The organism is Streptomyces sp. NPDC024698 (genome assembly GCF_055559015.1).
In genome coordinates this window covers 1-55,528 of sequence record NZ_JBVHLK010000032.1, presented here as the reverse complement: position 1 = coordinate 55,528, position 55,528 = coordinate 1, and the positions used below count along the sequence as shown (strand labels likewise).

48 protein-coding genes, 1 tRNA gene and 2 pseudogenes are annotated in these 55,528 nt (G+C 71.0%); 9 read left to right on the top strand and 42 right to left on the bottom strand.

Translation table 11 applies throughout. The features are described 5' to 3' along the window. Positions 1–430: 430 nt before the first annotated feature. From ACZ4AA_RS36090 to ACZ4AA_RS36015, 16 genes are all read right to left on the bottom strand, one after another. Positions 431–1,651 (bottom strand): cytochrome P450, encoded by a 1,221-nt coding sequence (locus ACZ4AA_RS36090; protein ID WP_467612181.1) that lies wholly within the window; start codon positions 1,649–1,651, stop codon positions 431–433. Between the two features lie 68 nt (positions 1,652–1,719). Further along, entirely contained in the window at positions 1,720–2,400 is a 681-nt protein-coding gene (locus ACZ4AA_RS36085) for a response regulator (protein ID WP_467612178.1), read from the bottom strand. Further along, a complete protein-coding gene (locus tag ACZ4AA_RS36080; protein ID WP_467612175.1) occupies positions 2,397–3,758 on the bottom strand; it encodes a sensor histidine kinase in 1,362 nt (453 codons plus the stop codon). Before ACZ4AA_RS36080 ends, ACZ4AA_RS36085 begins: the two co-directional genes overlap by 4 nt. Before the next feature lie 67 nt (positions 3,759–3,825). Beyond that, entirely contained in the window at positions 3,826–4,992 is a 1,167-nt protein-coding gene (locus ACZ4AA_RS36075; RefSeq protein ID WP_467612186.1) for an acyltransferase family protein, read from the bottom strand. Between the two features lie 64 nt (positions 4,993–5,056). After that, on the bottom strand, positions 5,057–6,181 hold the full coding sequence (locus ACZ4AA_RS36070; RefSeq protein ID WP_467612172.1) for an alpha/beta hydrolase: 1,125 nt from the start codon (positions 6,179–6,181) through the stop codon (positions 5,057–5,059). A gap of 142 nt (positions 6,182–6,323) precedes the next feature. Continuing rightward, positions 6,324–7,331: an alpha/beta hydrolase family protein gene (locus ACZ4AA_RS36065; RefSeq protein ID WP_467612169.1), complete on the bottom strand. Its 1,008-nt coding sequence runs from the start codon at positions 7,329–7,331 to the stop codon at positions 6,324–6,326. A gap of 220 nt (positions 7,332–7,551) precedes the next feature. After that, entirely contained in the window at positions 7,552–8,754 is a 1,203-nt protein-coding gene (gene kynU, locus ACZ4AA_RS36060; RefSeq protein WP_467612166.1) for a kynureninase, read from the bottom strand. After that, complete coding sequence (locus ACZ4AA_RS36055) at positions 8,747–9,592, bottom strand: tryptophan 2,3-dioxygenase family protein (RefSeq protein WP_467612163.1); 846 nt, start codon at positions 9,590–9,592, stop codon at positions 8,747–8,749. The genes kynU and ACZ4AA_RS36055 overlap by 8 nt, the downstream gene beginning before the upstream one ends. 181 nt (positions 9,593–9,773) lie before the next feature. Further along, a complete protein-coding gene (locus ACZ4AA_RS36050; RefSeq protein ID WP_467612160.1) occupies positions 9,774–10,187 on the bottom strand; it encodes a DUF3151 domain-containing protein in 414 nt (137 codons plus the stop codon). A 205-nt stretch (positions 10,188–10,392) separates the two neighbouring features. Beyond that, a complete protein-coding gene (locus ACZ4AA_RS36045; RefSeq protein ID WP_467612157.1) occupies positions 10,393–12,033 on the bottom strand; it encodes an MFS transporter in 1,641 nt (546 codons plus the stop codon). 102 nt (positions 12,034–12,135) lie between these two features. Next, the gene (gene fbaA, locus ACZ4AA_RS36040; RefSeq protein ID WP_467612154.1) at positions 12,136–13,158 is read right to left on the bottom strand and encodes a class II fructose-bisphosphate aldolase; all 1,023 of its coding nucleotides are present in this window, start codon (positions 13,156–13,158) and stop codon (positions 12,136–12,138) included. Between the two features lie 185 nt (positions 13,159–13,343). Then, positions 13,344–13,916 carry an orotate phosphoribosyltransferase gene (pyrE, locus tag ACZ4AA_RS36035; protein ID WP_467612151.1) on the bottom strand — a complete coding sequence of 191 codons (573 nt, stop codon included), beginning with the start codon at positions 13,914–13,916 and terminating at the stop codon, positions 13,344–13,346. A gap of 10 nt (positions 13,917–13,926) precedes the next feature. After that, entirely contained in the window at positions 13,927–14,721 is a 795-nt protein-coding gene (locus tag ACZ4AA_RS36030; protein ID WP_467612148.1) for an aldose epimerase family protein, read from the bottom strand. Between the two features lie 45 nt (positions 14,722–14,766). Continuing rightward, positions 14,767–15,936 (bottom strand): SRPBCC family protein, encoded by a 1,170-nt coding sequence (locus ACZ4AA_RS36025; protein ID WP_467612145.1) that lies wholly within the window; start codon positions 15,934–15,936, stop codon positions 14,767–14,769. Between the two features lie 66 nt (positions 15,937–16,002). Next, positions 16,003–17,670 carry a polyamine aminopropyltransferase gene (locus ACZ4AA_RS36020; protein ID WP_467612142.1) on the bottom strand — a complete coding sequence of 556 codons (1,668 nt, stop codon included), beginning with the start codon at positions 17,668–17,670 and terminating at the stop codon, positions 16,003–16,005. A gap of 196 nt (positions 17,671–17,866) precedes the next feature. After that, positions 17,867–18,397 (bottom strand): DUF2617 family protein, encoded by a 531-nt coding sequence (locus ACZ4AA_RS36015; RefSeq protein WP_451404637.1) that lies wholly within the window; start codon positions 18,395–18,397, stop codon positions 17,867–17,869. Between the two features lie 808 nt (positions 18,398–19,205). Here ACZ4AA_RS36015 and ACZ4AA_RS36010 point away from each other — a divergent pair. Further along, positions 19,206–20,417, top strand: a complete 1,212-nt coding sequence (locus ACZ4AA_RS36010; protein WP_467612139.1) for a pyridoxal phosphate-dependent aminotransferase — start codon at positions 19,206–19,208, stop codon at positions 20,415–20,417. 67 nt (positions 20,418–20,484) lie between these two features. Here ACZ4AA_RS36010 and ACZ4AA_RS36005 read toward each other — a convergent pair whose 3' ends face one another. Further along, a complete protein-coding gene (locus ACZ4AA_RS36005; RefSeq protein ID WP_467612136.1) occupies positions 20,485–22,341 on the bottom strand; it encodes a hypothetical protein in 1,857 nt (618 codons plus the stop codon). 393 nt (positions 22,342–22,734) lie between these two features. On the opposite strand from ACZ4AA_RS36005, the gene ACZ4AA_RS36000 reads away from it, so the two are divergent. After that, positions 22,735–23,934: a hypothetical protein gene (locus tag ACZ4AA_RS36000; protein WP_467612133.1), complete on the top strand. Its 1,200-nt coding sequence runs from the start codon at positions 22,735–22,737 to the stop codon at positions 23,932–23,934. 76 nt (positions 23,935–24,010) lie between these two features. Here the strand turns inward: ACZ4AA_RS36000 and ACZ4AA_RS35995 are convergent, their stop codons facing one another. Further along, the gene (locus ACZ4AA_RS35995) at positions 24,011–24,544 is read right to left on the bottom strand and encodes a YbjN domain-containing protein (RefSeq protein WP_339130580.1); all 534 of its coding nucleotides are present in this window, start codon (positions 24,542–24,544) and stop codon (positions 24,011–24,013) included. 267 nt (positions 24,545–24,811) lie between these two features. After that, positions 24,812–27,424 (bottom strand): ATP-dependent chaperone ClpB, encoded by a 2,613-nt coding sequence (clpB, locus tag ACZ4AA_RS35990; protein ID WP_467612130.1) that lies wholly within the window; start codon positions 27,422–27,424, stop codon positions 24,812–24,814. Between the two features lie 129 nt (positions 27,425–27,553). On the opposite strand from clpB, the gene ACZ4AA_RS35985 reads away from it, so the two are divergent. Then, on the top strand, positions 27,554–27,967 hold the full coding sequence (locus ACZ4AA_RS35985) for a pyridoxamine 5'-phosphate oxidase family protein (protein WP_467612127.1): 414 nt from the start codon (positions 27,554–27,556) through the stop codon (positions 27,965–27,967). Positions 27,968–28,128: 161 nt separating this feature from the next. Here ACZ4AA_RS35985 and ACZ4AA_RS35980 read toward each other — a convergent pair whose 3' ends face one another. Both ACZ4AA_RS35980 and ACZ4AA_RS35975 read right to left on the bottom strand, forming a co-directional pair. Next, positions 28,129–28,464, bottom strand: coding sequence for a Rieske (2Fe-2S) protein (locus ACZ4AA_RS35980; RefSeq protein WP_037614653.1), 336 nt, complete (start codon positions 28,462–28,464; stop codon positions 28,129–28,131). Then, positions 28,461–28,757: a hypothetical protein gene (locus ACZ4AA_RS35975; protein ID WP_467612124.1), complete on the bottom strand. Its 297-nt coding sequence runs from the start codon at positions 28,755–28,757 to the stop codon at positions 28,461–28,463. The genes ACZ4AA_RS35980 and ACZ4AA_RS35975 overlap by 4 nt, the downstream gene beginning before the upstream one ends. 182 nt (positions 28,758–28,939) lie before the next feature. On the opposite strand from ACZ4AA_RS35975, the gene ACZ4AA_RS35970 reads away from it, so the two are divergent. Beyond that, entirely contained in the window at positions 28,940–29,932 is a 993-nt protein-coding gene (locus ACZ4AA_RS35970) for a helix-turn-helix transcriptional regulator (protein WP_467612121.1), read from the top strand. Positions 29,933–30,021: 89 nt separating this feature from the next. On the opposite strand, the gene ACZ4AA_RS35965 is transcribed toward ACZ4AA_RS35970, so the two are convergent. The 7 genes from ACZ4AA_RS35965 to ACZ4AA_RS35935 form a co-directional block, all read right to left on the bottom strand. Beyond that, the gene (locus ACZ4AA_RS35965; RefSeq protein ID WP_467612118.1) at positions 30,022–31,098 is read right to left on the bottom strand and encodes a helix-turn-helix transcriptional regulator; all 1,077 of its coding nucleotides are present in this window, start codon (positions 31,096–31,098) and stop codon (positions 30,022–30,024) included. Between the two features lie 902 nt (positions 31,099–32,000). Further along, the gene (locus ACZ4AA_RS35960) at positions 32,001–33,065 is read right to left on the bottom strand and encodes a substrate-binding domain-containing protein (protein WP_467612183.1); all 1,065 of its coding nucleotides are present in this window, start codon (positions 33,063–33,065) and stop codon (positions 32,001–32,003) included. 754 nt (positions 33,066–33,819) lie between these two features. Beyond that, a complete protein-coding gene (locus ACZ4AA_RS35955; RefSeq protein ID WP_467612115.1) occupies positions 33,820–34,272 on the bottom strand; it encodes a heat shock protein transcriptional repressor HspR in 453 nt (150 codons plus the stop codon). Positions 34,273–34,279: 7 nt separating this feature from the next. After that, positions 34,280–35,467, bottom strand: coding sequence for a molecular chaperone DnaJ (dnaJ, locus tag ACZ4AA_RS35950; protein ID WP_467612111.1), 1,188 nt, complete (start codon positions 35,465–35,467; stop codon positions 34,280–34,282). A gap of 33 nt (positions 35,468–35,500) precedes the next feature. Beyond that, entirely contained in the window at positions 35,501–36,160 is a 660-nt protein-coding gene (gene grpE, locus ACZ4AA_RS35945) for a nucleotide exchange factor GrpE (RefSeq protein ID WP_384790632.1), read from the bottom strand. Next, the gene (gene dnaK / locus ACZ4AA_RS35940) at positions 36,157–38,001 is read right to left on the bottom strand and encodes a molecular chaperone DnaK (protein ID WP_467612106.1); all 1,845 of its coding nucleotides are present in this window, start codon (positions 37,999–38,001) and stop codon (positions 36,157–36,159) included. The genes grpE and dnaK overlap by 4 nt, the downstream gene beginning before the upstream one ends. A 147-nt stretch (positions 38,002–38,148) precedes the next feature. Next, positions 38,149–39,264, bottom strand: a complete 1,116-nt coding sequence (locus ACZ4AA_RS35935; RefSeq protein ID WP_467612103.1) for an MraY family glycosyltransferase — start codon at positions 39,262–39,264, stop codon at positions 38,149–38,151. A 264-nt stretch (positions 39,265–39,528) separates the two neighbouring features. Between ACZ4AA_RS35935 and ACZ4AA_RS35930 the strand changes: the two genes are divergently transcribed. The 3 genes from ACZ4AA_RS35930 (at position 39,529) to ACZ4AA_RS35920 (ending at position 44,961) form a co-directional block, all read left to right on the top strand. After that, entirely contained in the window at positions 39,529–41,805 is a 2,277-nt protein-coding gene (locus tag ACZ4AA_RS35930; RefSeq protein WP_467612100.1) for a (Fe-S)-binding protein, read from the top strand. 483 nt (positions 41,806–42,288) lie between these two features. Continuing rightward, positions 42,289–43,782, top strand: coding sequence for an FG-GAP-like repeat-containing protein (locus tag ACZ4AA_RS35925; protein WP_467612097.1), 1,494 nt, complete (start codon positions 42,289–42,291; stop codon positions 43,780–43,782). Between the two features lie 129 nt (positions 43,783–43,911). After that, entirely contained in the window at positions 43,912–44,961 is a 1,050-nt protein-coding gene (locus tag ACZ4AA_RS35920) for a Yip1 family protein (protein ID WP_467612094.1), read from the top strand. A 108-nt stretch (positions 44,962–45,069) separates the two neighbouring features. On the opposite strand, the gene ACZ4AA_RS35915 is transcribed toward ACZ4AA_RS35920, so the two are convergent. From ACZ4AA_RS35915 to ACZ4AA_RS35905, 3 genes are all read right to left on the bottom strand, one after another. Next, complete coding sequence (locus tag ACZ4AA_RS35915; protein ID WP_467612091.1) at positions 45,070–45,567, bottom strand: phosphoribosyltransferase; 498 nt, start codon at positions 45,565–45,567, stop codon at positions 45,070–45,072. Between the two features lie 10 nt (positions 45,568–45,577). Then, entirely contained in the window at positions 45,578–46,153 is a 576-nt protein-coding gene (dcd, locus tag ACZ4AA_RS35910) for a dCTP deaminase (protein ID WP_467612088.1), read from the bottom strand. Positions 46,154–46,235: 82 nt separating this feature from the next. Further along, positions 46,236–46,409 (bottom strand): hypothetical protein, encoded by a 174-nt coding sequence (locus tag ACZ4AA_RS35905; RefSeq protein WP_467612085.1) that lies wholly within the window; start codon positions 46,407–46,409, stop codon positions 46,236–46,238. A gap of 268 nt (positions 46,410–46,677) precedes the next feature. Here ACZ4AA_RS35905 and ACZ4AA_RS35900 point away from each other — a divergent pair. Further along, positions 46,678–46,751, top strand: a tRNA-Gly gene (locus tag ACZ4AA_RS35900). 89 nt (positions 46,752–46,840) lie between these two features. Here the strand turns inward: ACZ4AA_RS35900 and ACZ4AA_RS35895 are convergent. From ACZ4AA_RS35895 to ACZ4AA_RS35860, 8 genes are all read right to left on the bottom strand, one after another. Beyond that, positions 46,841–48,007, bottom strand: coding sequence for a tyrosine-type recombinase/integrase (locus ACZ4AA_RS35895; RefSeq protein ID WP_467612082.1), 1,167 nt, complete (start codon positions 48,005–48,007; stop codon positions 46,841–46,843). Continuing rightward, positions 48,007–48,219 (bottom strand): excisionase family DNA-binding protein, encoded by a 213-nt coding sequence (locus tag ACZ4AA_RS35890; RefSeq protein ID WP_467612079.1) that lies wholly within the window; start codon positions 48,217–48,219, stop codon positions 48,007–48,009. The genes ACZ4AA_RS35895 and ACZ4AA_RS35890 overlap by 1 nt, the downstream gene beginning before the upstream one ends. Further along, positions 48,216–49,559, bottom strand: a complete 1,344-nt coding sequence (locus ACZ4AA_RS35885) for a replication initiator (protein WP_467612076.1) — start codon at positions 49,557–49,559, stop codon at positions 48,216–48,218. Before ACZ4AA_RS35885 ends, ACZ4AA_RS35890 begins: the two co-directional genes overlap by 4 nt. A gap of 97 nt (positions 49,560–49,656) precedes the next feature. Then, the gene (locus ACZ4AA_RS35880) at positions 49,657–49,962 is read right to left on the bottom strand and encodes a SpdD protein (protein ID WP_467612073.1); all 306 of its coding nucleotides are present in this window, start codon (positions 49,960–49,962) and stop codon (positions 49,657–49,659) included. A gap of 26 nt (positions 49,963–49,988) precedes the next feature. Beyond that, positions 49,989–50,144 carry a hypothetical protein gene (locus ACZ4AA_RS35875; protein ID WP_183117007.1) on the bottom strand — a complete coding sequence of 52 codons (156 nt, stop codon included), beginning with the start codon at positions 50,142–50,144 and terminating at the stop codon, positions 49,989–49,991. Positions 50,145–50,159: 15 nt separating this feature from the next. Then, entirely contained in the window at positions 50,160–50,339 is a 180-nt protein-coding gene (locus ACZ4AA_RS35870) for a mobile element transfer protein (protein WP_467612070.1), read from the bottom strand. Positions 50,340–50,356: 17 nt separating this feature from the next. Continuing rightward, a complete protein-coding gene (locus ACZ4AA_RS35865) occupies positions 50,357–51,058 on the bottom strand; it encodes a DUF2637 domain-containing protein (RefSeq protein ID WP_467612067.1) in 702 nt (233 codons plus the stop codon). A gap of 87 nt (positions 51,059–51,145) precedes the next feature. Continuing rightward, positions 51,146–52,483 carry an FtsK/SpoIIIE domain-containing protein gene (locus ACZ4AA_RS35860; protein WP_467612064.1) on the bottom strand — a complete coding sequence of 446 codons (1,338 nt, stop codon included), beginning with the start codon at positions 52,481–52,483 and terminating at the stop codon, positions 51,146–51,148. A gap of 78 nt (positions 52,484–52,561) precedes the next feature. Between ACZ4AA_RS35860 and ACZ4AA_RS35855 the strand changes: the two genes are divergently transcribed. Next, a complete protein-coding gene (locus tag ACZ4AA_RS35855) occupies positions 52,562–52,960 on the top strand; it encodes a hypothetical protein (RefSeq protein ID WP_467612061.1) in 399 nt (132 codons plus the stop codon). Here the strand turns inward: ACZ4AA_RS35855 and ACZ4AA_RS35850 are convergent. The 3 genes and pseudogenes from ACZ4AA_RS35850 to ACZ4AA_RS35840 form a co-directional block, all read right to left on the bottom strand. Further along, positions 52,931–53,359, bottom strand: a pseudogene (locus ACZ4AA_RS35850) (IS5 family transposase); the annotation flags it as partial. The gene ACZ4AA_RS35855 and the pseudogene ACZ4AA_RS35850 sit on opposite strands and share 30 nt — an antisense overlap. A gap of 21 nt (positions 53,360–53,380) precedes the next feature. Further along, positions 53,381–54,622, bottom strand: a complete 1,242-nt coding sequence (locus ACZ4AA_RS35845) for an IS110 family RNA-guided transposase (RefSeq protein WP_467612058.1) — start codon at positions 54,620–54,622, stop codon at positions 53,381–53,383. A 328-nt stretch (positions 54,623–54,950) separates the two neighbouring features. Continuing rightward, positions 54,951–55,363 (bottom strand): annotated as a pseudogene (locus ACZ4AA_RS35840) (IS5 family transposase); the annotation flags it as partial. Between the last annotated feature and the right edge of the window lie 165 nt (positions 55,364–55,528).

Genomic DNA, 55,528 nt, shown 5'->3' with positions numbered 1-55,528 from the left:
TACTCACCCTCTCGGGCTTTCCTCCGGGCGCTTCCCTTCGGTCTTGCGTTTCCGACTCTATCAGACTCTTTCGGGCCTGACTCCCAGTCAGCGGGGTTTGTCTTCCCGGCTGTTGGGCCGTTCCGACGTCTCAAACTTTAGCGGATCTTCCCGGCAGTTCCTAATCGGGCCGCCAGGCCCCAATCGAATTGAATTCGGACACGCCGAATTCATCCCGGCTGGGAGATCGTGCTGATGGTTTGATTGCCGCTACAGCGGCGGAGGTGCCACCGCAGAACCGTTCCGGTCCCGCGACAACTCGGAGAACTTTACGGATCCGCCAGGGCAGTGTCAACCCGCTCCTGTCAAGATCTTTTACGGGAGCGGTGAGCGGCGGCGCGGCCCGTCGAGGTGAGCGGGGCGCGCCGCCGGGCGGGAGCGGTGCCGGCCCTCAGACCGCGACCGACAGACCCTCAAGGCCGCGGATCACGAAGTTCGGCTTACGGACGGGTTCCGCGGCGAGAGCCAGGCCCGGGGCCTTCGTCAGCAGGGCCGTCATCGACGCGGCCAGTTCGAGCCGGGCCAGCGGAGCGCCGATGCAGTAGTGGATACCGGCGCTGAAGGAGATGTGCGGATTCTCCGTCCGGGACAGGTCCAGCGTCTCCGGGTTCGCGAACGCCTCGGCGTCATGGTTCGCGGAACCGAAGAGCATCGCTATCTCGGCGCCCCGCGGAATCGTCGTACCGTCGATCTCGATGTCGTCCAGGACCCAGCGCTCGAAGAGCTGGAGCGGGGTGTCGTAGCGCATCAGCTCCTCCACCGCCGTGGGGATCAGCGCGTGGTCCGCCCGCAGGGCCGCCAGCTGCGCGGGATGGCGGAACAGGGTCCACCAGCCGTTCACGGTGGCGTTGACCGTGGCCTCGTGCCCCGCGTTCAGCAGCAGCACACAGGTGGAGATCATCTCCTGCTCGGTGAGCCGGTCGCCCTCGTCGTGCGCCGCGATGAGCCCCGAGATCAGATCGTCCGCCGGCTCCTTGCGGCGGGCCTCGATGAGCCCGCGCAGATATTCGGTGAACTCCTCCGACGCCCGCACGGCCCTGCGTGCCGTGTCCTCGGTCGGATTCAGTTCGTACATTCCGCAGATGTCCGCCGACCAGGGCCGCAGAGGTGCCCGTTCGGAGTCCGGGACACCCAGCATCTCGGCGATCACGGACACCGGCAGCGGTTCCGCCACGTCGGTCAGCAGGTCCCCACCTCCTGCCTCCACCAGCCGGTCGACCAGTTCGCCCGCCAGGCCCTCCACGTACGGCTTCAGTCGTTCCACCGTGCGGGGGGTGAACGCCTTCGACACCAGCCGCCGGATCCGGGTGTGGTCCGGGGGTTCCAGATCGAGCATCCCGTGGTCGTTGAGCACATGGAAGGGCTCGTGCTCCGGCGGCGGCGCCGTCCGCCCGAAGTCCTCGTGCGTGAACCGGTGCTGATACGTCCGGCCCAGCCGGCGGTCCCGCAGCAGTGCCGACACCTCCGCGTGGTGCGGCACCAGCCACTGGTTCGTCGGCTCGTAGTAGTGCACCCGGCCTCGCGCACGCAGTTCCTCGTACGCCGGATACGGGTCCGCCAGGAAGGCCGGATCCCACGGGTCGAAGGCCCGCGAACTCTCCAAAGCTGCCATGAACGGACGCTAGCCCGGCCCACCCCCCGCTGACCAGGGCCGACCTCCACTGCGAGCGCCGGACGCCGTCAGCGGGGAGTGACCAGCCGCGCCTCGTACGCGAACACCGCCGCCTGGGTCCGGTCCCGGAGCCCCAGCTTCACCAGGATGCGGCTCACATGGGTCTTGATCGTCGACTCCGCGACGACGAGCCGCTCGGCGATCTCCGCGTTCGACAGCCCCTGCGCGATCAGCACCAGCACCTCCGTCTCCCGGTCGGTCAGGTCCCCGTACGCCCCGTGCGCCGCCGACAGCCGGGGTTCCTCCGCGAGCTTGGAGAACTCCGTGATCAGCCGCTTGGTGACCGAGGGGGCGAGCAGCGCCTCCCCGGCCGACACGACCCTCACCCCGTCGGCGAGCTGGCGGGCCGAGGCGTCCTTGAGCAGGAAGCCGGAGGCCCCCGCGCGCAGCGCCTGGTACACGTACTCGTCGAGGTCGAACGTCGTCAGCACCAGCACCTTCGCGGCGCCGTCCGCGGCGACGATCTCCCGGGTCGCGTCGATGCCGTTCATCTCCGGCATGCGGATGTCCATCAGGACGACGTCCGGTTGCAGTTCGCGGACCCGGTCGACGGCCTCCCGGCCGTCGACCGCCTCGCCGACCACCTCGATGTCGGGCATCGCGCCGAGCAGCACGGAGAAGCCCTCGCGGACCATCATCTGGTCGTCGGCGATCAGCACACGGATCGCGCGACGCGTGTCGCCCGTCATCCGTTCTCCTCCCCCGAGGGCACCGGCAGGAACACCGCCACCTCGTACCCTCCGTCGTCCATGGGGCCCGTCGTCATCTCGCCGTCCAGCATCGTGACCCGCTCGCGCATGCCCGTGATGCCGTGTCCCGCTCCGTGCGTCGACTTCTCCAGGGTCGTCACCGGCGCGGGGCCGTTGACTATGCGCAGGCCGAGTCCGCCGAGAACGTAGCCGATCTCCACGCGGGCCGACGCTCCCGGCGCGTGCCGCAAGGCGTTGCTGAGCGCCTCCTGCACGATGCGGTACGCCGAGAGTTCGACGCCCTGCGGAAGGTCGCGCACCGCGCCGGTGACCACCTTCTCCACGGTCAGACCCGCGTCCCGCACATTGGCGAGGAGCCGGTCCAGATCGGCGAGGGTGGGCTGCGGGGCGTCCGGCGCCTCGTAGTCCTCCGCCCTGACCACGCCCAGCACCCGGCGCAGTTCGGTCAGCGCCGCGACCGCGTTCTCCCGGATCGTGACAAAGGCCTGTTCCAGCTCAGGGGGTGGGTTCTCCACCCGGTAGGGCGCGGCCTCCGCCTGGATGGCGACCACCGACATGTGGTGGGCGACCACGTCGTGCAGTTCGCGGGCAATCGTCGTGCGCTCTTCGAGCAGGGTGCGCCGTGAACGTTCCTGGGCCGTCTCCGACTGGTGGGCCGTGACCTCCTGTGCGGCCTCCTTGCGGATGTTCCGGACGGTGACGATCAGAAGGGCGAGCGCGGAGACGAAGAGGAGCGGGAAGGAGTTGGCGTTGTAGTAGCCCCCGCCGAAGACGGTCTCGGCCGTCAGGCTGTACGCCGCGGTCAGCAGCCACATCCAGGCCGCGACGCGGGGACGCGACCGCAGGGCGACGACCGTCAGTACGGTGACGTGCGCCACGAAGCTGCCGGGCGCCCACGGCCAGTCGCCCCACGCGCCGTCGAACACGGAGACGACCGGGACCGCCGCGATCGAGAACCAGAAGGCGCCGATCGGGCGGACGAGGGTCGCCAGGACCGGGAGCAGGGCGAGGAGCCCGCACAGCAGGGACGCGAACGATCCACCGCCGGGGCCGCCGGCGGCGGAGGAGCCGGCGGCCATGGCCAGCAGGCCCGCCGCGGCCACCGTCGCGTGCGGGGTCCAGGCGGCGTACCTGCGCAGGCCCGCGGACAGGCGCCGGGTGATGGGGCCGTCCGTGCGCATGCGCCGGAGCGGGCGGTAGGCGAAGGCGTCGTGGAACATGTCCTCCCGCAGGCCGCGGACGGCGCCCGCCGCGAGGCGGTACTCCGGGCTGCGGGGTTTGGCCCCGGCACCGCCGGGGGGCGGGGACATCGTCTGCGTCTGGGTCGTCTCGGTCACGTTCAGAACGGTAGGCCGGACGGGGGGCGCAGTCGTCACCTGCGAGGAGGGTCCTCGGGGATCCGTCTCAGGTACTACGGGGAGGGGTCCGCCGAACGCGGACCACGCGGGACCGGCGCCCGGCGGGGTGGCGGGGTCCCCGCTCGTGGACGCCGAAGGCGAGCCGGCACAGGGTGAGGGCGCAGCCGAAGACGGGCAGCCAGGCGGCTCGCGCGGCCACCCAGACCAGGGAGTCGGGGACGGTGTGCAGGCCGGGGAGCCGGCCCACGAACAGGCCGAGCGCGGTCACCGCCATCAGGGACGTCTGGTGCCAGAGGAATATCGTCATCGCGGAGAGGTTGGCGAAGGCGATGCCGGCCCAGAGCACGGGGCGCCGCATCCCCCGGCGCAGCGGCTCGCGCAGCAGCAGGGCGAGTCCGCACTGGGCGAGACCGAAGGTCACCGCGGCCAGCGTCGGCGGGTCCAGGTTGGAGACCGCGGCCCCCGGTACGCCGACCATGGACGCCGGATAGCCGGCCCACGCCACGAGGGCGGCCGTGGCCACCGCGCCGCCGCCGAACAGCACCCAGCCCGCGCGCCGCCGCTCCAGCTCGCCGCGGGTCCAGGCGGCGCCCAGGGTGTACGGCACCAGCCAGCCCGCCGCGACGTTCACCCAGCCGATCCAGGCCGGGCCGCCGAGGCCGAAGCGGACGACGTCCACATGGAGGACGACGGCCAGCGGCCACAGCGGGTTCAGCCGGGTCAGCAGTGGTGTCGCCGCGGTCAGTCCGGCGAAGACCACCAGGAACCAGAGCGGGGACAGCGCCAGTTTCACCAGGGTGTGCACCGTGCGGAAGCCCGCGCCGGACACGAGCAGGCCGGCGGTCGCCACCGTCCAGAAGGTGAGCACCGCCGCCACCGGCCGCAGCAGCCGGCCCATGCGGGCGCGCAGCCACTGCCCGTACGTCGTGCCGCGGGCCCGCGCCGACGCGTAGCTCCTGGTCGCCACATGGCCGCCCACGAGGAAGAACACGGCGAGCGTCTGGAAGGTCCAGGACACCGGGGTCAGCCAGGGCATGTACCGCAGCGGGCTCGCCGTACGCAGCGCGCCGCCGTCCGTGACGAGCGCGGTCACCAGCCAGTGGCCCAGGACCACGCCGAGGATCGCGAGGGCGCGCAGGGCGTCCACGGCGCGGTCCCGGTCGCCGGGGGTGGCCCGGTCGACGCGGTGGACCGCGGTCCGTAAGCCGGTCAGGGCTGTGGTGCCGGTCGCGCCCTTCCGCGCGGTCGTGCCCTTCCGTTCGGTCGTGCCGGTCCGGTCACGCACGGGGTACCTCCGGGGTGTCGCCGAGGACGATGCGGGTGAGGTTGGCCAGGGATACGGAACCCGGCGCGAAGTAGTCGCTGTGACCGGCGGCGCCCGCCTCGAAGACCCGGGCGCCGAAGGAGGGGGACACCGGGTCGGTGCCGAAGCCGACGGTCGTGCCGAAGAGGTCGGCGCTCGTGTGCGGGACGTGCGCGACCCAGTCGGCGGAGCCGCGGGCGGCCCAGACGCGGGCGGAGGTGTGCAGAGCGGCGGCCGAGGGGGCGCCGGTGCCCGGACTGCCCATGACGACGAGGTCGCTCACGTCCAGCCCCGGGGCGGCCCGGCCGCAGACCACCGAGCCGTACGAGTGGCAGAGCAGGGAGATGCGCGCCGACGGGCCGACGACTCCGCGCAGCCGGTGCAGGAACGCCTTCAGCAGGGGAGCCGCCTGCTCGGCGCGGTCGGTCGTCAGGACCGTCGTGCTCACGGTGCCGGGTGTCTCGTATCCGAGCCAGGCGAGGACGGCACCGCGCGGGCCGAGGCGCCGGTGCAGGGCGAGGGCGCCCGCGCGGAACCGGCCGTACGTCTCCAGCGTGGTGTCCGAGCCGGGGACCAGGACGGCCACGCGGTCGGCGTGGGCGAGGTCGCCGAAGACCTCGACGGCACGGCCGGGACCGCGGCCGTCGTAGAAAAGGAGACGGCGGGAGGGCGCGGCCATGGCCCGGTCGGCGGCGGCCCGGGTGCGGTCACCGTGGGCGGCCGCCATCCGGGCCGCCTCCGCGGCGTCCGCCCGGTTGGCCTCGTACGCCCGGTCCAGGTTCGAGGCCGTCGGCGCCGGGAGGACCGCGGGTGGCGGTGCGGGGATCCGGGGGCGCGCCGCGGCCGACACCGGGACGACGACCGCGGCGGTGACGAGGGCGGCGAGCAGCGTGCGCCGCAGCCGGCGGACGAGTCCCGTCCGGCGCGGCCGGCCGGTGAGCGGTGTCCCGCGCGGCCTTCGGGTGAGCCGTGTCCCGCGCGGCCGGCCGGTGAGCGGTGTCCGCCGCGTCCGGTGGGTCGTCCGGTCTTCGGTCCGGGGGTGCGGGGCCGCGGGTGTGTGTTCTCTCCGCCCGGTGGCCGGTGTGGAGCGGTGATCCATGCTGTCCGTCCCTCCCCGTCCGCCCGGTCGTCGGGCGTCACTGGAAAGGGAAATTACGGATCGTCGTCTGTCGTCCGCGTCCCGCTGCGGACCCCATTCGAGACGTACCTCTCAGGTACTACGGGTATGACGGGGTCCGGTACTACCAGGCGAGTTGGGCGATCTCCTCCGCGACCACGGCGCAGGCGTCGGCGGCCGGGTCGATCAGGGGGAAGTGGCCGACGTCCTCCAGCAGCGTCAGCCCCACCACCTCGCCGGCCCTGGCCGCCGCGTCCGCGTACGACTCGGCGACCGCCTGCGGGACGACGAGGTCGGTGCGGCCCTGGACGATCGTGGTGGCGATGCCGGTGGGCAGCAGCCGCACCGGGTCGGCGTACGGCAGACGTTCCGCGAACGTGGCTTCTCCGCCGAGGAGTTGACGGGAGGCACCGCCGCAGACGGCGAGCTTCTCCGCGACCTCGAAGTCGGCGATCGGCGCGAGGGCGACGACGCCGCGCAGGGGTGCGGGGCGGTCCGTGCGCCAGGGCGCGTCCTCGGGCAGCAGGTGCCGGGCCGCGGCCCAGAGCGCCAGGTGACCTCCCGCCGAGTGCCCGGTGATCACGATGCGCCCGGGGTCGGCCTGCGGGAGTGCCCGGCGGACCAGTGCGGGCAGCGCGTCGAGTGCGGCCGCCGCGTCGTCGAAGGTGTCGGGCCAGCGGCCGGCGACCGGAGCCGCCGGGGCGGTGGCGTCGGACCCGGACGAGGCCGCGCCGTCCCGTCCGGGGTCCGCGGGGCCGCTCTGCGCCGGGATCACGGACCCGCCGGGAGCGGGGGCCGGCGCCTCTCCGCGGCGGTACTCGACGTTCGCCACGGCGAAACCGCGCCGGGTCAGGAAGTCGGCGAACGGGGTGATGTGGCGCCGGTCGTACGGGGCACGCCAGGCGCCGCCGTGCAGCACGGCCACGACAGGAGCGGGGACCGCCGGATCGGGGTCGCGCGGGGCATAGAAGTCGATCACCTGGTCGGGGTGGTCGCCGTACGCCAGGGTGACGTCCGGGTCCACGGCCGGGTGCGAGAAGGCGGACGCCTCCTCGGCGGCGTCGCGCGCGACGGCGTCGGTGTCGCCGCCTCCGCCGCCGTCGGCGTCCCGGGATGCGGCGTCGTCCTGCATGCTCCAACCTCTCAGCGGTGAAACGGAATTGGCCGACGAGGGAACAATTCGGCCGTTTGCGGGGACGGTATCAGGCCGGTGACATGGGCCGAGCTGTTCGGGTATCCGGCGTACGGGTAGGGGCGGAGGGGATTTCGCCCCCTCCGCCCCTACCCTTCCCGTACCTGGGGCTCCGCCCCCGGACCCCCGCTCCTCAAACGCCGGAGGGGGTGAAACCTTCTCAGCCGAGCGTCTCCGACAGGATCCGCGCCGCGCGTTCCGCGTCCGCGAAGCCCACGTACAAGGGAGTGAAGCCGAAGCGGAGGATGTCCGGATGGCGGAAGTCGCCCACGACGCCCCGGTCGATCAGGCGCTTCATGACCGCGCCCGCGTCCGCGCAGCGCAGGGCCACCTGGCTGCCCCGTTCCGCGTGGGCGGAGGGGGTCACCGACTCGACCCTGCCCTCGGGCACGTACGCCGCGACACACTCCAGGAAGAAGTCCGTCAGGGCGAGCGACTTGGCGCGGACGCTCTCGATGGAGACGCCGTCCCACACCTCAAGGGCCGCTTCCAGGGCCAGCATCGACAGGATGTCCGGGGTGCCGACCCGCCCGCGCAGCGCACCCGGCGCCGGCTCGTACGAGGAGCTCATGGCGAAGGGCTCGGCGTGCGAGTTCCAGCCGGGCAGCGGGGAGTCGAAACGGTCCTGGAGTTCCGCGCGGACGTAGAGGTACGCGGGTGAACCCGGGCCGCCGTTCAGGTACTTGTAGGTGCAGCCGACCGCCAGGTCCACCCCGTGCTCGTCGAGACCGACCGGCAGGGCGCCCGCGGTGTGGCACAGGTCCCAGACGGCGAGCGCGCCCGCCGCGTGGATCGCGGCGGTGAGGGCGGGCAGGTCGTAGCACCGGCCGGTGCGGTAGTCGACGTGGTTGAGCAGCACGGCGGCCGTACGGGGGCCGAGGGCCGAGGACAGCTCGTCCGGGTCGACCGGGCGCAGCTCGCAGCCCGTCATCCGGGCGGCCGACGCGGCGATGTACCCGTCCGTCGGGAACGTCGTCGCGTCGACGAGGATCTCGTCGCGCCCCTCGCCCGCCAGCCGTACCGCGCCCACCAGGGCCTTGAAGACGTTCACGCTGGTCGAGTCGCCGACCACGATCTGTCCGGGCGCCGCGCCGACCAGCGGGGCGATCCGGTCGCCGATCCGCTCGGGCGCGGTCCACCAGCCGCTCTCGTCCCAGGAGCGGATGCGCAGCTGGCCCCACTGCCTGCGCACGACGTCCTCGACCCGGCCGGAGACCTCGACCGGCAGCGCGCCGAGCGAGTTCCCGTCCAGGTACACCACGTCGTCGAGCACGAACCGCTTGCGCAGGGCGGCGAGTTCGTCGGCCGCGTCCAGTTCCGCCGCCCGCGCGGTGAGCGCGGGCACCTGGGCTCGCTCAGACATAGGACCTCGCTGTCCACAGCTCGGGGAAGACGTTCTTCTGCGCGCGCTTCTCCAGCCAGGCCACTCCGGCGGAGCCGCCCGTGCCGGTCTTCGAGCCCATCGCCCGCCGCGTCGCGACGAGATGGTCGTTGCGCCAGCGCCACACCAGTTCGGCGACATCGGTCAACGCCTCGCCCAGGCGCGCGAGTTCGTCGCTGTCGTCACCGGCGTACAGGGCCGTCCACACGGCCTGCACCTCGGGGACGGGTTCGTAGCGCAGCGACACGTCACGGTCCAGCACGGCGGCCGGGATCACGTGCCCGCGCCGCGCGAGCAGCCGCAGCACCTCGTCGTAGAGGCTCGGCTCGTGCAGCGCCTTCTCCAGCTCGGCGTACACGCGGGGCGCGCCCCGGTGCGGGACGAGCATCGACGCGGACTTCTCGCCGAGCAGGAACTCCATGCGCCGGTACATCGCCGACTGGAAGCCGGAGCCCTCGCCGAGGGCCGAGCGGTAGGAGTTGAACTGCGCGGGGGTGAGCTGTCCGAGCGGACGCCAGGACGCGTTGAGCGCCTCCAGCTCACGCACGGACCGCTTCAGCGCGGCCACCGCGACGGGGATGTCGTCCGCGCGCAGCGCCTTGGCCGCGGTCTCCCACTCGTGCACGATGACGGTGAACCACAGCTCCATGACCTGGGTCGTCACCAGGAAGACCATCTCTCCGGGGTCGTCGGAGAGGGTGTGCTGGAGGTGGGTGAGCACGTCCGCCTGTACGTAGTCCTCGTACGGGGTCGTGCCCTGGAAGTCGAGATGCGGGGTCTCGGGCTCCTGAGCCTGCGCGGGCTGAGCCTGGTGGGACATCGCTGTCTCCCTGAATCGTGCTCCGGGTAGCGGTCCGCCCCTGCCGTTACCGACACGGGGGCCCCGGTCCCCACCGGGCATCCTCCACAATCGTCCCCCGAAACCGCAAGGTCCGCCTGGTCACACCAGACGGACCCGCTTGGGAGGCCTCACAGGGAGGCCCCGCACCGAGGAGCGCGACCTAGCCCAGGGTCTGGGCCGCCGTCTCCGAGGAGTCCTTCAGGAACTGCGAGCAGCGCTCGTACTCCTCCTGCTCGCCGATCGCCTGCGCGGCGCGGGCGAGGCCGTGCAGGGCGCGCAGGAAGCCGCGGTTGGGCTCGTGCTCCCAGGGCACCGGGCCGTGGCCCTTCCAGCCGTTGCGCCGCAGGGCGTCAAGACCGCGGTGGTAGCCCGTACGCGCGTAGGCGTACGACTCGACGACGCTGCCCCGCTCGAACGCGTCGTCGGCGAGCTGCGCCCAGGCGATCGAGGAGGTCGGGTACTTCGCGGCGACATCGGCGGGGGCCGTGCCGTTCGCGAGGAGCTCGCGCGGCTCCGGGTCGTCGGGCAGACGGGTCGGGGGCGGTCCCCCGAGGAGGTTCTCGTGAATCGTCATGGGTTCCAGTCTGCTGCATCGGCCGTGATCGGTAACGCTTGCCCGCGGCAGCCGGGGAACGATCCGTTCCGGAGCGGGACCGCGACCGGCACCATTCGGACGTGGTCACGCCGACCGGGGAATCGCCCTGCGGACACCGATCGCCGACCCCTGATCGCTGATCGCTGATCGCTGATCGCCTGCCGGATCGACAGCTTCGGCACGGTCACGAAGCCGGACCCGCGCCGGAAGGCGGGGCCCCGGGGGAGCCGCGGCCCCCGAGGACGCCCCGGGAGTGTTCCGGTTCCAGTGGGGGTGTCGTCAGCGAGCCGTGCCTGCGGCACTCGGGGCGCAGGCAGCCGGGCGGCGGACGGCGGACGGTCGTGAAGGCCAGCACCGCCCCGACCACGAGCACCCCCGCGCACAGCGGCATGGCCCGGCGGAAGGCCGCGTCGAAGGCGTCGGCCGAGCGGTAGGCCTCCGGCCCCATCCCGGTGAGCAGCGGAAGCGCGGCCACGGCGACGAGCCCGGCCGCGCGGGCCGCCGCGTTGTTGATCCCGCTGGCCAGACCCGCCCGCCCGGTGTCCACGGAGGCCAGGACGGTCGCGGTCAGCGGCGCGACCAGGGTGACCATGCCCAGGCCCATCACCAGCAGCGCCGGCAGCACGTCGGCGACGTACGAAGCGTCCTTGCCCACCCGCAGCATCAGCAGCATGCCCGCCGCGCACAGCAGCGGCCCGACGGTCAGCGGGATACGCGGTCCGATGCGCTGGGAGAGTTCACCGGAGCGGGCGGAGAAGAGCAGCATCAGGACGGTGGTCGGCAGCAGGGCCGTGCCGGCCTGGAGCGCCGAGTAGCCCGCCACGACCTGGAGCTGGAGCGCGGTCAGGAAGAAGAAGCCGCCGAAGGCCGCGTAGACGCACAGGGTCACCAGGTTGACGGCCGTGAACTGGCGCGAGGAGAAGATGTCCAGGGGCATCATCGGGTCGGGCCGCCGCCGCTCGACCTGGACGAAGGCCACCCCCGCCGCCACGCCCGCGACCGCCGCCACCCAGACGAGCGGGGAACCGCCCGTGGCCTCGATCAGGGCGTACGTCACCAGGGCGAGCGAGAGCGCGCCGAGGACCGCGCCGAGGACGTCGAAGCCGCGACGGGCCCTGCCCTCCGCCTCGGTCCCGGCCCCCCTCGCGGCCTCACTCGCGGCCCCGCCCGCGTGGAAGGTGGCCCCGGTGGACTCCGGGACATGGCGCAGGGCGACCGGGAGGCACACCAGCGCGACCGGGATGTTCAGCAGGAACACCCAGCGCCAGCCGGGGCCGTCCACCAGCCAGCCGCCCAGGAACGGCCCGACCGCGGCTCCGACGCCCCCGAAGCCCGACCACAGGCCGATGGCACGGGACCGGTCGTCCGGATGGAAGGAGGCCTGGATGATCGCCAGCGAACCGGGGGTGAGCAGCGCCCCGCCGACCCCCTGGAGGACCCGGGCCGCGATCAGCACGCCCACGTCCGGGGCGAGCCCGCACAGCAGCGAGGCGGCGGCGAACCACACCACCCCGAGGACGAAGATCTTCCGGCGCCCGAAGCGGTCACCGAGCGAACCGCCCAGCAGGATCAGCCCGGCCAGCGACAGCATGTAGCCGTTCACGGTCCACTGGAGGGCGGCGAGGCTCGCGTCGAGGTCACGGCCGATGGTGGGCAGGGCGACGTTGACGACGGTCGAGTCCAGCAGAGCCATGCTGGAGCCGAGGACGGTGGCCAGCAGGATCCACTTCCCCGTGGGGGAGGCGATCCGTACCGCAGGTCTGCCGTCCGCAGGTCCGCCGTCCCCGGATCTGCCGTCCGATGCGTCCCGCTCGGGCACAGCCATACCTCGGAGCATACGGAAGGGCCCGGCACCATGGCAGGTGCCGGGCCCTTCCCGGGGGACGGCCACCGTGCGGTCGTACGACACCGGAGGGTCCCCGGTCGACTACTTGAGGCGGGTGCCCGTGGAACGCAGGGCGGCGCAGGCCTCGGTCACACGCTGGGCCATGCCCGCCTCGGCGAGCTTGCCCCAGGTGCGCGGGTCGTACTTCGACTTGGTGCCGACCTCGCCGTCGACCTTCAGGACAGCGTCGTAGTTGCGGAACATGTGGTCCACGACCGGACGGGTGAAGGCGTACTGGGTGTCGGTGTCGAGGTTCATCTTCACGACGCCGTTCTCCAGCGCGGTGGCGATCTCCTCGGCGGTGGAGCCGGAGCCGCCGTGGAAGACGAAGTCGAAGGGGCTCGCCTTGCCGTACTTGGCGCCGACACCCTCCTGGAGGTCCTTGAGGAGCTCGGGGCGCAGGACGACGTTGCCCGGCTTGTACACGCCGTGGACGTTGCCGAAGGACGCGGCGAGCAGGTAGCGGCCCTTGTCGCCCAGGCCCAGGGCCTCGGCGGTGCGCAGCGCGTCGTCGACGGTCGTGTACAGCTCGTCGTTGATCTCGTGGCTGACGCCGTCCTCCTCGCCGCCGGTCGGGGTGATCTCGACCTCAAGGATGATCTTCGCGGCGACGGCCTTGGCGAGCAGCTCCTGGCCGATGGCCAGGTTGTCGGCGAGGGTCTCGGCGGAGCCGTCCCACATGTGGGACTGGAACAGCGGGTTCTCGCCCTTGGCGACGCGCGCGGCGGAGACGTCGATCAGCGGACGTACGTAGCCGTCCAGCTTGTCCTTGGGACAGTGGTCCGTGTGCAGTGCGACCGTGATGTCGTACTTCGCGGCGACGATGTGCGCGAACTCGGCGAGGGCGACGGCGCCGGTCACCATGTCCTTGTTGTGCTGGCCGCCCAGGAACTCCGCGCCACCGGTGGAGATCTGGATGATGCCGTCGCTCTCGGCCTCCGCGAAGCCGCGCAGCGCAGCGTGCAGGGTCTGGGACGAGGTCACGTTGATGGCCGGGTAGGCGAACTTGCCTGCCTTCGCCCGGTCGAGCATCTCGTTGTAGACCTCGGGGGTTGCGATGGGCATCTGTCCGCTCCTTGTATGTGCGGGTCTGCGTACTGCTGCTGCGGTACGACGGGACTGGTGCTTATGGCCCTGACCTAGGGGGGCGACATCATCGTCGGCCCCATCTTTCCAGACATCGCCGGATGCTCCAGACCCCCATCCGACATGCGGGACCCGGCCGTCGGCGGGGTCCCGCGGGAGCGTCGTCAGTCGAGCCCCAACTCGCCCTTGGAGTAGGCGAAGAGGTACGGGACACCGGCTCCGGCCTCGATCTTCTCGGCGGCGCCGGTGGCGCGGTCGACGATCGTGGCGACACCGACGACCTCGGCCCCGGCCTCCCGGACGGCCTGGACGGCCTCCAGCGGGGAGCCGCCCGTGGTCGAGGTGTCCTCGACCACGAGGACGCGCCGCCCCTTGATCTCGGGACCCTCGACACGGCGCTGGAGGCCGTGCGCCTTGGCGGCCTTGCGGACGACGAAGGCGTCCAGCCGGCGGCCGTTCGCGGCGGCGGCGTGCAGCATCGCCCCGGCGACCGGGTCGGCGCCCATGGTCAGCCCGCCGACCGCGTCGAACTCCAGGCCGGCGGTGAGGTCGAGGAGGACCTGCCCGACGAGCGGGGCGGCCTCGCCGTCCAGCGTGATCCGGCGCAGGTCCACGTAGTAGTCGGCCTCAAGACCCGAGGAGAGGGTCACCTTGCCGTGCACCACGGCCTTGTCCTTGATCTGCTTCAGCAGCTCGCCGCGTGCGCCTGACGGCGTTCCTGCGTTGACGTCACTCATGGGGGCCAGCTTAGAGGCGCCGCCAGCTCCAGACCGTGGTGGCTTCGAGGGGGTCGATGGGTGTGACCAGCCGGGGGTGGGTGTTGAGCCCGTTCGGCGGACCCGTCTGCGGCTCCACGCACACGGCGGCCTCCTGCTCGTCGTAGACGACGGCCCACTGCTCGCGGCTCGCGACCTTCAGCTCCAGCCGCCCTGGCCAGGTGAGGGTGACGTCGACGCCCTCCGGCATGCCGAAGCAGTCGTCCCAGGGGCCGGGCGCCGGATCGACGCGGCGGCCGGTGGGCAGGTGGTCGTCGCCCCGCTCCTCCTGCCAGGCGGGCCGGAAGTCGACCCGGACGTCCTCGCCGCCGTCCCCGAGGTTCCTGTTGAACCAGGGGTGCCAGCCGATCTGCGCCGGGAACGACTCCCCGTACGTCTCCACCGACATGGTGACCGTCAGGCCGTCCCCGCCGAGGGCGAACGCCTGGGTGACACGGGCGGGATGCGGCCAGGGCTCGACCAGGTCGTACGTGATCACGGCCTCGTCCGCGGTGACGCGCGCGGTCCTCCAGGCGCCGTCGCGGGCGGTGCCGTGGATGGCGTGCGGCGGGGAGTTGAGCGGCATCTGCCGGACGGTGGCGCCGTCGAGGAATCTTCCGTCCCGGATCCGCCCGCACCAGGGGACCATCGGGAAGCACCCGAACTTGGGTCCCTGCCGCAGCAGTTCGGCGCCGCCGACCCGCAGACTGCCGATCCGTCCGCCGTTGCCCGGCGACACGGTCACCTCCGCGTCGTCCGCGGTCAGCGTGATGTCTTCGTTACTCACGGAGTCGACCCTACTGGGGCGGGAGGACCGCGGGGCTTCCCGCCCTCAACGACGTTTGCGCAGCGCCCGGGACAGGGCGATCGCCGAGGCCAGCGCCAGGGCCGCGGCGGGGGCCGCCCAGCGGAGGGTGACACGCGCCGCGGTCGCCTCCGGGGGCGGGACGGGGGCGTAGCGGCCGCGCGGAGGGGCGTGGTCGACCTCTTCGGCGCTGCGTCCGATCATCGTCCGGCGCGCGTGCGCGGCCTCGGCCATCGCGTCCGCCCGCCCCGGCCCCACCGCTTCCGCCACGAAGTCCTCCCTGTCGAACGCGCCGTCCTCGCCCACCGGATCGGGGGAAGGGGACGTCACGTCCTCCTCGAAGCCGGGGGGCGCGTCGGCGTCGGACTCGGACTCGGGCTCGGGTTCGACGTCGGACTCCGGTTCGGGTTCGAGTTCGGCGTCGGAGGCGGGTTCGTCGGCTTCGAGTTCGGCTTCGAGTTCGAGGCCGCGTCCCGGAAGGCCTCCGGGCTCGGGCCGGGACGTGGACGGGGCCCCGGCGTCCGGTTCGGGGGCGCGGCCCGGCCCTGCTTCGGGCTCGGAGGCGGGGCCGGTACCCGGCTCCGGGTGGGGAGTCGTGGGCGCCGCGCCCGGCTCGGCGCCGGACCCGCCCGAGGAGGCGGGGCCGGACACCGAACCCGAGCGCGAGACCGGGCCGGACGGTGACGCGAGGTCGGTGGTCAGGATTTCGGCGAAACGGGTCAGCAGGCGCAGGCCCGTCGAGGACACCGCGTCCCGCGGGAGCTCCGCCACCCGGCCGTCGCCGGAGGCCGTGCCGCCGAACACGAGGGTGGTCCCGCCGTCGGCCGGAAGGAGCCGCAGGGTCAGCGCGAGCTTCACCGCACCGCCGCCGCGCACCTCCGTGGCGTCGCCCTCGACGGCGTACGTGTCGTCGTCCTGCGCGGTGACGCGGAACGCCCCGCGATAGGTGATCGTGTGCCCGGCGACGCGGACCTTCAGCCGCCCGGCGACCCGCGCGGCCCCCTCGCCTCGCCCAGGCCCCTCGCCTCGCCCGGGCCCGGAGACGCCCGGCGAACTCGCGTCCGCGGACCCCGCGCCGCCGGTGGCCGCCGACGCGTCCTGCTGGAGACCCGGGATCGCGCGGGCGACCCGGACGGGATCGGCCAGTGCCTCTCGCAGCCGCCCGGCCGGAAACGGAACGAACACCTCATGCTCCATGTCAGCCGAGCCTACCCAGCACGACCCGGACCGCACCCGCGTATCCCGGATTCCCGGGTCGGGCCCTCAGTCGGTGTACCGCGGATGCACCAGTGTGGAGGCCGGGAGCGGACGGCGGGGGCGGCTGCGGGAGGCCGCGCGCGCGTCCGCCGTCAGGGCCGCCTGGGTGAGGGTGCGCGGGCGCGGGCAGGAGGGGTCGAGGCGCAGGGGCGCGGGTGTACGGGAGGCGAGGACGAAACCCCAGTCGTCCGCGGCCCCGCCCGTGCCCGCGGGACCCGGGGTTCCGCCGACGCGGCGGCCGGTCCCGGCCGCGAGGCCGGAGTCCTGGCGGCCGACGCCGTAGGGCCTGGTGAACAGGCCCGCCGCGCGGATCGTGGCGTCGACCGTCCAGAAGGCCCGGTTCCGGCCGGCGGGCGGACCCGCGTGGACCACGAGCCGGCCGCCGGGGGCGAGCGCGCGCCGGGCGAGGCCGTAGAACTCCTGCGAGTACAGCTTGGTGGCGGCGGTGACGCACGGGTCGGGCAGGTCCGAGATGACGACGTCGTACGTCGACCGGTCCTCGCGCAGCCGGCCGAAGGCGTCCGTCGTCACCTCGTGGACGCGGGGATCGTCGTACACATGGCGGTTGAGTGCGGACAGCGCGGCGTCGTCCCGCGCCAGCCGGACCACGTCCGCGTCGGGTTCGACGATGTCGACGCGGCGCACCCCGGGATGGCGCAGCACCTCGCGGGCGGCGAGTCCGTCGCCGCCGCCGAGGATGAGCACGCGGGCGTGCGGACCGTTCATCGCGGGGTGGACGAGCGCCTCGTGGTAGCGGCGTTCGTCACGGCCGCTGAAGCGCAGCCGGCCGTCGAGGAAGAAGCGGAGCGGACGGCCGTGGCCGCCCCCGCTGAGAACGGCCTCCTGGACACCGGTGCGCGGCGCGACGCGCGCGTCCGCCCCGTACAGGGCGTGCCGCGCGGCCCGCTCGAAGTCGTCGACCAGCGTCGCGGCCGAGGCGAGGAGGCCGAGGACGAGGACGTTGGCGACGACCAGGGTCCAGCGGGCGCGGCGGGTCAGGTCGCCGCGGAACAGTCCGAGCACGAGGGCGCCGCCGGCGGCCACGTTCACCGTTCCGGTCAGCAGCGCGCCCGTCAGCTGGCCGAACTGGGGCAGCAGCAGGAAGGGGAAGGCGAGGCCGCCGAAGAGGGCGCCGACGTAGTCCGCGGCGAACAGGTCCGCGACCGCTCCGCCTGGGTCCTGGCGGCGGATGCGCTGTATCAGCTCCATGAGCAGCGGCACCTCGGCGCCGATGAGCAGGCCGATGGTGAGCGAGAAGACCACGAGCAGACAGCGGGGGCCGTCGGCCCAGGGGCCGCCCCAGCCGCCCGTCCAGGCGAACACCGCGTACAGGGCCATCGCGCTGCACCCGCCGACCAGGGCGAGCACCGCCTCGACGGCGCCGAATCCGGCCGCGGCGCACGGCCGCAGCCGTTTCGCGGCGAGGGAACCGACGCCCATGGCGAAGACCATGACGGAGAGCACGACGGATGCCTGGGTGACGGAGTCGCCGATCAAGTACGAGGCGAGGGCGACGAGTTCGAGTTCGTACACGAGTCCACAGGCCGCGCAGACGAACACTCCCGCGAGGACGAGGAACCTGCCGGTGCCCGGACGGACGGGCAGCCGCGCCCGGCCCTGGACGCCCCAGGGCGGCGGTGCGCCGGGTGGGGCTGGCGCGTGCGGTTCGATCACGCCGTGAACGCTACGTCACGCCACCACTACGTCTCGTCACCCACACGTGTGGAAAGCCTTGCTCTTGCCGGTGTACGGAGTTGACTTGGGCATCTGCCCGGATCGGCGTGCGCGAACCCCCTGCTCGTGCGCGGCCGTTGGACTCACGCCTCGGTGTCCGGCGGCCCGACGTGTCCGTTCCCGCGCGTTCGCGCCGTCAGACGCCGGAGGCGCTGAGGGCTTCCTTCCGTACGCCGACTCGCGTACGCGTCGCGACCAACTGGCCGTCCTGCGGGTACGCGTGCCACGTACGCCAGTGGACCTGGCCCTCATGCCGCTGGGCGAGCATCGCCGTGAACGCGTGCGGGCTGCCGGGGAAGACACCGGCGAGACCCTGGGGATGGTCGGAGACGAGGGCCAGCAACTCCTGGGCGCGGCCCGCGAAGGAGCCGGGCGACAGGATCTCGACGCGGGCCGCGAACTCGTACTCCCAGTCGCCGAACCTCTTCGCGACGCCGAGCGGCAGGGGCGTGCTGCTGCCTGCGATGCACGCGACGGTCTCCGAGCAACTGCCCCGCTCCTCCTCGAGGAGGACCTGGTGGGACGCGCCGAGCAGTCTCAACTGGAGTTTCGCCCCGGCCAGTTCGAGATCGAGGGTGGCGAGGGCCGGCAGCGGTTCGCGGCCCAGGGCCCAGGCGAGATCGGCCGCGCGCGTGTCGGTGTACGAGGTGTTCAGGGTCGTGAGCATGGGTCGGCTCCGCTAGCACGCAAAGGTGAGGTGGGGTTCCTGCGCACCCGGTCAGCACCGGGGGGAACGGCCCGGCCGGCCCGGCCGGAAGGGCATCCGGCGGACACGTCCGATAGGACCATCGGATGGACTTCCGAGGCCTGTCGGCCCAGGGCTGCTCGGTGATGTACCAGGGCCGCTTTGGTGGTTTAGAGGGAATCATGAACTGTGCTGCCGCCACAGCGTTTTTACCCAACTTCGTGGGGTTTCCATCCCCCCGAGGGCTCCACAGCTCAACTGTTCAACCACGACGTGCGCCCGGCGCGCGGACGCGCCCGCCGGCGACCGGCCGACGGGCACCTCCGTGCTCCGGACACGTTTCCCACCGGGAGACCGGCCGCCGGTGTCAGCTGCCTCCGCCGCAGCCGCCCCCGCCGCACGAGGACCCGCCCCCGCAGGACGATCCTCCGCACGACGAGTGCCCCCCACAGGAGTGACCCCCGTGCCCGCTGTGACCCCCGTGTCCCCCGTGGTGCCCACCCGACGCGGCACCGCCCGCGCCACCGGCCCACCAGCTGCTGTCGCCACCGGAGCCGCTGCCCTCGGACCGGCGCCGCCCCCTCCCGGAACCGCCGACAGCCTTCACCACCACAACCAGCACGACGACCCCCAGGATGATGCCGAAGATCATGGCGTCACCCTCCTTCCGTTCCCTGGAAGCGGCCCCCCGTGGACCGTTCTCCTCGAATCCGCAGCTGCGTGACAGGGGGATGCCCTCACCCCCCACGGCCCAAAGCAGAGTTGAGGAACTCCAGAGCTTGGGCGCAGGATGGCCGGCATGACCTCCAGCGTGCGACCCCTTCTGAACCGTCGGCTCGCCGAGTTCGGGACGACGATCTTCGCCGAGATGTCCGCCCTCGCCCTGAGCACCGGCTCGATCAACCTCGGCCAGGGTTTCCCGGACACGGACGGCCCCGAGGAGATCCGGGAGGCGGCCGTCCGCGCGCTGCGGGACGGGCGCGGCAACCAGTACCCGCCGGGTCCGGGCGTCCCCGAGCTGCGCACCGCGATCGCCGGACATCAAAAGCGCCGCTACGGCCTGTCGTACGACCCCGACACCGAGGTCCTGGTCACGGCGGGCGCCACCGAGGCGATCGCCGCCTCGCTGCTCGCGCTCCTGGAGCCCGGCGACGAGGTGATCGCGCTGGAGCCGTACTACGACTCGTACGCGGCCTCGATCGCCATGGCGGGCGGGACGCGCGTCCCCGTGACCCTGCGTCCCGACGAGGCCGCCGACGGGGACGGCCACCGGCGTTTCCGGCTCGACCTCGACGAGCTGCGCGACGCGGTCACCGAACGGACGCGGCTGCTGCTGATCAACACCCCGCACAACCCGACCGGCACCGTCCTCACACGCGAGGAGCTGACGCAGATCGCGCGGATCGCCGTCGAGCGTGACCTGCTCGTGGTGACGGACGAGGTCTACGAACACCTCGTCTTCGACGACGCCGAGCATGTGCCGATGGCGAGCCTGCCGGGGATGCGCGAACGGACGGTCACCATCGGCAGCGCGGGCAAGACGTTCTCGTTCACCGGCTGGAAGGTGGGCTGGGTGACGGCTCCCCCGGCCCTGGTCGGCGCCGTACGGTCGGCGAAGCAGTTCCTGACGTACGTGGCGTCCGGGCCCTTCCAGTACGCCGTCGCCGAGGCGCTCGCGCTGCCGGACGCGTACTTCGAGGGCTTCCGCGCGGACATGCTGCGCAAGCGGGACGTGCTCGCGGCGGGCCTCACCGAGGCGGGCTTCGCGGTCTTCCGGCCGCGGGGGACGTACTTCATCACCACCGACATCCGGCCGCTCGGCGAGAGCGACGGCTTCGCCTTCTGCCGCGCCCTGCCCGAACGCGCGGGCGTCGTGGCCATCCCGAACGCCGTCTTCTACGACCACCGCGAGGCGGGCGCGCCCTTCGTCCGGTTCGCGTTCTGCAAGAAGGACGAGGTGCTGCACGAGGCCGCCGGGCGGCTGCGGCTGCTGTCGTCCTGAACTCGGCAGTGGTCCCGAACTCCCCCCGTCCCAGGGAGACCTGGGACGGGGGAAGGCGCCCCGTGCCTCAGTGGAAGGCCCAGGCCAGGGCCACGGTGACAGCGAGGGCGAGCAGGACGGGCCCGAGCGGGAAGCCACGGCCGCGGCCGGACACGGCTTCGGTGGGCCGCAGTTCCGGATGGTCGCGGAGCGCGGCGACCTCCTCGGTCATGCGGACACAGGAGGGGTGGAGGCCGAAGCGCCGTTCCAGTTTCGGCATTCCGAGGCCGGGCAGCCGCCAGTCGTCGCCCTCCGGCATCCGTATCTCCACGCCCCCTTCCTTGGTGTACCGGGCCGACCGCAGGTGCTCCCACGGCAGGTGCCGCACCTTCCACCAGCCGGACAGCCACAGGCCCGAACGGTCGGCGGTGACACGCCAGTTGAGCAGTTCCGCGGCGCCCGCGAGCCAGGACAGCGTGAAGAGCAGGTAGAAGACGGCTCCCACCTCGAACCCGTCCGTCGCGAGCGTGCGGGCGTTGAAGGCGGCGCTCGCGATCGCGGCCACGGCCAGGGCCGCGCCGGCGGCGCGGGTGAGGTCGCCGGGTCCCCAGCTCAGCGGGCGTCCCGTCGCGATCAGGGTCGCCGGGACCGCGGCGGCGGCACGCCGGGCCGGCGCGCACTCCTCCGTTTCCCAGATGGGCTCCGGTTCCCCGCCGAGGCGCGGCAGCCGGACGGGTCCGCTCGTCCGGACGACGGCCGTCCCGCCGTCGCCGAACGTGGTGACGAGGAGCAGTTCACCGCCGTCGCGGGGGGCGCCGAACATGACGGCCTCGCGCGGGAGCGGGGAAGCCGCGATCAGTCCCTCCCTGTCACCGGGCCGCACCGGTCCTCGCTCGTCCCCGCCGGGCACCTCGGCGACGAAGGGCGCGGTGAGAACGGGACGGCGGGCGGAGGTGTCGTCGCCCGCGTGGATCCACATCAGACCCTCGCGGTCCATGCGGACCAGCACCCGCAGCAGGGGAACCGGCCCCCGCCGCAGCGCGGCGGCACGGCGTCGGGCGAGCAGACCGGTGACGAGCAGCGAGAGCCCGGGGAGACCGGCGGCCAGAAGCCCCAGCTGAGGGCCGATGGCGTCGTACGGCTCGGAGGCCAGGCGCCGCCACGACCCGTCCTGGAGGACGGTCAGCGTGCCGCCGACAGGGTGGTCCTCGGGATAGACCGAGTCGAGTCGCAGCCGCCGCCCGTCGTGGGTACGCACCCGGACCGACTCGTCGTCCCGGCCGACGACCTTCGCCGCGGTGCGGACCGCGCGGTCCGCGTGCTGCCGGTCGTCGTGGACGCCCGCGAGCCCCTCGGCCGCGCAGAACGCGGCGAAGGCCAGGAGCACCAGCCCCGCCCCGATGGGGATCAGGCCGCGCCGCAGCGGGGCGAGGGGTCCGGGAATGGGGTGCCGGACGGTCGCGGAGGCCTCCGCGAGGGAGCGTCGGCGACGGCGGGCGGCGAGCCGTTCCACGGCGGCGGCCCAGCCGAGCACCAGGGCCGCGAGGACGCAGAGGTTCGCAGCGAGGGAGTTAGGTTCCGCGTCCGGCAGTTCCAGCCGGACCACGACCGCCGCCAGGGCGGGGGCCGCGAGCAGCGTCAGCTCCGGCAGCCGGGCGAGCCAGTACAGCAGCCCCACGGCCAGGCCCATCTCCGTCATGCCGAACCAGTCCGCGCCGCAGGGCGCCGCGTCGGTGCACGGCGGTTCCGGCGCCGCCGCGATCGCCCACACCACGGTGATCAGCAGCGCCAGTACGGACCACGGGGGGCGAGCCCAGGGCGCGGTGCGGACGAGCGACCACCGGGCCGCCTCGTCCGAGGACCAGAGGGACGCGTCCGCGGGAACGGACCGGAGCGACGGAGGGACGGGCGGCGGGGCCGGTATCGGGCCCGGGGTCTGTGACACGCGAGGATTATGCGGGATCACCTCTCACCCACCACTGCCCGGGGACGGCAGTGTTCCGGACCCCGCCACTGCCCGAGGACGGCAGCGGTCCAGGCCCCGCCACGGCCCGGGGACGGCAGTCTCCAAGGCCCCACCGCCGCCAGGGAACGGCAGTCCTCCGGGCCCCGGAACTGCCCGGGAACGGCAGCGGTCCAGGCCCCGCCACGGCTCGGGGGACGGCAGTGGTCCAGGGCCCGGAACTGCCCGAGGACGGCGGTCCCGGAGGGGCGGGGAGGGAGGCGTCTAGCATCGTCGGCACCCCGTCCGCGGGCGGCGCGCCGGAGGCTCCGCAACGGAACCCGCACGGACGATCAAAGCTCGCGAAGACCCCGTGCGGAACGCACAGTTCGGGGTGTGACCCACCCGAGTACCCTCGCTCGCCCCGCTCTCCAGGAGCCCCGCGACCGTGCCGTCCACCCGTCCCGCGCCGCACGCAGTCTGCCGTCCGCCGCGATCACGGCGCTCGGACTGTTCGCCGCCGCGCGCCTGGCCGGCCTCCTCGTGCTCGCCGGGACGGCCTGGGCCACCGGCAGACACCCGGTCGCCCTGCTCGCACGGTCCTGGGACTCGGCCTGGTACCTGGGGATCGCCGCGCACGGCTACGGCAGGACGCTCCACTTCCACCCCACGGTCGTCCACAGCGACCTGGCGTTCTTCCCGCTCTACCCGGCCCTCGTCCGGGCCGTCACGAAGCTGACCCCGCTGACCGGGGGCTCGGCGGGCCTGCTGGTCTCCTGGGCCGCGGCGGCGGCCGCCGCGTGCGGGATGTACGCGATCGGCGCCCGGCTGCACGGCCGCGCGGTCGGTACGACGCTGGTGCTGCTGTGGGGGCTGCTGCCGCACTCGGTGGTGCTGTCGATGGCGTACACCGAGCCCGTACTGACGGCGTTCGCCGCCTGGTCCCTGTACGCGGTGCTGGACGGACGGTGGCTGTGGGCCGGCTCGCTCGCCGCGCTCGCGGGGCTGTCCCGGCCGAACGGCTTCGCGGTCGCCGCCGCGGTCCTCGTGGGGGCGGCACAGGAGATCTGGCGCCGGCGCGGAAAAGTTTCCCACAGGGTGTGGACGGGCGCCTTGCTCGCACCCGCCGGCTGGACCGGCTACGTGCTGTGGGTGGGCCGCCGCGAGGGCGACTGGCTCGGCGGCTACTTCCAGGTGCAGCGGCTGTGGGGCTCACGTTTCGACCTGGGCGACGGGTCGCTGCACTTCGTCAAGCACCTGCTGCTCCACGGGGACCGCTTCGTGTTCCCCATGACCATGGTGATCGTCGCCGCGGCCGTCCTGCTGTACGGGCTGCTGATCGCGGACCGGGCGCCCCTGCCGCTGCTGGTCCACAGCGGCGTACTGCTGCTGATCGCGCTGGGCGGCTCGGGGTTCTTCGAGTCGAAGCCGCGCTTCCTGCTCCCGGCGTTCCCGCTGCTGCTGCCGCTGGCCCGCGCCCTGGTGCGAACGGCGAGAGCCCGGCCCTGGCACGCGACCCTGGTGGTCGGTGCCCTGGCCGGGCTCTCGTTCGCCTACGGCGCGTATCTGGTCGTGATCGCGCACACCCCGCTCTAGGGCAGGTCTGCCCCAGGGGCCGGTGCACGCGGGAGGAAGCGCCGCCGCGGGGGACGGGCCGCCGCGGGAGAGGGGACTATTCGTCCTCGTCGTCCTCGGGCTTGTCCGCCTCGTTGATCTCCTGCTCGAGGCCGAGCTGCTCGACGAGCCACTTGTCGAACTCGATGGCGGCGCGCACCCAGCTGACCGTGGAGGACACGAAGTGCTCCAGGCTGACGCCGGTGCCGATCAGCATCTGCGCCTCGCCGATCAGACGGACGGTGCCGTCGTCGTGCGTGTGGCTGTAGACCTTGGGCCACAGCGTGCGGCGGTTCCAGTCGTCGATCGACTCCAGGAGCGCGGGCTTCTCCTCGAGCTGGTGCGGCCGGTCGTAGAACGTCCGCACCGAGAAGACCTGCTGGTCCGCCTCGCCACGGAACATGAAGTACGTACGGAACTCCTCCCACGGCGCCGCGAGGTCACCCTCGTCGTCGACGACGTACTTCAGCTCCATCTGCTCCAGGAGCTGCTTCACGAGGTCCTGATCCGGGACCACGGGACCGGCGGGGCCGCCGGACTGCGGCTCGGGCTGGCCCCCGAAATTCGGAATCGAGGACGGGTCGATGCTCACCGTGTATTTCCCTTCGTACGGATACCGCCATCCTCTCTCATGCGGGGCGGGGAGTGGCAACCTCTGGCGGCGCCTGTCCGCCGGGGGCTGACAAGATCCGGTCACAGGCGGGCCTCGGACCGGCAAAGCGGAGAGCCCGCGGCGGGTGCGCCACGGGCCCTCTCCCCCGGGTTCCGGTGCCGGACCCGCGCCGGAATCCGGTGCGGGACCTCTGCCGGGTCCCGTCACCCGGCCTCTGCCGGGTTCCGGTGCCGGTGTCCGTGCCGGTTACAGCGTCTTGCCCGTGGCCGGTCCCACGATCAGGCCGTCGCCGAAGGCGTCCACCCGGACCGTGTCGCCGTCCTTGACCTCGCCGGCCAGGATCTCCTTGGCCAGCCGGTCGCCGATGGCGGTCTGGACGAGGCGGCGCAGCGGGCGCGCTCCGTACGCCGGATCGTTGCCCTCCTCGGCGAGCCAGGCCAGGGCCGCGTCGGTGACCTCCAGGGTGAGCCGGCGCTCGGCGAGCCGGCGCGCCAGGGAGTCGATCTGGAGCCTGGCGATGCGTTCCAGCTCCTGCTGGTCGAGGGCGGAGAAGACCACGAGGTCGTCCAGCCGGTTCAGGAACTCCGGCTTGAAGGAGGCCCGCACGACCTCCAGGACCTGCCGCTTGCGGTCCTCGTCGGAGGCCGACGGATCGGCGAGGCTCTGCCCGCCCAGGAACTGGCTGCCCAGGTTCGAGGTGAGGATCAGGATGGTGTTGCGGAAGTCGACCGTCCGCCCCTGACCGTCCGTCAGCCGCCCGTCGTCCAGTACCTGGAGCAGGATGTCGAAGACCTCGGGGTGGGCCTTCTCCACCTCGTCGAGCAGGATCACGCTGTACGGACGGCGGCGCACGGCCTCGGTGAGCTGGCCGCCCTCCTCGTAGCCGATGTACCCGGGCGGCGCGCCGACCAGCCGGGCCACGCTGTGCTTCTCGCCGTACTCCGACATGTCGATGCGGACCATCGCCCGCTCGTCGTCGAAGAGGAAGTCGGCCAGCGCCTTGGCCAGTTCGGTCTTGCCGACGCCCGTGGGGCCGAGGAAGAGGAACGAGCCGGTGGGCCGGTCCGGGTCGGCGATCCCGGCGCGGGTGCGCCGCACGGCGTCGGACACCGCTCCCACGGCCTCGGCCTGGCCGATCAGACGGCGGCCCAGCTCCGCCTCCATGCGCAGCAGCTTCTGCGTCTCGCCCTCCAGGAGGCGGCCGGCGGGGATTCCGGTCCAGGCGCCGACGACGTCCGCGATGTCGTCGGGTCCGACCTCCTCCTTCACCATGGTGTCCTTGGTGACCTCCTCCTCGGCCTGCGAGGCTTCCTCCAAGTCCCGCTCCAGCGTGGGGATCTCGCCGTAGAGCAGCTTGGAGGCGGTGTCGAAGTCGCCGTCGCGCTGGGCGCGTTCGGCCTGGCCGCGCAGTTCGTCGAGCTTCTCCTTCAGCTCACCGACGCGGTTGAGGGACTGCTTCTCCTTCTCCCAGCGGGCGTTGAGACCGCGCAGCTCCTCCTCCTTGTCGGCGAGGTCGCGGCGCAGCCTGTCCAGGCGCTCCCTGCTGGCGGGATGGGTCTCCTTGCCGATCGCCAGCTCCTCCATCTTCAGCCGGTCGACGACCCGCTGGAGCTCGTCGATCTCGACCGGGGAGGAGTCGATCTCCATCCGCAGCCGTGAGGCCGCCTCGTCGACGAGGTCGATGGCCTTGTCGGGAAGGAACCGGGAGGTGATGTAGCGGTCGGACAGGCTCGCGGCGGCCACCAGCGCCGAGTCGGCGATCTGGACCTTGTGGTGGGCCTCGTAGCGTCCCTTGAGTCCGCGCAGGATGGCGATGGTGTCCTCGACCGTCGGCTCGGCGACCAGCACCTGCTGGAAGCGCCGCTCCAGCGCCGGGTCCTTCTCGATCCGCTCGCGGTACTCGTCCAGCGTGGTCGCGCCGACCATGCGCAGCTCGCCGCGGGCGAGCATGGGCTTGAGCATGTTGCCGGCGTCCATGGCGGAGTCGCCGCCCGCTCCGGCGCCGACGACGGTGTGCAGCTCGTCGATGAAGGTGATGATCTGCCCGTCGGAGTCCTTGATCTCCGCGAGCACGGTCTTCAGGCGCTCCTCGAACTCGCCCCGGTACTTCGCGCCGGCCACCATCGCGCCCAGGTCGAGCGAGACGAGCCGCTTGTTCTTCAGGGACTCGGGGACGTCGCCCTTCACGATCCGCTGGGCGAGGCCCTCGACGACGGCGGTCTTGCCGACGCCGGGCTCCCCGATGAGCACGGGGTTGTTCTTCGTGCGGCGGGACAGGACCTGCACGACCCGGCGGATCTCGTGGTCCCGGCCGATGACGGGGTCGAGTCTGCCCTCACGCGCGGCGGCGGTGAAATCCGTACCGAACTTCTCGAGCGCCTTGTACTGGCCCTCCGGATCCGCGGTCGTCACCCGGCGCCCTCCCCTGGTCTTCTGGAACGCGTCGAGCAGCTTCTTCGCGCCGGCGCCCTGCTGGGAGAGTACGTCGGCGATCCCCCCGCCCTTCGCGGCGATCCCGATCAGCAGGTGTTCGGTGGAGATGAACTCGTCGCCCAGCTCCTTGGCGCGCTCGGCGGCGTCCGCGATGACGGCGAGCGTCTCGCGGTTCGGCTGCGGGGGCGCGACGGTGGAGCCGGTCACGCTGGGCAGGCCGGCGAGGACACGTTCGGCACCCGCGCGGACCGAGGCCTGGTCGGCGTCGACGACCGCCAGCAGATCGATGATGTTCTCGTTGTCCTGCCCCTCCAGCAGAGCGAGCAGCAGGTGGGCGGGGGTGAGGTCCGGGTGCCCCTCCCGTACGGCGCGGTTGCTGGCCGCGTTGATCGCGTCCCGGCTCCTGTTGGTCAGCTCGGCGTCCACGTTCGCGTTCTCCTCCTCCTGGTGTCCTGACCATTCCCTGACTCATCCAGCGTACACAAAGTTGAGTCTATTCCGCTCAAGGCTGGAAGAGCCGGAAAATGGACAGCCACAGGCGTAGATTCAGGCCTCATGGCTTCCCATGCGGTGGACCCGCGGCGGCCCGACGCCGCCTACCTGAGCTTCTGGCGCGAACGCCGTCTGTGCACGCTGACCACCCTCAGGCCCGACGGCAGCCCCCATGTCGTACCGGTCGGAGTTACATACGATCCCGAGGCCGGTCTCGCTCGGGTGATCACGAACAAGTCCAGCCGGAAGGCCGCCCACGTGCTGGCGGCCGGACCCGACGGGGCGCGCGTGGCGGTGTGCCAGGTGGACGGCGCGCGCTGGGCCACGCTGGAGGGGCGGGCGCGGGTCTCCACGGACCCGGCGCGCGTCGCGGAGGCGGTGCGGCGCTACGCGGAGCGCTACGAGCGCACACCGGCGCCGAACCCGTCACGCGTGGCGATCGAGATCGAGCTCACGGCGGCGATGGGCCGCGGATGAGGCCGCGGACGGAGATCCGGCGGCCGGTCGCGACCCCCGCGGGAACGGGCCGGAACCCGGAGACGTCCCCGGAAACTACAGCGGCGTCACCGTGTTCAGGTCACGGTGACGCCGCTGCGGGGGGAAGTACCTGCGCGATCTACTACGACGGGGGAATCGCGTCAGGCACTGCGGGGGGTGGCTGCGATGGTCTCGACGTCGGGGACGTCGGGTCCGGTGAGCTGGTGGTCGCGCTGGTCGAGGTTCACGAAGATCATGCCGTACCGGATGGCGCACCGGACGGGCTGCGGCGCCCCCCGAGGCCGCCGCAGACACCGGTACGCCCGTACGTCCTCGTCGTCGTCGCGGGTGACGACGACGGGCTCTCCGAAGACGGTCACCATCAGCGAGTCACCGCTGTAGGGGATGGCGGTGACCAGGTCGATGAAGTGCCAGCCGGACCGGTAGGCCGTCGCCATCTCTCGGCGGAAGGAGCGGTCGTCGGGAGGAATGCTCATGCTTCTGCGCTCGCGGAGACGATCGTCCAGCCGCTGTCCGACAGAACCGCGACCTCGGCGCCGTCCCAGCCACTGTCCGCCAGGGTCTGCTTCACGCTGTTCCAGCCACTGTCGCCCGGAAGCGCCGCGGCCTCGATGTCGGTCCAGCCGCTGTCCCCCGGGACCGCCTCGGCAGCGGTCCAGCCGCTGTCCGCCCTGGCCGCCTTCACACTGGTCCAACCGCTGTCCGGAACGGCCCAGGTCCGGGCACCCCCGGCATCAAGACCCGAGGCCCCCAGGGAGCCGGACGCCACAGCGACAGAGAAGACTGCGGCAAGCACTGAACCAAGCAATCTCGCTCGCATAGTCGGCTTCGTCCTCACTTGATGGAATCTTCTCCCCCGTCGTCACAAGACGATGGCTCATTCAGGCACGTCAATGCCACAGCAGCGATGCATCATGTTCCTGCACGTTCAGGACCCTGGGGGGTGGAGATTTGCCCACAAAGTACTCACAACCGACACATCCCCACGCTGTCACCACGTTGTGTGACGAAGGAACACGCCTTTACGCCAGTGCGTTGCACTCCGGCCGCATCACTCGGGTCGAAGTGGAAACGGCCCCTTGCCTCTTGGAGTTCGCGCTGCTTCATCCCGACCCCGACGACGAGAAGTGGCTGCGTCCCGTCCCGCCGTCCGTCGCGCTCGCCCAGCGCCTCCAGCCCCTGGAACGGGAGATCCAGGAGCGCCGGCGGCTGGCGATCGAACTGACCGACTCCTTCGACCCGTTCATCGCGATCAGCACGCAGAGCACCGCGAGCATCCACGCGATCACGGTCCTCGAAGGATTCGACCGGATCAACGCGGCACTCAATTCGGCCACCGCCGAGTGCCAGACGGAGATGCTGACGATCCAGCCGGGCGGCGGGCGGCCGGCCGACGCCCTGATGCAGGCCCTGGAGCGCGACAGACCGCTCACCGACCGGGGCGTACGCATCCGGACGCTGTATCAGCACACCGCCCGGCACAGCCAGGGGACGCTCGCCTACGTGGAGCGCATATCCGGCGGCCGGATCCAGGTGCGCACCCTGGAGGAGCTGATCGAGCGGCTGATCGTCTTCGACCGGACCGTGGCCTTCATACCGGCCAGCGACGACCGGCGGGTGGCCCTCGAACTGCGCCACCCCGGACTGGTGCTGTATCTGAGCAAGGTCTTCGAGCAGCTCTGGCAGCGCGCGGTCCCGCTCACCGAGGACGTCCCGAACGACGTCGGCCCCAACGGCATCACCGGCGTGCAGCGCTCCATCGCCAAGCTGCTCATCGAGGGGCACGTGGACGAGGCCATAGCCCGCCGGCTGGGCATGAACGTCCGCACCTGCCGCGCCCACATAGCCAAGCTGGCCTCCGCCCTCGGCAGCGGGAGCCGGGCTCAACTCGGCTTCCTGATAGCGCAGTCGGGACTCCTGGACCAGCCCGAGGGGGGTGAGTGACCCCGGCTGACGGACACGTACGCGACCCCGCGTCGGCCGAACGCCGAGGCCGCGGCCGGGCACCGACGGACCCGCAAGGACCGCCGCCGTCAACGGCCGGCCGGGGAACCGCGGTCCGGGACGGCGGGGGCCGCGGGCGCGGCCTCGACGACGGTGACGGCCGCCGGGCCCGATCCCGATCCGGGAGAACGCTGCGGTCCGTCGAGACCCGCCTGGGCGATCCGTACGCCCAGCTGCGTCCGGCTCGCCGCGCCCAGCGTCTCCGACAGCCGGGCGATGTGGGCCCGGCAGGTCCGCACGCTGATGCCCAGGCGCTCCGCGACCACCGCGTCCTGATGCCCCTCGGCCAGCAGCGCCGCGATGGACCGCTCCCGGTGGGTGATGCCCTCGATACCCGTCTCGGGCATGGGCGAGGTGAGCGGGATCCCGAGGCGCCACAGCCGCTCGAAGACCGTCACCAGGTAGTCCACCAGCGCGGGGTGGCGCAGCTCCAGCGCGATCGTGCGGTCCGCGTTGGCGGGGATGAAGGCGACCGTGCGGTCGAAGAGAATGAGCCGCTCCACGACCTCGTCGAGGGTACGGGCCTCGGCCGCGTCGCCCATCAACTCCATGTAGTTCAGGAGGCCTTGGCCGTGCCGGGCGACATGGGTGTAGAGATCGCGCATGCGCACCCCGCGCCGGCGCATCTCCATCGCGCGGTGCAGTCCCTCGACGAGTTCGTCCTCGCGCCGGATGCCGCCCGGCTGCACGGTGAGGACCTCGCGGGTGCACTCCTCCGTCGCCTTGTCCATGGCGGCGTGGATCCGCGGGAGTCCGTCGAGGACCCGGATGGCCACGCCCTCGGCCGGCGCCCGGACCCGGCCGCCGAGCCCCGCGTACCACTCGAAGGCCGACACCGCGTCACCCACCCGCGCCTGGCTCGCGCTGACCTCCTCGTACACGCCCCGCAGGAGCCGGGTCATGACCTCCTGCGGCGAGGTCGGCACCAGCCAGCCCATGTCGTCCGGATCGGGGTGCAGCAGCGCCAGTTCCAGCAGACAGGGCACCGGTTCGGCGTCCTCGCGGGGCACCCGGCCCCGTCGCACGGCCCGGGAGTACACCCGGTCGCCCGCGTCGCACAGCCGGTCAGCGCCGTGCGGATGCCTGTCCGTCCCGTGCCCGGCCATCTCCCACCCCTGGCTCCAGCTCCAACCCCTGGCGTGAGCCCCGCGTCAGGGCGTCCTCCGCAGCGCAACTATGCGCGGACGCGTCCGGCATCGCAACAAGGCTTCGTCGCCGCAGGACGTCCGTTCGCCCCCGCTCGTCCCCATAAATCCTGACCTCCGCCGCGCCTCTTGCAACAAGCTGAAGGGTCGCCGTCCGGGCGTCAGGACACCCCGCGGAACACCCTCGACGCACTCCGCCGACGGACGCTCCGCCCTCACTCCGAGAGCACAACTCGGTTCTCTTCCAAGGGACTTGCGGCGACCGTACGGAGCTCGGCCGAGGACGCCGGTCCCGCCTCGGAGCGGCGGGCGAGAGCCGCGCCGGACAGGGCGGTGACGGAAAGTTCACAGGACCCGCAGATCGCGTGAGCGGCATCCGGGGCGAGCGGCGGGAGGCGGGCACCCGAGGGCGGGTACCAGGGGGGCGGCCAGCGGGAGGCCGGCGCCTCCATGTGACCGGGCGGTCGGGCGGTCGGGCGGTCGGTCGGCGAACCTCACCGTGCTCGGCGCGACGGCCGGAAATCGCCGGTGCGCCCGCGCCGCCCCGCTGACGTCGTCCGCGGGGATGTATCCTCCGCGCCCGCCGTTCTCGGGCCTCCGGTGGGGACCCGGCGTTCCGGGACAGCGCGTACGGGCGCCGAGGGGCGCGTGGGGAGCCCTGTGCGCCCGCTACGGGAAAGCCCTCGGGCGCCGGGCCGTCGAGAGGCCCTGTGCGGCCTCTGGGGCCCTTGGGGCTCCTGGGGCGCAGCGACAGCGGAACGGCCCCGGTCGGGGGCGCACGCCGTGGGCGCGCATCCCCGACCGGGGCCGGAACCATGTCTTTCCCGGCCCGCCGTCCCGAAGTGGAACGGGGGCGGAAGGTACTACCTGATGCCGAGCGAGCCGCAGAGCGACTTGTAGGCCGTCGTGCAGATCTTGTTGACGGGGTAGATGCCGTCCTGGACCACCGTGTTCTCGATGTTGTCCTTGGTGAGGGCGACGACCGGCACGAGCTGGGACGGGATGTCCTTGTTCGTGGGGCTGTCGACCTTGTCGCGGGTGAGCGCGTCGAACTCGATCGAGCGGCCCTGGACACGGGCGACCGCCATCTCGGCGGCGGCGTTGGCCTCCTCCGGGTACGACTTGTACACGCTCATGTACTGGTCGCCCTTGATGATCCGCTGCACGGCGACGAGCTCGGAGTCCTGGCCCGTGACCGGCGGGATCTTGGTGACGCCCGCGGCCTTGAAGGTGTCGATGACCGCGCCCGCGATGCCGTCGTTGGCGGCGTAGACACCGGCGATGTTGCTCAGTCCGACGGCCTGGATGGACTTCTCCATGTTGACCTTGGCGTTGGCCGGGTCCCAGTCCTTGGTGTCGTACGAAGCGGCGATGATCACCTTGTCCTTGAGCTCGGACATGGCACCCGACTTGAACTGCGCGGCGTTGGGGTCGGTCACCGAGCCGTTCATCATGACGATCTTCTTCGAGGCCGAGTTGGCGCCCAGCGCGCCGGCCAGGGCCTTGGCCTGGGTCTCGCCGACCAGCTCGTTGTCGAAGGAGATGTAAGCGTCGATCGGACCCTGCGCCAGACGGTCGTAGGCGATGACCGGGATACCGGCCTCCTTCGCCTTGCGCACGCCCTTGGCGATCGTGACGGAGTCCACCGCGTCCACGAGGATGACGTCGACCTTGTCGTCGATCATCTGCTGCATCTGACGAAGCTGCTTCGCCGCGTCCTGCTCGGCGTTCAGGTAGACGACGTCACCCTTCTTCTCGGTGAGCTTCAGAACCTGATCCCTGATGATCGGGTAGTCGAACTTGTCGTAACGGGTGTTCTGCTTCTCCGGAAGGAGCAGCCCGACCTTGATGTCATCACCCTTCGTGGGGCTGGCCGAGGTACCGCTCCCCCCGATGCCCAGGCCGCAGCCGGAGACGGTGACGGCCATGGCGGAGGACGCCACGGCTATGGCGGTACGGCGGAGGCCGGTGTTACGAGTCTTCACATCAGGTGCCTTCCGGGCGAGGTTGCAGCATTGCGACCCAGGTGGCTGAAAGCCAACGCGGCGATCACCTCAGCGTCAAGGAGTAACCACTTAACGAGATGGCAACGGCGTTTCGTGTTCCACAAGTGAACACGACGGGAAAAGACTACGCCCATCCACCGACCGATCCCCTCAGCTTCACCTTCTGTCATTCACAGGTACGACCAACTTCCGTTCACGGGAGTCGTGATCGTCGACGGTTTTTAACTGCCGTTGACGATCAGTCAGACCTGATGGAACGCATGGACAGAGCCACCGGCGCGCGGGGCGCCCTCGCCGCGGCCCTCGCGCCCGCCACAGCGGGCGGCCCGCCCGGCGCGGCCCGCACCAGCGCCTCGGCAGTGACCAAGCGCACATCGCCTCTCCATAAGCGGCAGTTCTCCGCGAACACCGCTTTCCCGGGCACGGCGACGCCCCCAGGAAGAACATCCCGGCCAATGGGTCGAAAGCGGCCTATCGCGCTATTCCAGTGGCAAAGAACGCACAGCGCGCCGATTGCACCAAGAGGACGGGCAAGGCAAACGACCCTTTCGCCGACAAACCCGCCACCCCCCCCTCAGGCATCGGCGAAATCAAGCCGCTTGTCGCCACGGGTTCCCCGGCGCATGCGAAGGGGCCCACCGGTTCGGTCGAACCGGTGGGCCCCTTCGGGCAAGAACTAGTCGGTCGCCCGCTTGGGGCGCCACACCACCAGGGCGCTGGTCTGCTGGACCTCCTGGTACGGGACCAGGTCGCGCCGGTAGGAGGCGTGCACGGCGGCCTCGCGCTGCTGCATGGCGGCAGCGGCGCCGTCCAGGGCCGACTCCAGCTCCGCGACACGGGACTGGAGCGCGGCGACCTGGTTCTCCAGTTCGATGATGCGCTTGATGCCGGCGAGGTTGATGCCCTCGTCCTGCGACAGCTGCTGGACGGTGCGCAGCAGCTCGATGTCGCGGGCCGAGTAGCGCCGGCCCCGGCCGGCGGTGCGGTCGGGAGAGACCAGACCGAGCCGGTCGTACTGACGCAGGGTCTGCGGGTGCAGTCCGGAGAGCTGGGCCGCCACCGAGATGACGTAGACCGGGGTCTCCTCGGTCAGTTCATAGGGGTTGCGTCGACGACCGGTCGTGTCCATGGCTCCGTCATGCTCCCTTCGCGGCCTGGAACAGCTCCGCCCGCGGATCCTCACCCGCGGTCGCCTCTCGGTACGCCTCCAGGGCGTCACGAGCCGTGCCGGACAGATCCTGGGGGACCGTCACCTCGACGGTGACCAGCAGGTCGCCCCGGGTGCCGTCCTTGCGGACCGCGCCCCTGCCCCGGGCGCGCATGGTGCGCCCGTTGGGAGTGCCCGGCGGCAGCTTCAGCGTGACCGGAGGACCGCCCAGCGTCGGCACCTTCACCTCGCCACCGAGCGCCGCCTCCGCGAAGGTGACGGGCACGGTGACGGTGAGGTTGTCGTCCTTGCGGCCGAAGACCGGGTGGGCGTCCACATGGACGGTGACGTACAGGTCACCGCCCGGACCTCCCCGCTCTCCGGGAGCACCCTTGCCGCGCAGCCGGATCCGCTGGTTGTCGCTGACACCCGCGGGGATCCGGACCTGCATCGTGCGGGACGACTTGGCCCGGCCGCTGCCCGCGCACTCCATGCAGGGGTGCTCGGCGATGAGGCCGCGCCCCTTGCAGTCGGGGCAGGGGTCCGTGAGCGAGAATCCGCCGCCCGAACCCCGCGCCACCTGGCCGGTGCCGACACAGGTCGGGCACACACGCGGTGTGCCGTTCTTGTCGCCGGTGCCCGAACAGGCCTTGCAGGCCGCCTGCGAGGTCATGCGCAGCGGAACGGTCGCGCCGTCCACCGCCTCCGTGAAGGAGAGCGTGACCTCGGTGTCGATGTCCTGGCCGCGCCGGGGCTGCGTCCGCGTGCCCGGTCCCGCGCCGCCTCGGTTGAACAGGCCCCCGAAGACGTCACCTATACCGCCGCCGAAGCCGCCGGCCCCTCCAGCTCCCTGTCCCTGGGCACCGCCTCCGAAGAGGTCACCCAGGTCGAAGTTGAAGTTGCCGCCGCCCGCGCCGGGACCCGGACGGAAGCCGCCGTTGCCGAAGAGGGCGCGTGCCTCGTCGTACTCCTTGCGCTTCTTGGGGTCGCCGAGCACGTCGTTCGCCTCGGAGATCTCCTTGAAGCGCTCCTCGGCCTTGGCGTTGCCCTTGTTGGCGTCCGGGTGGAACTCGCGGGCGAGCTTCCGGTACGCCTTCTTGATCTCGGCCTCGGTGGCGTCCTTGGGGACGCCGAGGACCTTGTAGAAGTCCTTCTCGATGAAGTCCTTGGTGCTCATCCCCGACGTCCCTCCTTCCTCGTCCGTTCAAGCTCAGCCCTCGTCCGGGCCACCGCTCTCCTTGTCATCGGCCGCCTCGGCCGAGTCCTCGGCCTTGACCGTCTGCGCCCCGGGCTGCGGCTCGGCGACCGCCACCCGCGCGGGGCGGATGGTGCGCTCGCCGAAGCGATACCCCGGCTGAAGAATCGCCACGCACGTCGTCTCCGTGACGTCCGGCGCGTACGAGTGCATCAGGGCCTCGTGGATCGTCGGGTCGAAGGGCTCGCCCTCCTTGCCGAACTGCTGGAGCCCCATCTTCGCCGCGACGGTCTCCAGCGATTCGGCGACGGACTTGAATCCGCCGACGAGCTCGCCGTGATCCCGCGCGCGGCCGATGTCGTCGAGCACGGGCAGGAGCTCGGTCAGGAGGCTCGCCACGGCGACCTCCCTGACCGCGATCCGGTCGCGCTCGACACGGCGGCGGTAGTTCTGGAACTCGGCCTGGAGCCGCTGGAGGTCCGCGGTGCGCTCGGTCACTGCCATGCGCGCCTGGTCCAACTGGGCCGTCAGGCCGGTCAACTGTGCTGCTGCGTCCCCGTCCGGGGCCGCCGCCCCCTCCGCAGAGGGGGTGGCGGTCTGCGGCTCGGCGTCGTCAGAGGTGGCGCCGGAAGGGACGTCGGGCTGCTCTTCGAAGCCCGGGGTCTCCTCCGTCACGCGGCACCGTCCCGGCGGTCCTCGTCGACGATCTCGGCGTCGACGACATCGTCGTCGGCCTTCGGGGCCTCGGCGCCGTGGGCGTCGCCGCCGGCGGCCTGACCGGCCTGGGCGTCGGCGTACATGGCCTGGCCGAGCTTCTGCGAGACCGCGGCGACCTTCTCCGTGGCGGTGCGGATCTCGGCGCTGTCCTCGCCCTTGAGCGCGGCCTTCAGCTCCTCGACGGAGGCCTCGACCTCGGTCTTGATCTCACCGGGGACCTTGTCCTCGTTGTCCTTGAGGAACTTCTCCGTCTGGTAGACGAGCTGCTCGCCCTGGTTGCGGGTCTCGGCGGCCTCGCGGCGGGCGTGGTCCTCCTCCGCGTACTTCTCGGCCTCCTGGCGCATGCGGTCGACCTCGTCCTTCGGCAGCGAGGAGCCGCCGGTGACGGTCATCTTCTGCTCCTTGCCCGTGCCGAGGTCCTTCGCGGTCACGTGCATGATGCCGTTGGCGTCGATGTCGAAGGCGACCTCGATCTGCGGGACACCGCGCGGGGCCGGCGGCAGGCCGGTCAGCTCGAACATCCCGAGCTTCTTGTTGTACGCCGCGATCTCGCGCTCGCCCTGGTAGACCTGGATCTGCACGGAGGGCTGGTTGTCCTCGGCCGTCGTGAAGATCTCGGACCGCTTGGTCGGGATCGTGGTGTTGCGCTCGATGAGCTTGGTCATGATCCCTCCCTTGGTCTCGATGCCGAGGGACAGCGGGGTCACGTCGAGGAGCAGGACGTCCTTGACCTCACCCTTGAGGACACCGGCCTGGAGGGCCGCGCCGATGGCGACGACCTCGTCCGGGTTCACACCCTTGTTGGCCTCGTTGCCGCCGGTCAGCTCCTTGACGAGCTCGGCGACGGCGGGCATACGGGTGGAGCCGCCGACGAGAACGACGTGGTCGATCTCGGACAGCTGGATGCCGGCGTCCTTGATGACGTTGTGGAACGGCGTCTTGCAGCGCTCCAGGAGGTCGGCCGTCAGCTGCTGGAACTGGGCGCGCGTGACCTTCTCGTCCAGGTGCAGCGGGCCCTCGGCGGACGCCGTGATGTAGGGCAGGTTGATCGAGGTCTCGGTGGACGAGGACAGCTCGATCTTGGCCTTCTCGGCGGCCTCGCGCAGACGCTGGAGCGCCATCTTGTCCTTGGCGAGGTCCACACCGTGACCGGAGCGGAACTGCTGCACCAGGTAGTCGACGACGCGCTGGTCCCAGTCGTCACCACCGAGGTGGTTGTCGCCGTTGGTGGCCTTCACCTCGACGACGCCGTCGCCGATCTCCAGGAGGGACACGTCGAAGGTGCCGCCACCGAGGTCGAAGACGAGGATCGTCTGGTCGTCCTTGTCGAGGCCGTACGCCAGGGCGGCGGCGGTCGGCTCGTTGACGATACGAAGGACGTTGAGGCCGGCGATCTCGCCGGCTTCCTTCGTCGCCTGACGCTCGGAGTCGTTGAAGTACGCCGGGACGGTGATGACCGCGTCGGCCACCTTCTCGCCCAGGTACGCCTCGGCGTCGCGCTTCAGCTTCTGCAGGATGAAGGCGCTCATCTGCTGCGGGTTGAAGCTCTTGCCGTCGAGCTCGATCTTCCAGTCGGTGCCCATGTGACGCTTCACCGAACGGATGGTCCGGTCCACGTTGGTGACCGCCTGGCGCTTGGCGACCTCGCCGACGAGCACTTCGCCGTTCTTCGCGAAGGCGACGACGGACGGCGTGGTCCTGGCGCCTTCGGCGTTGGTGATGACGGTGGGCTCGCCGCCTTCGAGAACGCTGACGACGGAGTTAGTCGTGCCCAGGTCGATGCCGACCGCACGTGCCATTTCGATTCCTCCAGCAATGACTTGAGTGGAACGGACTCAAGTGTGCACGACGTCCGCCCCCTGGTCAACAGACCTGAGTCGATGAGGCTCAACTCTTATCCGCTCCTTACACGCATGGAGCCTCTGAACTGGGGTTTTCTCTCAGAGTCAGTGGACCTTTACCGCGCCAGGTGCCTCCGGACGGGGACGCCCCGGACGTCCGAGCGACCTCGGGACGGGTCCCCCGGGGGCGGGGATGGCATGCGGATGGGCGCGGCGCGGACGGGTCCCGGGACGTACGGCCCCCGCGACGGCGACCGCCACCACGGCGCCCGCCACCCACCAGGCGGCTCCCGCCCCCAGCCATCCGAGGTCGATGCACAGCCCCACGGACGCGGCAGCGAACGCGGCGAGCCCCGTCACGACCAGGACCCCCTGCCGGGTGAGCCCCGCCCGCCGCAGCCGGTGCACCAGATGGTCGGGCGCCGGGCGCAGCAGCGGCCACCCGGCCCGCCCCCGCGACACCAGGACCAGGAGGGCGTCGGCACTGGCCACCGCCGTCAGCGCGAGGGCGGCGCCGAGACCGGGCCCGGCGGGCCGCTCCGCGTGCACCCGCACGACCGCCGAGGCCAGCAGGAAGCCGGCGAACAGCGACCCGCACCGCCCCGGCGCGATCCGCGCGGGGGGCCATCCCTGCATCAGGAAGCCGGTGAGGGCCGCGGCCAGGACGCTGAGCAGCGCCGCGAGCCCGTCCATGAGCTCGGCGGCCGCGCACCCGCTGAGGGCGAAGGCGGTGATGACGCCGACCGTCCCCATCACCCCGTCGGCGTGGTCGAGCGAGCGGAAGGCCTGGGTGACGAGGACGATCCAGGCCACCGCGGCCGCCGCGGCCGGCAGGCCGAGTTCGTCGTAGGGGACGGTCAGCGCGGCGGCGACGGCGACGCCGGCCACGCACACCACCGGGGGCACGGGCAGCAGATCGGCGGCCAGTCCGAGCAGGGCGATCACGATCCCCGCGGCCAGCAGTCGCCCGGTGTCCGCTCCGAGCGGGGCGGCGCCGGTCCAGTTCCCGGCCCAGCCGACGAAGGCCGTCGCGCCCGCCACGGCGACCCCGCCGAGGAGCGGAACGGGGCGCGCCTTCACAGGCGCCCGGGGTTTCGCCCGGCGGACGGGAAGGCCCGTCCCGTCGACCGGGGCGAGGCGCAGGGAGAGTGACCGCAGCAGCGCGGTGAGCGTGGCGGTCAGGAGCAGAGCGGCGGTGGCGGCCGTGATTCCGTACAGCACCTCGCCAATTTAGGGGTAATTGTCACAGTATTGGGTGAATAACACGATCGGGTTTACGTGTCCTGTCGTCACAGGGCGAACCGGACCCCGCGCCTCCCTTCGGCGCGGCCGGTCAGGCTTCCCTCAGCGACGCAGATCACCGCAGCGCTGACTACAGTGCGGCGAAGGAAGTGGGTAGTCTCAGACGGACTGCATAAGTTACCGCTTAGTAATCACCTTCGAGGTCATCTCGAAGAACACCTCGCAGGCCCGAGGAGCCCCCGAATGCAACTCGCCGCGATCATCGTGTCGCTGGTCCTGACCGTGGTCGGCGTCGCGCTGATCGCGCGGGCCGTCGCGCAGATCTACCGGTTCATCAAGCTCGGCCAGCCCGTACCCGCCGGCAGCCGCACCGACGACTGGAAGGCCCGCAGCGTCACGCTGGCCAAGGAATTCGTCGGCCACACCCGGATGAACCGGTGGGGGATCATCGGCGTCGCGCACTGGTTCGTGGCCGTCGGCTTCCTGACCCTGGGCCTGACGATCGTCACGGCCTACGGTCAGCTGTTCAAGGCCGACTGGACGCTCCCGGTGCTCGGCGGCTTCCTTCCGTACGAGCTCTACACCGAGTTCATCGCCCTGTTCACGACGCTCGGCATCCTCGTACTGATCGCCGTCCGCCAGCTGAACCGGCCCTCGAAGCCGGGCCGCAAGTCCCGCTTCGCCGGCTCCAAGACCGGCCAGGCCTACTTCGTCGAGGCCGTGATCCTCGTCATCGGCCTCGCGATCATGACCCTGCGCGGCCTGGAAGGCGCGATCCACGGTGTCGACCACTACGAGGCCGCGTACTGGGCCTCGTACCCCCTGGTCGCCGCCTTCAAGGGCCTGAGCTACGGCACCCTCCAGAACCTGGTCTACCTGACCGCCATGATCAAGCTCGGCGTCACCATGGGCTGGGCGATCACGGTCGGCCTCAACACCAACATGGGTGTCGCCTGGCACCGCTTCCTCGCCTTCCCGAACATCTGGTTCAAGCGCGACGCCAAGGGCGCGACCGCCCTCGGCGAACTGCTCCCGATGACCAGCGGCGGCAAGGCCATCGACTTCACCGACCCCGGTGAGGACGACGTCTTCGGTGTCTCCCAGGTCGAGCAGTTCTCCTGGAAGGGCCTGCTCGACTTCTCCACCTGCACCGAGTGCGGCCGCTGCCAGTCGCAGTGCCCCGCCTGGAACACCGGCAAGCCACTCTCCCCCAAGCTCCTCATCATGTCGCTGCGCGACCACGCGCACGCCAAGGCCCCGTACCTGCTGGCCGGCGGCGGCAAGGACATGGAGGGCAACGAGAAGGCGTCCGAGGAACAGCTCAAGGACGTTCCCGCGGCCGCCCTCGCCGAGGCCGAGCGCCCCCTCATCGGCACCGCCGAGGAGAACGGCGTCATCGACCCGGACGTCCTGTGGTCCTGCACCACCTGCGGCGCCTGCGTCGAGCAGTGCCCGGTCGACATCGAGCACATCGACCACATCGTCGACATGCGCCGCTACCAGGTGATGATCGAGAGCGCGTTCCCGTCCGAGGCGGGCACCATGCTCAAGAACCTGGAGAAGAAGGGCAACCCCTGGGGTCTGGCCAAGAAGCAGCGCCTGGAGTGGACCAAGGAGGTCGACTTCGAGATCCCCGTCGTCGGCCGCGACATCGAGGACCTCAGCGAGGTCGAGTACCTCTACTGGGTCGGCTGCGCCGGCGCCCTGGAGGACCGGGCCAAGAAGACCACTAAGGCCTTCGCGGAACTGCTGCACATGGCGGGCGTCAAGTTCGCGATCATGGGCGGCGACGAGAAGTGCACCGGTGACTCCGCCCGCCGCCTCGGCAACGAGCCCCTGTTCCAGGAGCTCGGCATGGAGAACGTCGCCGCGCTGAACATGGCCTTCGGCGAGGACGACGAGGACGAGTCGACCAGGAAGCCCAAGGCAGCGAAGAAGATCGTCGCCACCTGCCCGCACTGCCTCAACACGATCGGCAACGAGTACCCGCAGCTCGGTGGCGACTACGAGGTCATCCACCACACCCAGCTGCTCCAGCACCTCATCGACGAGGGCAAGCTGCTCCCGGTCACCCCGGTCGAGGGTCTGATCACCTACCACGACCCGTGCTACCTGGGCCGCCACAACAAGGTCTACACGCCCCCGCGCGAGATCATGTCCGCCGTCCCGGGCCTGCGCCAGCAGGAGATGCACCGCCACAAGGAGCGCGGCTTCTGCTGCGGCGCCGGCGGCGCGCGGATGTGGATGGAGGAGCGGATCGGCAAGCGCATCAACAACGAGCGTGTCGACGAGGCGCTGTCGCTCAACCCGGACATCGTCTCCACCGCCTGCCCGTTCTGCCTCGTCATGCTGACCGACTCGGTCAACGGCAAGAAGAACGAGGGCAAGGCCAAGGAGTCCGTCCAGGTCGTCGACGTCGCCCAGCTCCTCCTGGAGTCGGTCAGGACGCCGGTCGAGGAAGAGCCTCCTGCGGGCGCGGCCGAGTCGGAGAGCGAGCCGGAGCCGGAACCGGTGAAGTAACCGGCCCCGTCCGGACGGCGGTCCGTACGACCGCCGTCCGGGGACGACCGCCGGACCCGACCGTGCGACACGACCGCCGGACCCGACCGTCCGACACGACTGTCTGACGCAGCCGCCTGACCGGCCGTAAGACGCCACCGACCGGCCCGGTCCGATCGGTGTACCGACGCCCCCGTGCTCCCGGAGCACGGGGGCGTCGTCGTACTCCCCTGTGGCGCCCAGGGCCGCCCTCGCCCCCACCGTCTGCCACCCGCGACCCGCGACTTGCCACCCGTGACCGGCGACCTGAGAGCGGCAGCCTGCGACCGGCGACCGGCCGAAATAAAACCGAACTCACGTACAACCCTCACCCGGCTCCGGTGGTCTCCTGTTCGCCGATCAGTCAGTGAACTGCCGTACAACTCCCGGCAAATGCAGACGCTCGGCTCCCTATCGACAGGGGATGTGCGCCCAGCGTCCCCGCGTGCCGCAGGAGAATCCCGCATGCACAAGCGTCACCCGCACCATGTGCGACTCGCCCTCGCGACAGCGACGGCCGCAGCGCTGACGGGCGGTCTGCTCACGTTCTCGGCCGCGACCGCGACCGCCGCGGACTCCATGAGGGTCCCGAAGGCCGACTTCAACGGCGACGGCATCGGCGACGTGGCCGTCTCGGCCCACGGCGCCTCCGTCAGCGGCCACGCGGGCGCCGGCCAGATCGTCGCCCTCTACGGCTCGGCCACCGGCGTGTCGTCCGCCAGGCACTCCACGATCAGCCAGAACACCGCCGGTGTCCCCGGCACCGCCGAGGCCGGCGACGCGTTCGGCGCCGAGACGGCTTACGCGGACTTCAACCACGACGGATACGACGACCTCGCCGTCGCCTCCCCCTCGGAGAAGGTCGGCAGCGACACGAACGGCGGCGCCCTCGCCATCCTCTGGGGCTCCGCGAGCGGCCTCACCGGCAAGAGCGTCAACATCCCGGACCCGTCCCCGTCCTCGCACGACTACTGGGGCAAGGACCTGGCCGCGGGCGACTTCGACGGCGACGGGAAGGCCGACCTCGCGGTCGGCAGCTCGGCGAGCACGATCTACGTCTACAAGGGCGGCTTCAGCACCTCCGGAACCCCCGGCGGCCGTACGACGATCAAGCCCCCGATCCAGTCGGGCACCAACGACAACCCCTACGGCCCGCTCAGCCTGACCGCGGGCGATGTGAACGGCGACGGCAGGACCGACCTGATCGTCGACGGCTTCGAGACCCGGACCGGCACCGGCTGGAACACCAACTACTACGTGCCCGGCACGGCGAGCGGACTGAGCGTGGCGTCCGCGAAGGTCCTCAGGACCGGCATCGTCACTGGTGTCGGCGACATCAACGGCGACGGCTACGGCGACATCGTCAGCGGCGCCGGCTGGGACTCCACCCTGGACGACGGCACCCCGATCCCCGACTCCGCCAACGGCGGCAAGGTGAACATCACCTACGGCTCGGCGTCGGGACCGGCCGGTACGACCGGCGTCACCCAGAACAGCGGCAACGTCCCGGGCTCCTCGGAGAAGGGCGACGGCTTCGGCTGGGACCTGGACATGGGCGATGTCAACGGCGACGGCTATCAGGACCTGGTGGTCTCCGCCCCGGACGAGGACCTCGGCGGCGTCACCAACACCGGCATGGTCACCGTCCTGTACGGCTCCGCGGCCGGCATCAACGTCTCCTCCGGCATCCAGGCCTTCGCCCAGAGCACGGCGGGCGTCCCCGGCAACGACGAGAAGAGCGACCTGTTCGGCGCGGACGTCAAGCTCGACGACGTCACCGGAGACGGCAAGGCGGACCTGGTCGTCGGCTCGTACGAGAACTCCGGGGACGGCGCCGTGACCTACCTGCCTTCCAACGGCAGCAAGATCACCACGACCGGCTCCCGCTTCATCTCGCCCAGCGCGTCGGGCGTCTCGACGTCGGGCAGCCCGCAGTTCGGCGCCGTCTTCGCCGACTGAGCCGTCCGGACGGGCCGCCTGTCACCGGGCGGCCCGTCCCCGGCCAGTCCCTCCCCGGACGGGCCCTCCACCAGGGCATTCGATCGAACAGGAACTCCCGTACGGGCCGCTCGCGGTGTCCCTTAGGGGATGTCACAGCTCGGACCCAATGAAGGGCCCGTTGCCCCGGCCCCGGCACGTCACTCTTCGGGACCAGGTACGTTCGATAACGTGGCTGGATTCAGGATCGGACGCGGGGGCCGGGACAACCGTGCCCCGCAAGGGCGACCGCAACAACAACCGTACGGACAGTCCTCCCAGGGGAGCGGGCAGCAGTCCCCCCAGGGAGGCGGGCAGCAGCCCTACGGCTACCCACCCGCGCCCTCGCGGCCGCAGTACGGGAGACAGCAGCCGTACGGCGGGCAGCAGGGCGGCCGGCCCCACCCCGGTGGTCAGCAGGGCGGACAGGGCTACCCCGGCGGGCAGCAGGGCTGGCCCCAGGGCGAGCCGGAGTACTTCGGCGACGGTCACCCGCAGCAGGGCCCGGACCCGTACGCGGCGAACAGCCCCGGCCACACGCAGGCCTTCTCGATCGGCGAGGACCCCTACTCCCAGGGGGACACCTACCGTGCGGGCCAGGCGGCCGCTCCGCCGGTCGGCCCGCGGCTGCACTGGAAGGACCTGCTCAAGGGCATCGTGACGGCCCCGAACCGGACCTTCCTCCAGATGCGTGACTACACGATGTGGGCCCCGGCCCTGATCGTGACGTTCCTCTACGGCCTGCTGGCGGTCTTCGGCTTCGACGGCGCCCGCGAGGACGCGATCAACGCGACCCTCTCCAACGCCGTCCCGATCGTCCTGACGACCGCTGTCGCCCTCGTGCTCAGCACATTCGTCCTGGGCGTGGTCACCCACACGCTGGCCCGCCAGCTCGGCGGCGACGGCGCCTGGCAGCCCACGGTCGGCCTCTCCATGCTGATCATGTCCATCACGGACACCCCGCGGCTGGTCTTCGCCATGTTCCTCGGCGGCGACGCCTCCTTCGTCAAGCTCCTCGGCTGGATCACCTGGGTCGCCGCGGGCGCCCTGCTGACCCTGATGGTCGGCAAGTCCCACGACCTCCCGTGGCCCAAGGCGCTCGCCGCGTCATCCATTCAGCTGATCGCGATCCTGTCGATCATCAAGCTGGGCACGTTCTGACGCCGACGACGGCACACGCGCCCGCCCAGGGCATACGAGAAGGGGCTCCCGGCACGACGCCGGGAGCCCCTTCCCACACCACACGTCGACACGCGCCGACGCCCAGGCCTACGAGTCGAGCACCTGCCCGGCCCGCTTGATCACGGGAGGTTCGACACTCCACGGGAAGTTGATCCACTCGTCGGTGCGCTTCCAGACGTACTCGCACTTCACGAGCGACTGGGTCTTCTCGTAGATCACGGCGCTGCGGACCTCGGCGACCTCGCCGACGCAGAAGTCGTGCACGAGCTTGAGCGTCTTGCCCGTGTCGGCGACGTCGTCGGTGATCAGGACCTTCTTCTCGGAGAAGTCGATCGCGTTGGGGACGGGGGCGAGCATGACCGGCATCTCCAGCGTCGTCCCCACCCCCGTATAGAACTCGACGTTCACGAGGTGGATGTTCTTGCAGTCGAGCGCGTAGGCGAGCCCGCCCGCGACGAAGACGCCGCCCCTGGCGATCGAGAGCACGATGTCGGGCTCGTACCCGTCGTCGGCGATCGTCTGGGCGAGTTCGCGTACGGCGACGCCGAACTTCTCGTAGGTGAGGTTCTCTCGCGCGGCGGACATGGTCATCGCCTCAGACCTGGGTGCGGTGGAAGTTCAGGAAGGACCGCGAGGGGGTCGGCCCGCGCTGGCCCTGGTAGCGGGAGCCGTAGCGGTCGCTGCCGTACGGGAACTCGGCCGGCGAGCTGAGGCGGAACATGCACAGCTGGCCGATCTTCATCCCCGGCCACAGCTTGATCGGCAGGGTGGCGAGGTTCGACAGCTCAAGGGTGACGTGGCCGGAGAACCCGGGGTCGATGAACCCCGCGGTGGAGTGGGTGACCAGGCCCAGCCGTCCCAGGGAGCTCTTGCCCTCCAGCCGCGAGGCGAGGTCGTCGGGCAGCGAGATGACCTCGTACGTACTGGCGAGGACGAACTCTCCGGGGTGGAGGATGAACGGCTCGTCGCCCTCGGGCTCGACGAGCCGCGTGAGGTCCGCCTGCTCGGCCGAGGGGTCGATGTGGGGGTAGCGGTGATTCTCGAACACCCGGAAGTAGCGGTCGAGCCGCACATCGATGCTCGACGGCTGCACCATGGATTCGTCGTAGGGATCGATCCGGACCCGGCCGGCGTCGATCTCGGCCCGGATGTCCTTGTCTGAGAGAAGCACGTCCTGAGGATACGCACGGCGCGCGGAGCCACCACAATCGTGACGGCCCACGCGCCCGCACCACTGCACCCGCTCGGGCGTCCTACTGCTCCGACATGGCCGCCTTCTCCAGGGCGACCGGCACCACGCTGCGGAGCCGGGCGCACCTCGGACACCGGAGCAGCCGGCCGGGGCCGAGTCGCTCGGCCTGCTGCATCGGGAACGAAGCGGTGCTGAACACGTGCCCCTCGGCACAACGGACGACGGTGCGCTCCATCAAGTCCCAGAGTCCCTTCCCCAAGAGCTGCGTCAGGCTGATGTCCTGACAGCGAAAGCCACATTACGGGATGAAAGGGACGGCCCTCCAGGCGGCACTCCGAGCCCGCCCGGGCCCACTTCAACACCCCCACCGTACGCCCCAACTCCGTTCCCCCGCAGCCGCGTCCACGCTCCGGAACGCGAACGGGCCCCGCGGCTTCGACGCCCGGGGCAGGGCATGAGGTAGAGTGAGCGAGCATTCGACACCGGCCCAACCGGCGTCTTACGCGGGTGTAGTTTAGTGGTAGAACATCAGCTTCCCAAGCTGAGAGTGCGAGTTCGATTCTCGTCACCCGCTCCATGTGAAACCCCCAGGTCGGAGACCCGGGGGTTCTTTGTTGTCCAGACCAATGGGCGGTGCGCGCACCACATCCGCACCATAAAGCCCGGCTAGCTGCCGGTGGGCTCCTCCTTGTGGTGCGCCGGGCCGTCGTCACGGCGCTTCGCACGCTCGGCGCGCACCATGTTGTCGAGACCGGCCGCCACGTCCCGTTGCCGCTCGGCGTCGGAGTGTTGATAGATCAGCGCCGCCCTCTCGGAGGACTGGCCGGCGCGGACCATCGTGTCCTTGAGGGTGGCCCCCGAACGGGTCGAGAGCGTGTGTCCGGTGTGACGAAGGTCGTAGAAGCGGAAGCCTTCCGGGAGCCCTGCGGCAAGGCGGGCCCGACTCCATTTCCGACCGAACGAGCTACGGCGGAACGGTGCCCCCTTCTCCCCCACGAAAACCAAGCCGTCCGGCCCCTTCTCTGCGAACCAGGCGAGGTGCTGCCTCACCTCCTTGTGCAGGAACGCCGGAAGGACGACAGCGCGGACACCGGCATCGGACTTGGTCTCACCGGGAGCACGCCGACCGTTGGTCCGCTCGGGCTCGGCCACACGGACCCGGATCACCATGTCGTCCAGGTCGACGTCCCGGCGGCGTAGGCCCGCCAGCTCCTCTGGCCGCATCGGGCCGTACGCACCGAGGTAGACCATGAGGCGCCAGCGGATCCCGACCGCACCGGCGAGAGCGTCGACTTGGCCGACAGTGGCGATACGACGTTCAGCCGCGGACTCCTTGCCCGCGCCCTTGATACGGCACGGATTGCGGCCGACCAGGTCGTCATCGACGGCCGTCTCGAAGATCCCTTTGAGCAGCCGATACGACTTGGCCACGGTGGTCTTCGCCTCGGTGGTGCGGAGCCGCTCAGCACGCCACTCACGGACGCGCGGTGCGGTGATCTCGTCGAGGTCGAGGGCACCGAAGGTCGGAAGGATGTGGAGCCGCAAGAGGTGCTTGTACAGATCCTCGGTCCGTACGGCCAACTCCCGCTCCTCGACCCACTTCTCGGCGTAGGTGCGGAAGTTGACCGCCCCGGCGTCGGGAGCCCGCCAATCCCCTCGGCTGAGGTCCGCCTCCACCTGGGACAGCCAGATCTCCGCGTCCTTCTTGGTCTCGAAGGTCACGTCCGCCCGGACGCGTTCACCATCGGGTGCGAGGTAGGACGCGGTCCAACTCCCCGACCGGTACTGCCGCACCGCACCGAAACGGCGACGCCTTCCCTTCTTGTTCGCCATCAGGCAGCCCTCCGCAGGCCGACACGACGAAGCCGGATCGGCTCTACGGTGCGCGCCGCGAGGAACTCGTCCACCGCGCTCTCCGGGATACGTACGTGACGGCCGACCTTCACGTACCGAATGCGGCGCTCCTCGATCAGCCGCCGCGGGAAGCGGACCGAGGTACCGAGCAGCTCGGCCACCTGGTCAACGGAGAGATGGCGCTCGCTCATGCGGGTACTCCCTCGTCTGGATCTGAGGTCTTGGGTCGGGCAGTGGCAAACCAGGACTCGGCGGCGGTCAGTCCGGTGCCGGCGAAGCGCCAGTGCGAGAGGACCAGAACGGTGTCCGGGTCGGGCAGCGGGTGACCGGCTGCGGCGGCCCGTTCGCGGGTGAGCGCTTCGTTGTGGTCGGCGCGCTCCTGGCGGAGGGAGCCGAGGGTGACGGAGTAGGCGCGGGACTTGGTGGAGAAGTGGCCGCGGAAGCCGAGCATGTGGGCCCACTTGCGCAGGCGGAGTTCTTCGAGTTCGGGCATGGCGCCGAGGCGCCAGCAGGTGAGGATCATCTGCCTTGCGTGATCGGTGACTTCGGCGCCGATGAGGTCGGTAACGGGGTTACGGATGGGGCGATCCAGGGTGCCCGCGCTTTCGGCGCCCTTGGTCGCGTACTTGGCGATGTAGGCGGCGACGGCGCGGCTGCTCAAGTTGGTGGGGCCGGTGAAGTCGGCGGACTGGATGGGGCGGACGTCGAGCTGTTCGCCGAAGCGGAAGGTGTACGCGCAGCCGTCCAGGACCGGGCCTGGCGTCTCGGCAAGGGCGGCGGCCGAGCGGATCGCGTCGGTCAGGAGATGGGTAGTAGCCCAGGCCGGCGGGGTGTCCTCGGCTCCGTCCGGGCCGTCGAGGCGGATCACGGCATGGAAGTGGACGGCGCCCCGTCGCTGGTACTCGGCAACCTTGGCGTACGACACCTTGAGGCAGTCGCGCAGTTCCGCACGGCCGATGCCCGCGCGGGACGCGAGCTGCTGGCGCAGGTACGTGACGAAGCGGGCCCACAAGGCACCGGCGTGGGCGTTCCACAGGACGGCGGCGCGGTAGTCGTAGCGGTCCGTGTTCAGCGGGGTGCCGAGTTCGGCGTCTCCGTCAGCGTGCAGGCGCCCGCAACGGCAGCGCCCGCCACCGGGCCGGTTGTGGACGGGGCCGAAGGACGGTGCGGTGAAGGTGGCGAAGACGCGGGGGTGTTCGGCGACCGCCGGACCAACGCCCTTACCGCCGCTCAAGCCGGCGGTGACGAGGTGGAAGGTGTCCTTGCGGTAGACCTCGGCGCAGGCGGCGCAGCGGGTTGCGCGGCGGTTGTTGCAGCGGATGAGGAGCTGTCCGGCAGGAAGGTCGCGATCAACGATCTCTCGGACGATTTCGCCGGTGTCGGCGACGACGTCCAGGCGGTGACCTTCCATCCGTACGGGCCGCTCGCAGCCGCCGAGTCGTTGGATCTGGTGCGCGTAGGTGCTCAGGTCGCCGAGCCGGGCGAGAGACGCCAGTTGGCGGACGGCTCCGGTCGGAGCCTCGGGGCGCATGTGCGGGTTCCTCCTTGAGGGAACGAGTTCGAGACAGCGCCTGGCTTGTCCAGGGGACTAGACACCATGGGCAAGCCAGGGCGCGGACGACGTGACGTCAGCGGCGGTCGCTCTTGAGGATCGAGCGGACGGTGACCGCGCAGACGGCCACGGAGGCGGCCGTGATCGCGACGGCGAGGAGCATGGAGACCAGGACGGCCCCTACAACCAGGACGGCAGCGGCACCGCCCATCACGAGGGTCAGCGTGCTTCCCGGGGTGAGCTGCACGGCAGGACGGTTCGAGGCCACCTCCGTAGGAGCAGGCGCCGCAGCGCGCTGGAGGGCAACCGGGCTGTGGACGATCGAAGGCGGCGCTGCGGGTACTGGGGCGGTGTCCATGGGCGGGTACTTGGGCTTGAACATGGAACGGACTCCCTTCTGTACGGGCGCTACTTGAGGGCGGGGTCGATGGCGGGGGCGAGGAAGCTTCCTGCGGCGAGGTAGCCGCCGAGGAGGAGCACGACGACGAGCCACCACGGCGGGCGGGCGAGCCGGACGCCGAGGGCTCCGACAGCGAGGAGGGCGAGCCAGAGCGGGACGTGCATGTCGGTCGTCTCCTGTCAGGCGCGGCAGCGGTGGAGGCGGGCGGCGAGTTCGGCGGCGGAGCGGCTGTCGTACTCGGCGGAGAAGTCGCAGTGCGGAGCGGTGCAGGCGGCGACGTGTCGGCTTCGACCCCGGGAGAGGTACGAGGCGATCTGTACGGGGCCGATGCGGCGGACGTCGCGGAAGCGCGGGTTCATGGCGGGCGTCTCCCTGGTCAGAGGTGCGCGGCGACGGCCGGCGTCATGGACGCGGGCAGGCCGAGCCGGGTACGGACGGTGTCGGGGTCGGCAGGTTCGCCGGTAGTGGAGCAGAGCTCTCGGGCGACCGCTTGGGCACGGTCGACGAGGGCGGGCGGGAGCTGGGCGGTCGAGGCGAGCACCGGTGCCGGGACCGAGTCGGGCGCGGGCTCCAGGGCCGGGACGGGGTCGGGCTCTGCCGTGCCGCTGACTGTCGGTTCGACGATCGCGGGCGTGGGGGCAAGCGGCATCGACTCCCCCACCTCGGACTCGGCCGACGCACTACGGTCGACGGCATCTGAGGTGCGAGGCGTGTGGGCCAGCAGCGTGCCGCCGAAGAAGGCCACGGCCGGCCAGCCCGCGACGACCACGCGGAGCAGGGCGGGGACGTGGGCCAGGTCGAGGAGCCCGGCGGTGGCGATGTTCGCACCGAGGGACGCCGCGAGGGCGACCAGGAACCACAGCCGCGGCCCACCGGCCGGGAGCCCGGCACGTTGCTGGTCGCGCATTCGCCGCCAGGCAGCGACGAGGAGCAGGTCGACGGAAACGGGGTAGGCCCACGCCTTCCAGCCGCCCTGTCCCGCCGCTTCGGCCAGGTCGTGCAGGTGCGAGAAGGACAGGGCGCCCGCGATGACCGCTTGGATGATCACGGCGTCCACACGGGCCAGGAAGGCACGCATCGGCACGGACTCCTTCCGGTTCGAGGCATGGGAGGGGTAGGGACACGGCGCGAGGCGGTCACGCCAACCACGGGGAAAGAGGTGCCGCTACTCGGTCACCGGACGCGGGGCGGTTGCGGCGGTGGTGGAGGGCGTGGACTTCTCCACGGCCTCCGGAGCGACGGCCGGCTGGAAGGCGGCGAGGCGAGGCAGGTTCGGGACCAGGTCGACGGTGGCGCGACACACGGCCGCAGCGTCGTCCAGGGTGAGGTGTGGCGATCGGGCTCGGGACCAGCCGCCCGAGGAGTCTCCGACCACGGCCACGCCCGGGCGGTCAGCGGGAATGCCAGTCGCGGCGAGCGCTGCCTCGGGGGAGATATCGGCAAGGGCCATGTTGGCCGAGGACTCGTCGTTGACCCGGTGGCAGACGCGGCCGGTGAGCTGGGCCCGCAGCATGGTGGCGCCCTTGCCGAGTTCGGAGCCGAAGCGCTGTCCGCACACCTCCAGGTAGATGCCCGCGGCGCGGCCGAGCTGGGCGATGCGGATCAGCTTGGTGACCATGGCGTCCCGGCGCTTTTCGTCGTCGCGACTCGCGGCGAGGAAGAGTTCCGCCACCTCGTCGACGACGACCACGATCGGCACGGGTCGCACCGCGTCGGGCAGGCCCCACACGTCGGAGGTGAGCACGGCGTCCGGGCCCGCTCCGGAGGTGACACCGATCAGCCGGAACCGCTCCTCCATCTCCTCCAGGAGCACGTCCAGGAGTTCGTTCGCACGGTCCGAGGTATCGGCGAGCGCTGACAACCGGGGTGCGAACGGCGCCAGTTCAACGCCCCATTTGCAGTCGATGCCGACGAGGACGACTCGTTGCCGGGCCAGTCCGCACAGCAGGTTGCGCAGGTAGACGGACTTGCCGGACTGAGTGGCACCGAGGATCAGCTCGTGCGGCACGGTGCGAAAGTCTCGTACGTGCCAACTCCCGTCGTCCCGCAGGGCGAGAGGCAAGGTCAGCGGTCCGCCGGAGAACCGGCGCCGTGCCGGACGCACGTTGGCGAGTACGTCCCAGCCGATGAGCCGCAGTTCGAGGCGTCCAGGCTTGGTGGGGCGGATGTGGACGGCGTGCGCTGCCCAGGCGTGACGCAACCGATCGGCGGAGGCGGCGAAGTCCTCCGGCGCCTGCCCGGTCGCCATGCGCAGTCGCATCACGAGCCCCGAGCCGGTGGGCAGGGGAAGCGACCGGCGCGGCGGCACGGGCGACGCCTCCCGCCCCATCATCCGGGCCGTTGCCCGACGCACAGCCGAAGCAGGGACGGTCAGGCCGCACGCGTCCATGGTGGCGCGGTAGGTGGTGAGCACCCGTAGCGCGACGACGGGATAGCCGATGAGCCACCAGAAGGCGACCGGAAAGCGGTGCCGCAGCACCTGCAAGATCACGGCCAGGGCCACCAGCCCTAAGAACTCCTAACGAAATGACACTTTGGGGTCGGCTCCTCGTCGTGGGGCGCCGTCCGGCAGCATGGGGCGATGGACTTCGATCAGCCGTTGCCTCGCGAGCTGAAAGCCGTCGATTCGGCCTCGTTGCTCGGGCTGGAGGAGCGGGCGTGTGACCTCGTCCTGAGCCAGTGGTTGGACCCGGCTTGGGTGCGAGCAAATGCGGCGCCCGATGGCACCCACTACTTGCGGCCGGCCCTGTGGCACAGCATGTTCCACCGCCCGGACGTCCCGCGTCAGCTGCGGTGCGAGCTGTTGATCACTCTGCGTGCGGGAGACCGCGTGATGAGTCTGCTGGACGTGCTTCCGGATGACTTCGCCCCGCTGCCGAAAGTGACCGCACGCGAAGAAGACATGCAGGTCAGCCAGCTCTTTGACCATGCTCCTTCGGTCCGGGAATGGCTACTGCGGGAGGGCGAGAGCTTGGACTGACTGTGACAGGCGTCGCCAGCAGATGAGTGCGCATCCCAGGGTGAGGAAGGCTTCGTGGATGTCGTCGCGGATCTCCCAGCGGATCCGCAGGCGGCGGAACCAGTGCAGGTGGGCGAAGGCGCGCTCGACAACCCAGCGTTGGGTGCCGAGTCCGGAGCCGTGTTCGGTGCCGCGTCGAGCGATCAGCGGCTTCACGCCGAGCGCGCGGACGAAGCGGCGGTACTTGTCGTGGTCGTAGCCGCGGTCACCGAGCACGACATCGGGGCGGCGCCGAGGTCGCCCGCGTATACCTCGGACGGGCGGCACTGCCTGGAGCAGGGGAATGAGCTGGGTGACGTCGTTGCGGTTGCCGCCGGTCAGGGTGACGGCGAGCGGGATGCCAGTGGCGTCCGTGATCAGACATCCGATGGGGTTAAGCGGTCAAGCTGCGGCAGTGAGTTTGGGTTCGGGACGGGACGGGAAAGCAGTGGTTTCGTCGTAGTGGACTTGCCGGTTGAGGCAGTGGTGCAAGCACCCGATCATGCGGTTGAAGAGATTCCGCAAGGCTGAGATGTGCCGGTCGCCGATGGTGCGTCTGCGGTCGTAATGGGCCCTGGCGCCGGCTGAGGCCGTCAGGGATGCGAACGACCAGACGTAGCCGGCAGCAGCGAGACGCTGGTTCTTGATCCGGCGGGCCTTGACGGAGACGCTCTTGCCCGATGCCCGGGTCACTGGTGCTGCTCCGGCGTAGGACTTGAGGGCTTTGGCATCGGCGAAGCGGGATCGGTCGTCTCCGATCTCGGCGAGCACGCGTGCGCCGGAGAGGGAGCCGAGCCCCGGGAAGCTGGTGATGATTTCGGCGTCCGGGTGTGTCTCGAAGGCTTCCACCGCGGCTTCAGCGAGTTCGTCTGCACTGGTGCAGGCGGCGTCCAGCTTCCGGAGCAGTGTCAGGGCCTGGTGGCCCATTGCGTCCTCGACCAGTGGGAGTTGGCGCATCTGAGGAGCCCGTAGAACCGCTTGCAGGCGTGTGGCCTCTGCCTCGATCCCGCGTTGGCGTCCGGCTCTTTTCAGTGCGGCCCGCAGCTGGGGCTTGGTCAGCCGGGCGGCTCGGGCCGGCGTGGACGCGGCTGCCAGCAGCACGCGGGCGACGGATGAGCACAGGCCGCCGAGGACCGGCTGGACGGCGGCGAGATAGCCGGGGAAGTGTTCGCGCAGGTGGGAGCGTAATTTGTTGGCAGCCTGGGTGCGGTCCCAGACCGCGTCCTGTTGAGCGCGGGCCAAGACAGCAATCGCCTGGGCGAGTTCCGTGTCGGCGGGCAGCGTCCGGTGTGCTGCGGTGTCAGTGCGCAAGATGTTGGCCAGGACCATGGCATCGAAGTGGTCTGACTTCTTGCGTGCAACGGAGTGGCGGTCGCGGTATCGGGACACTGCCATCGGGTTGATCGCGTAGATGGGGCGGCCGGTGGCTCGCAGGCAGGCCACCAGCAGTCCTCGGGACGTCTCGATGGCCGCTGGTATGCGGGTTTCGGGGGTGTCCCCGTGCTCGGCCAGGAGGTCCAGCAGCTGCTGAAGGCCGGCGACGTCGTCCGTGATTCTGGCCTTGGCCACCGGTGTGCCGTCGGCATCGACGAGGGCGATGTCATGGTGGTCGCTGGCCCAGTCGATACCGCAGAAGATCTTCATGGAATTGCCTCGCGTCCTTCCTGTGAGTTGCCCCTCTCACTTGCTGGTCACAGCCATGGAGACACGCGACTCCCTAATGGAAGGGCTCTGCCGGCCCAGCATCCGATTAGCCGTTCGTGACCCCAGCTACTCGCGAGGTCCTCAGTCTTTTCGAGAGCTTGAAGGCTCCCGGTGAGCTGGGAGGTGTTCCTCGCGAACGGCTCAGACCACGAACATCCTCGACCCGGTCGCGTTCACACCGCCACCACGACACGAGACTGGTGAACCCGTCTGATCAAAGAGCTCCAGGCCCGGTGGTGCTTCAGGCTTCACCAGCCTCGTAACTCACCATTAGGTGGTGCTTGCTGCCCGTCCTGCCCCGGTCGACAGGGCTTCGTCCCGTCTTGGGGCCCCTTTTAACGCCCGGATGTGGGAGCCGTCGACCGCCGCTCGGGAGAAGTCCAGGGCGTCCGCGCTCCGGAGCTTGGCCAAGAGTGCTTCATGGAGCCGGGGCCACACGCCGGCCTCGGTCCACTCGGCCAGGCGGCGCCAGCACGTCATACCCGAACTGAAGCCGAGCTCCTGCGGCAGGTGCTCCCAGGCAATCCCGGTGTGCAGCACGAACAAAATGCCCTGAAACACCAGTCGGTCCGGATGCCGCTTCCGCCCCGGATGCCGGACCCGACGCTCAACCTTCGGCAACAGCGGCTCGATCACCGCCCACAGCTCGTCATCGACATCCCACGGCTTCCGCCGAGCCACCCCGCACCCCCAGATCAACGGCCCCGAAGTGATCCAACCACCTTGAAGATCATTTCGTTAGGAGTTCTAATACTCCAGCAGCGTTTTGCTATTCCTGCTGGTCAGGGGCCGGATTTTGAGTGTAGTGGGGTGATGTTCCATCGGGTGCGGGTTCGGTGGATGGGT

What these genes read in the sequence shown, in the direction of transcription:
- fbaA (WP_467612154.1), bottom strand. Translation starts at nt 13,158, where the DNA reads ATGCCCATCGCAACCCCCGAGGTCTACAACGAGATGCTCGACCGGGCG.
- ACZ4AA_RS35930 (WP_467612100.1), top strand. Translation starts at nt 39,529, where the DNA reads ATGCAACTCGCCGCGATCATCGTGTCGCTGGTCCTGACCGTGGTCGGC.
- ACZ4AA_RS35870 (WP_467612070.1), bottom strand. Translation starts at nt 50,339, where the DNA reads ATGAACCCGCGCTTCCGCGACGTCCGCCGCATCGGCCCCGTACAGATC.
- ACZ4AA_RS35985 (WP_467612127.1), top strand. Translation starts at nt 27,554, where the DNA reads ATGGCTTCCCATGCGGTGGACCCGCGGCGGCCCGACGCCGCCTACCTG.
- ACZ4AA_RS36070 (WP_467612172.1), bottom strand. Translation starts at nt 6,181, where the DNA reads ATGGATCACCGCTCCACACCGGCCACCGGGCGGAGAGAACACACACCC.
- ACZ4AA_RS36015 (WP_451404637.1), bottom strand. Translation starts at nt 18,397, where the DNA reads ATGCTCACGACCCTGAACACCTCGTACACCGACACGCGCGCGGCCGAT.
- ACZ4AA_RS36055 (WP_467612163.1), bottom strand. Translation starts at nt 9,592, where the DNA reads ATGTCCCACCAGGCTCAGCCCGCGCAGGCTCAGGAGCCCGAGACCCCG.
- ACZ4AA_RS35980 (WP_037614653.1), bottom strand. Translation starts at nt 28,464, where the DNA reads ATGAGCATTCCTCCCGACGACCGCTCCTTCCGCCGAGAGATGGCGACG.
- ACZ4AA_RS36050 (WP_467612160.1), bottom strand. Translation starts at nt 10,187, where the DNA reads ATGACGATTCACGAGAACCTCCTCGGGGGACCGCCCCCGACCCGTCTG.
- ACZ4AA_RS36085 (WP_467612178.1), bottom strand. Translation starts at nt 2,400, where the DNA reads ATGACGGGCGACACGCGTCGCGCGATCCGTGTGCTGATCGCCGACGAC.
- ACZ4AA_RS35875 (WP_183117007.1), bottom strand. Translation starts at nt 50,144, where the DNA reads ATGCACGTCCCGCTCTGGCTCGCCCTCCTCGCTGTCGGAGCCCTCGGC.
- kynU (WP_467612166.1), bottom strand. Translation starts at nt 8,754, where the DNA reads ATGTCTGAGCGAGCCCAGGTGCCCGCGCTCACCGCGCGGGCGGCGGAA.
- ACZ4AA_RS36045 (WP_467612157.1), bottom strand. Translation starts at nt 12,033, where the DNA reads ATGGCTGTGCCCGAGCGGGACGCATCGGACGGCAGATCCGGGGACGGC.
- ACZ4AA_RS35925 (WP_467612097.1), top strand. Translation starts at nt 42,289, where the DNA reads ATGCACAAGCGTCACCCGCACCATGTGCGACTCGCCCTCGCGACAGCG.
- ACZ4AA_RS35845 (WP_467612058.1), bottom strand. Translation starts at nt 54,622, where the DNA reads ATGAAGATCTTCTGCGGTATCGACTGGGCCAGCGACCACCATGACATC.
- ACZ4AA_RS35885 (WP_467612076.1), bottom strand. Translation starts at nt 49,559, where the DNA reads ATGCGCCCCGAGGCTCCGACCGGAGCCGTCCGCCAACTGGCGTCTCTC.
- ACZ4AA_RS36010 (WP_467612139.1), top strand. Translation starts at nt 19,206, where the DNA reads ATGGCCGGCATGACCTCCAGCGTGCGACCCCTTCTGAACCGTCGGCTC.
- ACZ4AA_RS35865 (WP_467612067.1), bottom strand. Translation starts at nt 51,058, where the DNA reads ATGCGTGCCTTCCTGGCCCGTGTGGACGCCGTGATCATCCAAGCGGTC.
- ACZ4AA_RS35895 (WP_467612082.1), bottom strand. Translation starts at nt 48,007, where the DNA reads ATGGCGAACAAGAAGGGAAGGCGTCGCCGTTTCGGTGCGGTGCGGCAG.
- ACZ4AA_RS35960 (WP_467612183.1), bottom strand. Translation starts at nt 33,065, where the DNA reads ATGGCCGTCACCGTCTCCGGCTGCGGCCTGGGCATCGGGGGGAGCGGT.
- ACZ4AA_RS35955 (WP_467612115.1), bottom strand. Translation starts at nt 34,272, where the DNA reads ATGGACACGACCGGTCGTCGACGCAACCCCTATGAACTGACCGAGGAG.
- dnaK (WP_467612106.1), bottom strand. Translation starts at nt 38,001, where the DNA reads ATGGCACGTGCGGTCGGCATCGACCTGGGCACGACTAACTCCGTCGTC.
- ACZ4AA_RS35920 (WP_467612094.1), top strand. Translation starts at nt 43,912, where the DNA reads ATGTCACAGCTCGGACCCAATGAAGGGCCCGTTGCCCCGGCCCCGGCA.
- ACZ4AA_RS36090 (WP_467612181.1), bottom strand. Translation starts at nt 1,651, where the DNA reads ATGGCAGCTTTGGAGAGTTCGCGGGCCTTCGACCCGTGGGATCCGGCC.
- ACZ4AA_RS35890 (WP_467612079.1), bottom strand. Translation starts at nt 48,219, where the DNA reads ATGAGCGAGCGCCATCTCTCCGTTGACCAGGTGGCCGAGCTGCTCGGT.
- ACZ4AA_RS35855 (WP_467612061.1), top strand. Translation starts at nt 52,562, where the DNA reads ATGGACTTCGATCAGCCGTTGCCTCGCGAGCTGAAAGCCGTCGATTCG.
- ACZ4AA_RS35965 (WP_467612118.1), bottom strand. Translation starts at nt 31,098, where the DNA reads ATGGCCGGGCACGGGACGGACAGGCATCCGCACGGCGCTGACCGGCTG.
- ACZ4AA_RS35905 (WP_467612085.1), bottom strand. Translation starts at nt 46,409, where the DNA reads ATGGAGCGCACCGTCGTCCGTTGTGCCGAGGGGCACGTGTTCAGCACC.
- ACZ4AA_RS35915 (WP_467612091.1), bottom strand. Translation starts at nt 45,567, where the DNA reads ATGTCCGCCGCGCGAGAGAACCTCACCTACGAGAAGTTCGGCGTCGCC.
- pyrE (WP_467612151.1), bottom strand. Translation starts at nt 13,916, where the DNA reads ATGAGTGACGTCAACGCAGGAACGCCGTCAGGCGCACGCGGCGAGCTG.
- ACZ4AA_RS36065 (WP_467612169.1), bottom strand. Translation starts at nt 7,331, where the DNA reads ATGCAGGACGACGCCGCATCCCGGGACGCCGACGGCGGCGGAGGCGGC.
- ACZ4AA_RS36025 (WP_467612145.1), bottom strand. Translation starts at nt 15,936, where the DNA reads ATGGAGCATGAGGTGTTCGTTCCGTTTCCGGCCGGGCGGCTGCGAGAG.
- dnaJ (WP_467612111.1), bottom strand. Translation starts at nt 35,467, where the DNA reads ATGAGCACCAAGGACTTCATCGAGAAGGACTTCTACAAGGTCCTCGGC.
- ACZ4AA_RS35880 (WP_467612073.1), bottom strand. Translation starts at nt 49,962, where the DNA reads ATGTTCAAGCCCAAGTACCCGCCCATGGACACCGCCCCAGTACCCGCA.